Source organism: Actinopolymorpha singaporensis (genome assembly GCF_900104745.1).
Classification (GTDB): domain Bacteria; phylum Actinomycetota; class Actinomycetes; order Propionibacteriales; family Actinopolymorphaceae; genus Actinopolymorpha; species Actinopolymorpha singaporensis.
Window position 1 is genome coordinate 1,822,267 of the sequence record NZ_LT629732.1, and the last position, 57,260, is coordinate 1,879,526.

The window sequence follows — 57,260 nt, forward strand, 5'->3', positions numbered from 1 at the left end:
CACCCGGCACGTCTACCGGCCCGGCCGTGCCGACGAGGGGGCCAACGCCGCCCGGCTGAACCCGCGGCTGGCACAGTTGGACGGGCTGGTCGCCGGCACCTGGGACGGCGCGCTCGTGGCCGAACTCGGCGCGCTGCCCGACGACCTGACGGTCGACAAGGTGCGCTTCGACGCGTTCCTGTGGACCTCACTGGACCCGCTGCTGCGTGGGCTCGGGGTCAGCGAACTCGTCTTCGCCGGCGTCGTCACCAACATCTGCGTGGAGTCGACGGTCCGGTCGGCGTTCATGCACGACTACGAGGTGACGGTGCTCTCGGACTGCTGCGCGGCCCAGACGCCACGCCTGCACGAGATCTCACTGGAGGCACTGGACGCGTACGGCCTGGCAACGGTCACCTCCGTCGACGCCGGGTTCACCTTCGCCCGCGAAGCCACCGTCGAACCGCCCGCCGCGGCGATGCCCACGGTGGCCTAGGTGTGACCTGACTGAAGTGCCCCTGATTGAAGTGCCCCTAATTGAGGTGCTCCGGGGAGGCGGCCCGGTGCATGATGAGCGGATGCCTGACGATCGGCGGCTGCGGACCACGTTCGACGAGGCGGCGGTGACGTACCAGTCGGCCCGTCCCGACTATCCCGAGCAGTTGTACGCCGACCTGCTCGACGTCACCGGTTCGGAGCCTCCGGACCACCTGCTGGAGGTGGGCTGCGGCCCGGGCAAGGCCACCTTGCCACTGGCCCGGGCGGGATTCGCGATCACGGCCGTGGAGCTGGGCCCGGCGCTGGCGGAGCAGGCTCGGCGCAACCTGGCCGGCTTTCCCGACGTCGACGTCGTCACCGCGCCCTTCGAGGAGTGGCCGGGGCCGGTCGACGGAACGCGGTACTCCCTCGTCTACGCCGCGACGGCCTGGGCCTGGGTCGATCCGGCGGTGAAGTACGCGAGGGCCGCGGAGTTGCTGCGGCCGGGCGGGCACCTTGCGGTGTGGAACGCCGTGCACGGCTTCCCCGCCGGATACGACCCGTTCTTCGAGCAGATCCAGGAGGTGTACGTCGAACTCGGCGAGGACAGGCCCGGCGACAAGTGGCCCCCGCCGCCGCCGGAGGCAGCACCGGATCTGTCCGCGGAGTTGGAGGAGTCGGGCCACTTCGAGCCGGTGGCGGTGCGGCGCTACGTGTGGGGCCGCCGCTACACCGCCGATGAGTACATCGCCTTGCTGGACACGTTTTCCGGGCACATCGCGATGGGACCGGTGAAGCGGGACCGGCTGTACGGCGAGATCCGCCGACGGCTCGCGGCCCGCCCCGACGGCCGGCTGACCCGCCACTGGGTGTCGGTACTCACCGTCGGCCGGCGGCGCTGACTCACCGGCCGGCCGCAGCCGTCAGGCGACCTCACGCCACCCGGCGGTTGTCGATCGCGTCTGCATCCCACGCGATGCCGAGCCCGGGCGCGTCCGGCGCGACCGCGTGCCCGTCGACGATCCGGAGCTCCTCGGTGGTGATCGCCCGCAGCTGGGGGATGTGCTCGACGTAGGAGCCGTTCGGCACGGCGGCGGCCAGGCTCACGTGCAGCTCCATCAGGAAGTGCGGTGCCACCGCGACGTTGAACGCCTCGGCCAGGTGCGCGACCTTCAGCCAGGGCGTGATTCCGCCGATCCGGGCGACGTCCACCTGCACGATGCCGGCGGCGCCCGCCTCGAGGTAACCGCGGAACTGCCCGAGGGAGTACAACGACTCGCCCACCGCGATGGGGACCGAACTCGCCCGGGCCAGCGCCGCGTGGCCGGACACGTCGTCGGCCGGCAGCGGCTCCTCGAACCACGCGACGTCCAGCTCCTCGAACGCCCGCGCCCGCCGGGTCGCGCCGGCCACTGTCAACGACTGGTTGGCATCGACCATGATCTCCATTCCGGGCCCGAGCTCGACCCGGACGGCGGCGATGCGGGCGACGTCTTCGGCGACCCGCGGCTTGCCCACCTTGAGCTTCACCCCGAACAACCCGGCGTCGCGGGAGGCGGCCGCGCCGGCGACGAGTTCCTCGGCCGACAGGTGCAGCCAGCCGCCCTCGGTGTCGTAGACGGGCACCTGCTGCCGGAACCCACCGGCCATCCGCCACAGGGGCTCGCCCGCGCGCCGGCAGCGTACGTCCCACAGGGCGGTGTCGACGGCGGCGAGGGCGAGCGCGGTGATGACGCCGATGCTGGTCGCCCGGGTGACGGCGTACAGGTCGTTCCACCGCGCCTCGATGTCACCGGCCTCGGTGCCCACCAGCCGCGGCAGCAGGTCGTGCCGGAGCAGGGCCAGGACGGCGTGCCCGCCGGTGCCGATCGTGTAGCTGTAGCCGAGACCGGTGAGACCGTCGTCGGTGGTGATCTCGACGAACACCGTCTCCTGCTTGACGAACGACTGCACCGCGTCGGTGCGCGGCGTCTCCACCTCCAGGTCGACGAGGTATGCCGACGCGCTGACCACCTTGCTCATCCGTCCTCCACTTCTCGGCGGCGTTCCCGACCGTACCGGCAGCCGGTGACCGGGCGACAGCGTGCCGAACAGCTTCGGACGGAGCCGGATAGCTTTGGGGCGGAGTCCGGCCAACGGAAGGACAGCGCGTGAACGTCTTCGACAGCTTCAGCCTCACGGGTCGCAAGGCCCTGGTCACCGGCGGCAACCGCGGCCTGGGCAGGGCCTTCACGGTCGCGCTGGCCCGGGCCGGCGCCGAGGTCGCCTTCGTCTCCCGGCACGCCGACCGCAACAAGCAGGCCGCCGCGGAGCTGGCCGAAAGCGGCGTACCCGTGGTGCCGATCACCGGCGACATCACCGTCGCCGCCGACGTGGACCGCGCGGTGGAGGAGACCGTCTCGGCGCTCGGCGGCCTGGACATCCTGGTCAACAACGCCGGGGTGTGCTTCCACGCGCCGTCGTGGGAGGTCACCGACGAGGAGTGGGACCAGGTGTTCGATCTGAACGTCCGTGCGCTGTGGCGGTGCTGCCGGGTCGCCGGACGCCACATGGCCGCCAACGGAGGAGGCTCGATCGTCAACGTGGGTTCGATTTCCGGCATGATCGTCAACCGCCCGCAGTGGCAGCCCGCATACAACGCGTCGAAGGCGGCCGTGCACCAGTTGACGAAGTCGCTGGCGGCGGAGTGGGCGCCGCACGGCATCCGGGTCAACGCACTCGCGCCCGGTTACGTCAAGACCGAGATGGCGCCGGTGGACCGGCCGGAGTTCCGGCGGCAGTGGATCGAGGATGCGCCCCAGCAGCGATACGCCTCCCCCGAGGAGATCGCGCCGAGCGTTGTGTTCCTGGCCAGTCCGGCGGCGTCGTTCATGACCGGGTCCGTGCTCGTCGTCGACGGCGGTTACACCGTCTTCTGAGGTCGCACCCTCACGGGACTGTCCGATGGCGGACGCCCGGACGATCCGGGAAGCAGGGCGGAGGATGCTGGAGGCGCGCCCGGATCCTCCGCCCCTATGGTCGGTGGCGAACCAGGCGTACAGCCGTGCTCGGAAGAGGTGGAGACCCGTGGAACGAAAGCAGCCGACCCCGCTGGACGACTTCCTGTTCGACCTTCGTGGTTACCTCGTGCTGAAGAACGCCGTCGAGCCGGACCTCCTGGACGACCTCAACCACGCCTTCGACAACTTCCCCGAGCTCGCCCCCGGCCAGTGGTGGGGCAACGCGCAGCGCCGCGACTACACCGACGAGACCGGCTTCGAGCTGCACAACTGCGTCGAGGCCGGCGAGCCGTTCGAGCGGCTCGTCGACCACCCGTCCTGGATCAGCCTGGTCACGCACTTCGCCGGCGAGGAGAAGTGTTACGTGGAAGGCGTCTTCATCGACGAGTGCATCGCCTCCATCCGTACCTCCGGCGGCCACCACCCGGTGCACAGCGGCGGTTTCCAGGGCGCGGTGCGCGGGGCCTACCAATACAAGAACGGCGTCTTCCGCTGCGGCCAGGTGAACATCATCCTGGCGCTCACCGACGTGCGCGAGGGTGACGGCGCGACGATGGTCGTCCCGGGCAGCCACAAGTCGAACTTCCCGCACCCGCTGGCCGGTGACTACGCGGCCGGGGACCGGATGGACACCCTGGAGGGCGCGGTCCCGCTGTATCTGGAGAAGGGCGACGCGCTGCTGTTCGTGGACGGGCTGATGCACGGTGGGAGCAGTCGCACCAACCCGGGCGAGCGCCGGGTCCTCATCTACCGCTACGGCCCCTCGTGGGCGCGGACGAGGTTCAACTACGAGTACTCCCAGGAACTGCTGGACCGGCTGACTCCGGAACGGCGGCAGATCCTGCAGCCGGTCGCCCCGGCCCGTCCGCCGGTGGCGCAGCCCGTCCCCTGATCAGCCCGATCCCTGATCAGCCGGACTTGTGCAGGGCCGCGACGTGGCAGGCGGCGGAGTGGCCCGGGGTCAGCTCACCCAGTGGTGGCGTGACGGTCTCGCACACCGGGATCGCCAGCGGGCACCGCGGCCGGAACCTGCAGCCCTCCTCGGGGTCGACGACCCGCGGCGGCTCGCCGTAGTCGTCGGGGCCGCTCTCCTCCCGCATCGCGTCCGGGTCCGGTGCGGCCGACAGCAGCAGTTGGGTGTACGGATGACGCGGGTCGGCGAGCACCTGCTCGGCGGGCCCGCTCTCCACCACCTGTCCGGCGTACATCACCATCATCCGGTCGGCGACGTACCGCGCGCTGGCCAGGTCGTGGGTGATGTAGAGGAACGACACGTCCTCCTGCTCGCGCAGCCTCGCCATCAGGTTGAGCAGCCCGATCCGGATCGAGACGTCCAGCATCGACACCGGCTCGTCGGCCAGGATCACCTCCGGCCGGCAGGCCAGCGCCGCGGCGAACCCGACCCGTTGCCGCTGACCGCCGCTCAGTTCGTGCGGGTACTTCCGCATCACCTCACCGGGCGGGGTGAGGCCCACCAGGCCGAGCAGGCGTTCGGCCTCCTCCCGCCGCTCGGTCGCGGACAGGTCGCCGCGGTGCAGCCGCAGCGACCGCAGGATCGCGTGCGAGACGGGGTAGACCGGGCTCAGTGAGCTGTAGGGGTCCTGGAAGACCATCTGGACCCGGCGGCGGTAGTCCAGGCGTTGCCGCCGGCCACGCAGCGAACCGACCGGCCGGCCGTGGTAGTGGATCTCACCCGCGGTGACCGGGTGGAGCAGGGCGAGCAGTCTCGCCACCGTGCTCTTGCCGCTGCCACTCTCACCCACCAGTGCGACGATCTCGCGCCGCCCGATCGTGAGGTCCACCCCGTCCACGGCGTGCAGGGTGTTGCGGCCCAGCCGGCCGCCGACCCGGAAGTGGCGGGTGAGGTTGGTGGCCCGCAGCACCGGGCCATTCGGATGCGGTGGCGTCGCTGCGGCGGTCATCGCGGCTCCTGGTGCTCGGGTGCGCCGGGTCCGTAGAGATGGCACCGGACGAGTTCGGTGGCGCCGACCTGGTACGGCGGCGGGTCCTCCCGGCAGATGTCCATCACCTTCGGACAGCGCGGCTGGAAACGGCAGCCACGCGGCGGGTGCCGCAGGTCCGGCGGAGCGCCCGGGATGCCGGTCAGCTCCCGGCGCTCACCGCGCAGGGAGGGGAACGCGCCGAGCAGGCCCACGCTGTACGGATGCCGGGCGTGCGCGAACACCTCGCGGGTCGGGCCCAGCTCGACCAGCTGCCCGGCGTACATGATCGCCAGCCGGTCGGAGTAGTGGCTGACCAGAGACATGTCGTGGGTGACGAACACGACCGCGAACCCGAACTCCTCCTGCAGCGCCTTGACCCGCCGCATCAGCGACCGCTGCGCCACCACGTCGAGCGCGGACGTCGGCTCGTCCATGATGATCAGGTCGGGCCGGAACACCAGCGCCATCGCGATCATCGCGCGCTGCCGCATCCCGCCGGACAGCTGGTGGGGGTAGCTGGTCAGGTGGATCGGGTCGATGCCCACCAGCCGCAGCACCTCCTCCGACCGCTGCCGCATCTGCGCGGCCGGAACGCGTTCGTGCGCGGCCATCGCGTCGCGCAGTTGGGCGCCGATGCTGAGTACGGGATTGAGCGCGTTCATCGCGCTCTGCATCACCACGGAGTAGTCGCGCCAGCGGATCGGGCGCAGCTCGTCCTCGGTGAGCCGGACCATCTGGTGCCCGGCGAAGTCGACCTGCCCGGACACGATGCGCGCGGGCGGGCTGAGCAGCCGGGCGACGGCGTAGAGCAAGGTGGACTTGCCACACCCTGACTCGCCGACGATGCCCACGAACTCGCCCCGGCGCACCCGCAGGCTCACCTGGTCGACCGCCCGGACCGGCTCGTGCATGCCGTACTCGACTACCAGGTCGGTGATGTCAAGCAGTGGTTGACGCGGATCCGGTGTGGTGTCAGGGCTGCTGGACAGCGTTCGCACCGGCCACCTCCTTCCGGTCCGGCCGAGGCCGGCGCCGTCGCGGCGGGCGCAGGGCGGGGTTGCTCACCTCGTCGAAGGCATAGTTGATCAGCGAGAAGCTGGCACCGAGCAGCGCGATGCACAGGCCGGGGGCGAGGTCCCACAACGGCGTTCCTGCCTGCAGGGCCTCGTTGTTCTCCGCCCAGTGCATCATCGAGCCCCAGCTGATCGAGGTGATGTCGCCGAGCCCGATGAACTGCAGGCCGGCGACCGCCAGCACGCCGTACACCGCGGCGCCGAGGAAGTTGGCCACCAGCAGCCCCGACATGGTGGGCAGGATCTCGAAGACGACGGTGTAGGAGGTGCGCTCGCCACGCACCCGCGCCGCGTCCAGGAACTCCCGGTTGCGCAGCGACAGCGCCTGCGCTCGGAACTGCCGGGCGCCGTAGGCCCAGCTGGTCACCGCGATCACGCCGACCATCACCATGATGCCGCCGCCGCGGATGTAGGACGAGATGACGATCAGCAGCGGCAGGCCCGGGATCACCAGGAAGATGTCGGTGAGCAGGGACAGGCCGTGGTCGACGAGGTTGCCGACGTACGCCGCACCCACGCCGATGAGTGCGGACACCACGGTCGCCACCCCGCCGACGAGGAACGCGATCAGCAGCGACTGCCGGGTGCCGTACACCAGTTGGGAGAAGACGTCCTGGCCGTACGTCGTGGTGCCCAGCCAGTGCGCGCCGCTGGGGCCGACACCGCGGCCGTAGTCGGTGGCGTGCGGGTCGTACGGCGCGATCAGCGGCGCGAACACGGCCACCAGAACGAACATCCCCAGGACGGCGGCACCGGTGAGGGCCTTGGGATTGTGCGCGATCGAGCCGAGCAACTGCCCGATCGCACTCCGGTGACGGTTGTCGTCCTCTTGGGCGGCGGCCTCGACGGCGGTGGCGGCGTCGTCGGTACTGCCGGTGCCGCTGGTGTGGCTGAGGTCGGTGCTCATCACGCCCTGCCCCGGGTCCGCGGGTCGAGGACGTACGTCACGGCGTCGGCGATCAGGACCGAGACCAGCGTCGCGGCGGTGATGAGCAGGAACAGCGCCTGCATCAGCGGGTAGTCCTGCCCGGTCACCGCCTGCACCAGCAGGTAGCCGACCCCCGGATAGGTGAACACCAGCTCCACCAGCAGCGCGCCGCTGATGACGAAGCCGAGCGACATGGCGAACCCGGTGAGGTTGGGCAGGATCGCGTTGCGGCTGGCGTACTGCAGCATGATCCGGCCCGAGGGCAGCCCCTTCGCCCGCGCCATCTTCACATAGTCCTCCGACAGCACGCCGATCATCGTGTTGCGCATGGTGAGAATCCAGCCGCCGATCGAGGTCAGCACGATCACCGTGGCCGGCAGCAGGGCGTGGGAGACGATCTGGCTGATCGTCTGCCAGTTGAACGACAACTGGCCCGCGGTGATGTCGTACCCGAACCCGATCGGTGCCCACGGAAGCAGGACGCCGAAGACGTACAGGAACAGCAGTCCCACCCAGAAGAACGGCAGCGCGCCCACCACGATGAAGACCGGCGGCAGCACGCTGTCGAGCACCCCGCCGCGCCGCCAGGCCGCGACCGCGCCCAGCAGGGTGCCGAGCACGAACGCGAGGATCGTGGTGACCCCGACCAGTCCCAGCGTCCACGGGATCGCGATCGAGATCACGCTGGTCACGCTGTCGGGGAAGTAGGTGATGGAGGAGCCGAAGTCGAACCTGAACACCTGGCCCCAGTAGGAGATGTACTGCTTCCACAGGGGTTCGTGGGTGTTCAGGCCCAGCATCACCTCCAGCGAGTGTCGTCGGGAACCGGTGATCTGGCCCTTCATCCGGGCCATCATCTGCTGGATCGGGTCTCCGGGCATCATCCTGGGCAGCAGGAAGTTGATGCTCACCGCTGCCCAGAACGTGACGACGAAGAACTCCAGCCGGCGGATCAGTCGGGGCATGCCTTCGCCTTCGTCACTTCTGCACGGGCTCGAGGTTGAGCAGGACGACGCCCCAGTCGGGCGCGGCGTAAGGCGCCGGGTTGGCGTAGGGGTTCTGCTTCGTCGGCCAGTTGGTGAACCTCGTGCTGTCCATCTGGCTCCACGAGACCGACTGGGTGACCGGGATGACCGGTACCTGTTCCAGCATCACCTGCTCCAGTTGCTTGACCACGCCGATCTGGGCCTGCTTGTCGGTCATCGTGTCGTACTTGCGGATCAGGGCGTCGGTGGCGTCGTCCTTCCAGCGTTCGTAGTTGCGGCTGGTGTCCTGCCCGACGGGCTTGGCGTAGGCGCCGTAGAGGACGTCGCGGAGTTCGTAGTACGGCGTCGGACCGGAGCTGGCCGACATGTACGCCAGGTCGAACTGACCCTGGCTCAGCCGGCGGTTGTACTCGTTGCCGTTGAGGTTGAGCGCCTCCACCGTGATGCCGGCCTTCTTGAAGCTCGCCGTGAGCACCTGCACCGCGGCCACCCAGTCGGTGAAGCCGCCGTTGTTGATGATGCTCAGCTTGAACGGCTTGCCGTCCGGCGTCTTGAACATCCCGTCCGGACCCTTGGTGAAGCCGGCCGCCTGGAGCCTGCTCGCCACCTTCGCCGGATCGAAACCGTAGGCGTACTTCGACACCGCGGCCTGGTCCAGCCAGTCCTTGAACGTGGGGGTGGGGATCGCGGCCTGGTTGGCCGGCGGCTGGTAGCCGTACATCGCGTCGCTGGACACCTTGTCCCGGTCGACGGCGTACGACAGCGCCTGGCGGACCCGCTTGTCACCGAGGTAGGGCTTGGCGCTGTTGATGCCGATGTAGACGTTGCCGCTCGGCGGATACCAGTACTTGCGGTGTGCCTTGTCCTTGGCGACCCAGTAGTTGTCGATGTTCGGGACGAACTGGCCGCCCCAGTCGCCCTTGCCCTGCGCGAGGTAGCGGTTGGCCGGCTGGTTGTCGACGAAGGCGGGGTAGAGCACCTTGTCGACCTTCGGCTTGCCCTTCTGCCAGTACTTGGTGTTCTTGGTGTAGGTGACGGCCTGCGGTGTGCACGAGCCGATGGTGTACGGCCCGGTGCCGACCGGCTTGCGCATCATCTCCTTCACCGGGTCCTTGACCTTGCTCCACACGTGTTCGGGAAGGATCCAGGTCTGGCCGGCGATGTAGTAGAACGACGACGTGGACACCCGCTTGAACCGGAACCTCACCGTCGTGTCGTTCACCGCGGTCACGCTGTCGAGGACGCCCTCGCCCCACAGGGCGTAGCTGTCCAGCGCGTCGTTGGCCTTGGCGGCGTTGAAGGTGTAGGCGACGTCCTTGGCGGTGAACGGCTTTCCGTCGGTCCACTTCACCCCCGACCGTGTGGTGAAGGTGAGCTCCTTGCGGTCCGGGCTCCACTTGTAGCCCGTGGCAAGCCACGGTTTCTCCTTGCCGGTCAGGGTGTTGACGTAGATCAGCGGCTCCCACACCGCGCCGGCGGTCTGCCCCGAGGCGGGCGCATAGGGGTTGAAGTTGCAGGTCCACAAGGCGCCGGAGGCGTTCACCACCGACAGTGTGCTGGCACCGGCGGAGCTGCCGCCCTCACCGGACTGCCCGCCGCAGGCGGTCGCGGCCAGAGCGAGGCCGCACGCACCCACGAGAAGTCGTACAACTGCCGATCGTTTCATCGCGTCCTCACCGTCTGTGCCTGCGCGCCGGGACGGGCGTACCTGGAGATCTGGTGCAGCGGAACTGGTGTGCAGCGTCGGATCGATCTTCTGTGCAGGTCGAGATTCGCGCTCCGGCCGGTCGATAGCAAGCCTTGTTTAGGTAAAGGCCTTGTGAAATTACTGGCCGCTTCCGTCGCCCGGGCACTGGCGGCCGCCCCCGGTCGTGATGCTGGTGACCACTGCCAGGTGTCGGCAGCGCATCGGTCGAGGTTCGCCACGAAGGAGTGAGGACACTTGCAGGTAAGCGACCCCGCGACGCCGGCTCTGCTGCGGCGCATCAACGCGCGCACGGTGCTGGACACCCTGCGCATCACCGCGGCCGACCAGAGCGTCGCGGAGGTCGCCGCCCGCACCGAACTGTCGCGGCCCACCGTCGACGCGGCGATGGCCGACCTCGTGCGGCTCGGTGCCGTGGTGGAGGCGAGCGGTCCCGCGTCCACACCAGCCCGGCCGCGGCGCGGGCGGCCGGCCCGGAGGTTCTGCTTCCGTGCCGACGCGGGCCACCTGCTCGGGGTGGACGTCGCCGAGGAGTCGGTGCACGCTGTCGTCGCCGACCTGGCCGGCGACCTGGTCGCCGAACGCACCCGCGGGGTCGGCCGGGACGCCGGACGCCGGCTTCGGCTCCGGGCGGTGCGGGCGACCGTACGGGCGGCGCTGGCCGCCGCCGGTGTGCGCACCGGCGACGTGCTGACCGCCGTGGTCGGCACGCCCGGCACGGTGGACGCCGACACCGGCCGGGTGCGCTTCTGCACGGCGCTGCCGGATTGGTCCGACCTGGACCTCGCCCGGTCGGTGTCGTCGGCGTTCGGCTTCCCGGTACTGGTGGAGAACGACGCCAACCTGGCCGCGGTCGGCGAGGCGTGGCGGGGAGTGGCCGTGGGCTGCCGCGACATCGCGTTCCTGCTGCTGGGTTCTCGTACGGGCGCGGGATTCGTGGTCGACGGGCGGCTGCTGCGCGGGCACGGTGGCGGAGCCGGGGAGCTCGGTTTCCTCGACCTGTGGGAGGAGTCGCGCACGGCCCGCGGTGACGTGGCCGAGGTCAGCGCGGAGCTGGTGGCGGAGTTCGTCGGCTGGGGGAGCCGCCGACCCAGCCGGCACAGCCTGCGCCGGCCCGAGGACCGGGAGAGCCTGTCCTGGGGCGTGGAGACCAGGCCGCTGATCGAGGCGGCGTCCGGCAGGTCCCGAGAGGCACGTGCGGCACTGGAACGCTTCGTGGCCGGAGCCGGATACGGGCTGGTGACGGTGGCGTTGCTGGTGAGCCCCGAGCTCGTCGTCGTCGGCGGCGGCACCGCGGCCGACGAGGTGCTGGTGGATCCGCTGCGCCGGATCACCCACCGGTTGCTGCGCGGCCGGATGGCGAGCCCGCCTCGGGTGGAGGCCTCAGCTCTCGGCGAGCGGGCGGTGGTGCTCGGCGCGGTCCGCCGTGGCCTGGACGACGTGGAACCCCGCCTGCTCGACTGGTTCGAGTCCCGGGTCAGCGCTGAGCGGGAGCCTCGCCGAGGTGCCGCGCGACCGCGTCGGTGAACTCCTCCGTGCCGGCCGTTCCGCCGAGGTCGGGCGTACGGACGCCGGCGGCGAGCACGGCCTCGAACGCCGCGACCACGTCCGCGGCGGCGGCCGGCTCACCCAGGTGGTCGAGCATCATCGCACCGGCCCACATCTGGCCGACCGGGTTGGCGACGCCCTGCCCGGCGATGTCCGGCGCGGATCCGTGCACCGGTTCGAACATCGACGGGTGGTCGCGCTCGGGATTGAGGTTGGCGCTCGGCGCGACCCCGATCGACCCGGCGATCGCGCCCGCGAGGTCGGAGAGGATGTCGCCGAACAGGTTGGACGCCACGATGACGTCGAACGCCGTCGGCGCCAGCACCAGCTTCGCCGCCATCGCGTCCACCAGGATCTTCTCCAGCCGTACGCCCGGACGACCGGCAAGCGTCTGCTCCACCACCTCGTCCCAGAAGGGCATAGTGTGCACGATGCCGTTGGACTTGGTGACGGAGGTGACCAGGCCGCGCCGCCCGGCGGCGAGTTCGGCCGCGAACGCCGCCACCCGGGTGATGCCCGCCCGGGTGAACACCGCCTCCTGGATCGCCGCCTCGGCCGGCTCACCCCGGTAGATCCGCCCGCCGACCTCTGAGTACTCGCCCTCGACGTTCTCCCGCACGATCACCAGGTCCATGGTGTCCGCGCCACGCACCGGGCTCGGCGCGCCGGGCAGCGTACGCACCGGCCGGAGGTTGACGTACTGGCTGAACCTGCGCCGGATCGGGATCAGCAACCCCCACAGGGTCTCGGTGTCGGGGATGTCCGGCGCGCCGACCGCGCCGAGGAAGATGGCGTCGTGCGCGTGCAGCCGGTCCAGGCCATCCGGCGGCATCATCGCGCCGTGCCGGCGGTAGTGGTCCGAGCCCCAGTCGTACTCCGTCCAGGCCAACCCGAAGCCGTGCCGGGCGGCGGCGAGGTCCAGGCAACGGATCGCGGCCGGCACCACCTCGCGGCCGATGCCGTCACCGGCGATGACGGCGACGTCGTGCGTGCGTGGGTTCGTAATACCGTTGTGCCTGTCGGTGGTGGCCGTTACGGTCCTCGGCGTGTTCGCACTCATCGGGTATGCCTACCAGGTCGCCCGCCGCAACACCCTTCTGACGCTCGGCCTGGCCGTCTCCTCCTCCGTTCTCGGCGTTCTGCTCACCTACCTCGTCGGGCAGGTCGTCGGCGCGGTGCCCGATGTCGTCGCGGACAGGTCCGCGGCGATGTCCCTCGCCGGCTTCGGGTTTCTGCTCGCGGCGATGCTGGTGGTGTTCGTCGCCCAGAGCACGCTTCCCGCCCTCACCCAGGTCACGCAGTGGAACCTCTCCAACCGGGTCGCCCGCGACATCGGCGTCCGCGTCATCGACCCGCTCCTCGCGCCCCGCCGCATCCACCACCTGGAAGACCCGCAGGTGCAGGACGAACAGGAACGCGCCAAGGGCAAGGAGGGGTACCAGGTCAGCAACGGCCTGCACACCCTGCCCGGGCTGGTGTCCAGCCGGCTCACGTTGCTGGGTTCGGCCGTTCTGGTCGGCCGGACGTTCTCCTGGCCGGTAGCGGTCGTGCTGGCCGCCGTGACCTTCCTGATGGAGTGGGACCGCCGCCGGGTGGTGGAGCGCGAGATCGACTCCTGGTGGGGACTCACCGAGGGGCAGCGACGCACGTGGTACCTCTTCGACCTCGGCATGAAGGACGCGCCGAAGGAGTTGCGGGTGTTCGGTCTCAACCGCTGGCTGGTCGAACGCCACCTGCGGGAGTGGCTGGACGCGATGCGGCCGGTGTGGGCGGCCCGGCGCAAGGGCACGGTGGCGGCCGCCGGCGCGGCGGTGGTGCACCTGGCCGCGCACGCGGTCGCGGTGGTGCTGGTCGCCCGGGCGGCTCTGGCCGGTGACCTGCCGCTGACCCAGGTGGCCACCGCGGTCCCCGCGATCCTCGCCGTCGGCATGTCGTACAACGGTTTCGCCGCGGTGCAGGTGCGGCGGGCACAGACCGCCCTTCGCGCGTTGCGTGAGCTTCCGGGGTTCATCGCCGAACGCCACCCCGAGCAGACCGCGGGCAAGGTCGGCGGCCTGGGCGACGGCGCACCCGACGTCAGCGTGATGCCACGGGAGTGCGTCCGGTTCGAGGACGTCAGCTTCCGTTACCCGGGCGCGGCGGAGGACGCGGAGGTGCTGTCGGGACTCGACCTGGAGATCCGGGCCGGCGAGGCACTGGCCCTGGTCGGGGTCAACGGCGCCGGGAAGTCCACGCTGGTCAAGCTCCTCGCCGGCGTCTACCAGCCCACATCGGGCCGGATCACCGTGGACGGCGTCGACCTGCGCGACCTCGACCTGGCCCGGTGGCAGCGGCGGATCGCCGCCATCGTGCAGGACTTCCTGCGGTTCCCGCTGTCGGCCACCGACAACGTCGTACTCGGCGCGGTCGAGCACGCCGGACCGCCCGGCTCGTCGCCTGCGGTCGACCCCGGGGATGCGGTGGGCCGGGTGGCCGCCGAGGCCGGGATCACCGACGTCGTCGCCCGGCTTCCCTCCGGATGGAACACCGTGCTGGACAAGACCTACACCGGTGGCGTGGACCTGTCCGGCGGAGAGTGGCAGCGGGTCGCCCTGGCGCGCGCGCTGTTCGCGGTCGACGCCGGAGCCGGGGTGCTCGTCCTCGACGAGCCGGCCGCCGCGCTGGACGTCCGTGCCGAGGCCGAACTCGTCGAGCGCTACCTCGACCTGACCTCGGGGCTCACCTCGCTGATCATCTCCCACCGTTTCTCGGTCGTACGGGACGCGCACCGGATCTGCGTGCTGGAGGACGGCCGGATCGTCGAGTCCGGCACACACGAGCAGTTGCTGGCCACCGGCGGGCGGTACGCCGACATGTTCACGTTGCAGGCCGAGCGGTACGCCGTGGCCGACCTGGCCGAGGTGGCCGAGGTGGCCGAGGTAGAGGGGAGGGCCTGAGACCGTGACCGACAAGAAGGCGGCGGACCGCTCGCTGCCGCTGCCGGAGGCGGTCCGGGCCGTACGCCTGTGGGCGGTCACCGCCTTCCGCGCGGCCCCGCTGCTGGTCGTCGTCCAGTGCCTGCTCGCCATTCTGCAGGCGGTGACCGCGCCGGCCCAGACGTACGGCGTGAAACTCCTCGTCGACGGGCTGACCGGGCGGGACGCGGCCACCATCTGGCTGGGCTCCGCCGTCATCCTCGGCGGGTTCGCGGTGAGCTTCGTCGGGACGGTCGTCAGCATCCCGATCCAGGACACCACCGCCGAACGCGTCGCCGGCCGGGTCTACCGCGACCTGCTCGACGTCACCGTGTCGATCCCGAGCATCACCCACCACGAGGATCCGGAGGTGGCCGACCGGCTGGAGCTGATCCGGGAGCAGGCGTGGCGGCTCGGCATGAGCTTCGAGATGCTGCTGTTCGCCATCGGGATCGGCGCCAACACCGTCGCGGTCCTCGGCCTGCTCGGCTCGGTCCACCCGGCGCTGTTGCTGCTTCCGCTGCTCGGCCTCGGCCGGGTGTGGTCGTCGTACCGGAACATCCGCCGGGTGCAGGACGCGATCGAGGAGACCGCGCCACGCCACCGGATGATCGACCGGCTGATCGAGATCTCCAAGGACGCCCGCAACGGCCTGGAGGTCCGGGTCTTCGGGCTGCGGCCGGTGCTGGTCGACCGGCTCGCCCGGTTGCACGACGAGGTGTTCGACATCCAGGCCACCGCGCTGCGCAGGGGAGCCCTGCTCGACAGCGTGGTGCGGGCCGCCTTCGGCGTCGTCTACGCCGCGGCGATCGTGTGGGTGCTGGCACGGGCGCGTTCCGGCCAGTTCAGCGCCGGCGACGTCGTACTCCTCATCCTGGTCGCGCCGCAGGTGGACCAGCTGGCCGGCGGCCTGGCCGGGAACGTCTACTGGATGGGCGAGATCCTGCGCAGCTTCGGCCGCTACGACTGGCTGCGGGAGTACGCCGCCCGCAACTCCTGGTCGGACAGCCGTGCGCCCGCACCGCCCCGGTTGACCGAGGGGATCAGCTTCCGCGGCGTCGGGTTCCGCTATCCCGGCTCGGAGCAGGCCACCCTGCACGACGTCGACCTGGACCTCCCGGCCGGCTCGACCGTCGCGCTGGTCGGCGAGAACGGCGCCGGAAAGACCACACTCGTGAAGCTGCTGGCCAGGTTGTACGACCCCACGACGGGCTCGATCCGCGTCGACGGCACCGACCTGCGTGACATCGACCCGGCGGGGTGGCGACCCCGGATCTCGGCGGGTTTCCAGGACTTCGTGAAGTTCCAGTTCACCGCCCGGGAGGTGGTGGCCATCGGCGACACCGAACGGATGGACGACGAGCACGCGGTGGCGGCAGCCATCAGGCGCGGCGACGCCGAGGCGGTGGTGGAGAAGCTGCCCCGAGGTCTGGACACCCAGCTGGGCAGGAAGTTCTCCGAGGGCGTGGACCTGTCCGGCGGGCAGTGGCAGCGGCTCGCCCTGGCCCGCGCGTTCATGCGGGAGCGCACGTTGCTGTTGCTGCTCGACGAACCCACCGCGGCACTCGACCCCGAGGCCGAGCACGTGCTGTTCGAACGGTTCGCGCAGGCGTCCCGGCTCGCGGCCGCGGAGACCGGCGGTGTGACCATCCTGGTGTCCCACCGGTTCTCCACCGTCCGGATGGCCGACCTGATCGTGGTGATGGCCGACGGGCGGGTCGCCGAGGTCGGCTCGCACGAGGAGTTGGTGGCCCTGGGCGGCCGGTACGCCGAGCTGTTCCGGATGCAGGCCCGTGCCTACCGCTGACCAGGGGGCGAGCTACCGTCTTGGGCATGTCGACACACTTTGACGTGGTGGTGCTGGGTTCGGGTCCGGGCGGCTACACGGCGGCGGTACGAGCCGCGCAACTCGGTAAGAAAACCGCGGTCGTGGAGGAGAAGTTCTGGGGCGGCGTCTGCCTCAACATCGGCTGCATCCCGTCCAAGGCGCTGCTGCGCAACGCCGAGCTGGCCAACCTCGTCACCCGGGAGGCCAAGGCGTTCGGCATCTCGGCCGACGGTGAGGTACGAGTCGACTACGGTGCGGCGTACACCCGCAGCCGGAAGGTCGCCGACGGGCGCGTCAAGGGCGTCCACTACCTCATGAAGAAGAACTCGATCACCGAGTACGACGGCCGCGGCACCTTCACCGACCCCCACACCATCCGGGTCGACAAGACCGACGGCGGCACCGAGACGATCACCTTCGACAACTGCATCATCGCTGTCGGCGCGGAGACCCGGCTGCTCCCGGGCACCTCCCTCAGCGACCGGGTGGTGACCTACGAGGGGCAGATCCTCAGCGAGGAGCTCCCGGGCAGCATCGTCATCGCCGGCGCGGGCGCGATCGGGGTGGAGTTCGCGTACGTCCTGAACGCCTACGGCGTGAAGGTCACCATCGTGGAGTTCCTCGACCGCGTGGTGCCCACCGAGGACGCCGAGGTGTCCGCGGAGCTCAACCGCAGGTTCCGCAAGCTCGGCATCGACATCCTCACCTCGACCCGGGTGGAGTCGATCGACGAGAGTGGCGACCAGGTGGAGGTGCTCGTCACCCGCAACGGCGAGAAGCAGACCCTGAAGGCCGACAAGGTGCTGCAGGCGATCGGCTTCGCGCCCCGGGTCGAGGGCTACGGCCTGGACGCCACCGGGGTCGAGCTGACCGACCGCGGCGCGATCGCCGTCGACCGGCGCGGCCGCACCAGCGTGCCGCACATCTTCGCCATCGGCGACGTGACCGCCCAGCTGATGCTCGCCCACGCCGCGGAGGCGATGGGCATCGTGGCGGCGGAGACGATCGGCGACGCGGAGACGCAGGAGCTCGAGTTCGTGATGATCCCGCGGGCCACCTACTGCCAGCCGCAGATCGCGAGCTTCGGGCTCACCGAGGAGCAGGCCCGCGCGGCCGGCCACGACGTCAAGGTGGCGAAGTTCCCGTTCACCGCCAACGGCAAGGCACACGGGCTCGGCGACCCGGGCGGCTTCGTGAAGATCCTCAGCGACAACAAGTACGGCGAACTGCTCGGCGCCCACATCATCGGCCCGGACGCCAGTGAGCTGCTGCCGGAGCTGACCCTGGCCCAGCAGTGGGACCTCACCGTCAACGAGATCGCCCGCAACGTGCACGCCCACCCGACGCTCGGGGAGGCCGTCAAGGAGGCGATCCACGGGCTCGCCGGTCACATGATCAACATGTGAGCCGCCGTCGTTCGGCGACGGTCCCGGCGGCGTCCGGGCGGAGGTCCGCCGGCTACCGGGCGCCTCGCCGAGGCGCCTCTTCGTCCGCGTCGGCCGGCCCGACCTCGAGCGGCTGACCCTCCGCCGACCGGCCGTCGACCGGGCTGCCGGCCGGTGGCGGTGCCGTTGGCGAAGAGGGCGAAGAGGGCGAAGAGAGCGGGGCGTTGAAAGTTCGCCGGAGCCGGCCGACGACGGGTTCGGCGTACCGCGCGGTGAGCGGTCCGGCGATCACCAGCAGCAGGACGTACGCCGTGGCCAGCGGGCCGAGCTGCGGCTGCAGACCGGCGGTCACCCCGATCCCGGCGATGACGATGGAGAACTCACCCCGGGCGACGAGCGCACCACCGGCCCGCAACCGTCCGCGTTCACCGATCCCGGCCCGCCGCGCCGCCCAGTAGCCGGTGGCGATCTTGGTGATGACCGTGACGACCGCGAGCAGCAGCGCGGGAACGAGGACCGGCGGGATGCTCGCCGGGTCGGTGTTCAGCCCGAAGAACACGAAGAACACCGCGGCGAACAGGTCCCGCAGCGGGCTGAGCAGCGTGTGCGCGCCCTCGGCCACCTCGCCGGACAGGGCGATGCCGACCAGGAACGCGCCGACCGCCGCGGAAACCTGCACCTGCTGCGCGATCCCGGCCACCAGCAGCGTCAGCCCGAACACCACCAGCAGCAGCTTCTCCGGGTCGTCACTGGAGACGAACTGCGAGATCAGCCGGCCGTAGCGGAGCGCGACCAGCAGGACGACGGCGGCCGCACCGAGCGCGATGACCAGCGTGATGCTGCCGGTGACCAGCCCGGTCCCGGCCAGCAGTGCGGTGATGATCGGCAGGTAGACCGCCATCGAGAGGTCCTCGAGAACGAGCACGCTCAAGATGACCGGCGTCTCCCGGTTGCCGACCCGGCCCAGGTCGGACAGGACCTTGGCGATCACCCCGGAGGAGGAGATCCAGGTGACCCCGGCGAGGACGACGGCCGCCACCGGTCCCCAGCCGAGCAGCAGTGCGGCGAGCGCACCGGGGACGGCGTTCAGGGTGAAGTCGACGATGCCGGCCGGGAACTGCGTCTTGAGGTTGGTGACCAGGTCGGCGGCGGTGTATTCCAGCCCCAGCATCAACAGCAGCAGGATGACACCGATCTCGGCGCCGACGGACACGAACTCCTCGCTGGCGTCCAGCGGAAGCAGTCCACCGTGGCCGAACGCGAGCCCGGCCAGCAGGTAGAGGGGAATGGGGGACAGGCCGTAGCGGCCGGCGAACCGGCCGAGCAGACCCAACCCGAGGACGATGGCACCGAGTTCGATCAGCAGGAGTGCTGGGTGCACCGCGTCACTCCCGTTCGAGGATCGCCGCGGCCGCGTCCACCCCCTCCCGGGTGCCGATCACGATGAGGGTGTCACCCCCGGCCAGCCGGAAGTCGGGGCGAGGGGACGGGATCGCGTCCGTTCGCCGGAGCACGGCGACGATCGACGCGCCGGTCTCCGTGCGCAGCCGGGTGTCGCCGAGCAGTCGGCCGTTCCACATCGAAGTGGCCGACAGCGGGATCCGGTCCGCGACCAGGCCGAGGTCGGTGTTGTACAGCAGGCTCGGGCTCTTGTGCCTCGGCAGCAGGGCCTCGGCCAGGGTGGCCGCCTCGGGCCCGGTGAGCTGGAGGGACAGCGCGCACGCGTCCGGGTCGTCGCCCCGGTAGGCGGACAGTGTCCGGGCGCCGTCGCGGTGCGCCACCACCGACAGGTGCCGGTCGTCGCGGGTGGTGAGGTCGTACTGCACCCCGATCCCGGGCAGTGGTGTGGAGCTCATCCGTGGGCCGGCCATCCGGATTCCCTTTCCGCGTTCGGGTTCGTCGATCCTGCTCGGCCACCCGGCTGGGCGTGGGCGGGCCGGGACCGATCCTCTCACCCACCGTCGCGTTCGCCCACCGCGTACGGTTTGCGCCGGTGCGCTGCGGACCCGCGTCCGGTGGTGGCCGCCGGACTGTCCAGACGTACTGGCCGGCACTAGCGTCGGACGATGAGCACCGCACGCGAATCCGAGACCCGGGAGCCGCGGCCCCGACCCGGGCGAACCGGGCACATCGCCTGGACCCGCCGCGGCGGCCGGACGGAGCTCTTCTTCCTGCACGGCTTCAGCGACTCCGGCGCCTGCTGGAACCCGGTGGTGTCCGCCCTCGGACCCGGCTGGGGCGTCCTTGCCGCCGACGCCCGCGGCCACGGTGAGTCCGGGCTGCCGGAAGAGCCGTTCGGTCACACAGCGCACGCCCGGGACGCCGCCGCCGTCCTGGACGACCAGCCCGACCTCGACCCGGACGGGGTGATCGTCGTCGGCCACTCGATGGGTGCGGTGACCGCGGCCGCGCTCGCCGGGTTGCGGCCGGACCTGGTACGCGCGGTGGTGCTGGAGGACCCGCCGCCGGGCGAACGTGAGGACGCGCCGGGTTCCGCGCCGGCGCCGCGGACCGCCGAGGCCCGGCCGGGGCCGCCGCGGCAGATGCCCGACTGGCTGCGGGCCGTCCGCGCACTCGACCCGGCTGCCCGGATCGCCCGCGGCCGCGCCGACAACCCGGGGTGGTCGGAGGAGGAGCTGGTCCCCTGGGCAACGTCCAAGGAGCAGTTCGACCCGCGCGTGGTGGAGTTGCCGACCGAGCCGTTCGTCCCGCTGCGCGAACTGCTGGCGAAGGTGACCTGCCCGGTGCTGCTGATCCACGGCGACGTCGACCGGGGCTCGCTGCTGCCGCCCACGGTCGCGGCCGCGTGCGCGATGGCGGCCGGCGGCGACGTGGAGGTCGCCCGGATCGACGGCGCCGGTCACTCCGTACGCAGGGACCGCCCCGGCCCCTACGTCGCCGCCCTCACCGACTTCCTGCTCCGGCACCGCGGCTGAGCGACCGATGCCGGCCCGATACTCACGGGGCGTGGACGAGGCTCTCCCGGGCGGCGTTGGCGAGTTCGTCGCAGCGTTCGTTCTCGGGGTGACCGCTGTGCCCCTTGATCCAGTGGAAGCGGACGTCGTGCGGCGCGACCAGCTCGTCCAGCCGCTGCCACAGGTCGAGGTTCTCCACCGGCTTGTTGTCGGCCTTGCGCCAGCCGCGGGCCTTCCAGCGCGGCATCCAGTCGCGCAGGCCACGCAGGACGTACTGCGAGTCCGAGGTCAGGTCGACCACGGAAGGTCGGCGGAGCGCGGCCAGCCCCTCGATCACCGCCTGCAGCTCCATCCGCTGGTTGGTCGCCACCGGGGCGGCACCGGAGCGTTCCCGGGTCTTGCCGCTGGCCGGATGCCGGAGCACGTACGCCCAGCCGCCAGGGCCAGGGTTGGGCCGGCAGGACCCGTCGGTGAAGAGCTCGACGTGCGAGGGTGCGGGTGCGGCCACAGCAGCGAGACTAGCCGCCTGGCGGACGGGTAGGGGAACAGGTCGACGACGCCGCGGCCAGGGGATGCGGCGGGTTACGGGAGGGCAGATGGCGGACGCCGGGACGGGCCGGCTGCCGGCGAAGCGCCCGGCCACGCTGGCCGCCGGGCCCTACGGCCACCCGCTGCACCCGGCACTGGTCACCATCCCCATCGGTTGCTGGGTGGCGAGCTTCGTCTTCGACGTGGTGTCGAGGTTCTCCAGCATGCCGGTGCTGTTCGCCGAGGGCTCGCACTGGCTGGTCGGGATCGGCCTCGTCGGCGCGGTGGTCGCCGCGACCGTGGGGTTCCTCGACTTCCTGGTCATCCCGGGGCGGACCCGTGCCTACCGCGCGGCGATTCTGCACATGTCGCTCAACCTTCTGGCGATAGGGCTGTACGTCGTCAACTTCTTCATCCGGTCCAACCCGCTCGGCCCGGTGGGATGGGGGCAGCTGATCCTCTCCGCGGTCGGGCTCTCCCTGCTGGGCGGATCCGGATACCTCGGCGGCGAACTCGCGTACCGCTACGGCGTACGGGTGGCGGCCGAGTCCACCCAGGCGTCCGGTTTCGCACCGGAGGCTTCGGGCGGCCCGGGCGAGGGGAGTGGTTCGGGCAAGCCGGGTGGTTCCGGTGGTTTGCCCCCGAAGCGCGACTAGGAAAGGACGGAACGATGGCTGTCGCCGCACTGATCACCTGGGTGATCACCGCGATCCTGGGTGCCACGATGCTACGGAAGTGGGTGTCCGGCGGAGGTCTGGCCGCGGCGCGGGCCGATGCCGCCGGGACGGCAGAGGCCGCGACGTCACCCCAGGCGGCGGCGACGTCGTTTCCTCCCGGGGTGGTCTTCGGGCACTTCCTGGTGGTGCTGGCCGGGCTCGTGCTCTGGATCATCTACATCGTCGTTGACAACGACGTGTTGACATGGGTGTCGTTCGCAGCCCTGATCGTGGGTGCGGTGCTCGGCGACGTGATGTTCCTGCGGTGGCGGAAGTCCCGGTCCGGCCCGGAGTCCCAGCTGCCCCGCGAGCTGGTCTACGTGCACGGCGGCTTCGCGGTCGTCACGATCGTTCTGGTCCTGCTGACAGCGCTCGGCGTCGGCAGTTGACCGGGAGCCGTGCGGCAGCCGACCCGCAGCCGAGCGGCAGTTGGCCCGAACGCCATCCGCACGTCCCCACCGTGCCCTAGGGTCGGACTGTTCGCGGCGGCCGGCGCCCCACGCGTTGTGTCGGGCCTGGACGCTGGGCCTGGCCACTGGGTATCGGGGGTTCCCATGCGGGCACGCATGCTGGTCGCCGGGTTGGTCGTCGGGTCGTCCGCGCTGGCGGCACTCGCCGGCTGCGGCGGAGGAGAGCCCGCGACCGCGCCCAAACCGAAGGCGACGCGGGTCTCCGTCGCCCCGAAGCCACTGGCGTACGGCGCCAAGGTGAAGGTCGCCGGGATCCGCGCCAACTACCACGGCACCAAGGACGTCCGGAAGGCGCGCAGCGTCTACGTCGAGATCGAGGACTTCTACTTCTCGCCCACCATCATCCGCGGCCGGCCGCGGCAGAAGATCACCCTGCTGGTGGAGAACGAGAGCCAGACGCCGCACACCTTCACCACGTCGGACAAGACCCTGGACGTGCAGCTCCAGCCGGGATCGCTCGCCAAGCTGGCGTTCACGCTACCCGCCCACGGCAACGTGTCGTTCTACTCGACCGGGCACCAGCAGCAGGGCATGGCCGGCGGCCTCACGGTCTCCGGGTCGTTCGCCGCGCCGGCACCGACGCCGAAGACTCCGCAGTGATGACAGGCAGGATGTCAAGCGGTAGTTGACACGGGAACGGCTGCCGCCCGGCGGCCGTGGATCCTCGTCAACGGCACCCGGACGAACTCCGCAGTGCGCGACGGCCACGGCCTGGCCGCCTCGTGCAGCAGCCGGGCCGCCTCCTTGCGTTCACGCACCACCTGGGCCCGGCCGAGAACCGTCACGGTCCAGCCGGTGAGCACGGGTTCGGTCGCCACCTCGTCCGCCTGGAAGGCGATGATCGAGTCGTGCACCGCACGGGCGACGTGGGACTCGGCCGAGGTGCCGACGACGACGAAGTCGCCGTCCACCGTGAACGGCAGGGGGGACACCGCGGGCAGTCCCGCGTCGGTGAAGACGAGCCGGCCGACGGCGGCCTTGTCCAGCAGGCGTATGCATTCGCTCGGCGAGAGGACTTCCAGCCCGTTGCTGTCCAACATGGTGTTCCGTGCTCCCTCCGGGTTCCCCGCGATCTGCCCGTGACGTCCGTGTTGCACTATGACGCAACACACACACATCACACCCTGCCCCGGCAGGGGCGGGGCGGCATCGGGATGGGTACGCAGAGCGAGTGAACTCCGGGGGGCAGGTACCGAGGAGGTACGTACACCGGTGGTCCCGTGTGCCGGTTCGCGGCGTTTCCTACCGATCGTCGCGGCCGTCGCCCGCGTGTCCCTGCTCGGCGGTCCAGGCGGCGACCTGCGCGCGTGAGGTGAAGCCCAGCTTGACCAGGATGTTCTCCACGTGACTTTCCGCCGTCCGCTGCGCGATCACCAGTGCGTTGGCGATCTGCTTGTTCGTACGGCCCTGTGCGATCAGGTCGGCGATCTCGCGTTCGCGCGGTGTCAACGGAGACTTGCCCGGGGGCCTGCGGACGCCGCGCCGGTCCGGCTCCTCCTGCAGGGCGGCGGCGACCGCTTGGTCGTAGCTTCGAGCGGCGCCCTCGGCGAACGCCCGTGCGTAGGCCTCTTCGCCCAGCGTGGCACGGAGTTCGCGGACGCAGCGGTCCTGGTACGCCGACAGGTGGGTGTAGCCGGTGAGGGAGACCCCGAGCGAGCGGTTCGTCGCGTCCAGCGCGCCGAACAGCTCGGCCGCGCGGGTGGGCTGCCCGCCGGACGCCGCGGCCAGCGCCAGCACCTGAAGGTTCAACGCAACGCCCACATGGTCGTCCAGACTCTGGTTGTAGCGCAGGCTCTCCTGTTCCAGCCTGGTCGCCCGGGCGACGTCCCCCTGCCGCCAGAGTTCGATCCCGAGCGCGAGGAGTACGTACGACTTGTGCCAGATGTCCCCGGCGGCAGCGCACAGCGGCAGCGCCTCCTCGGCGAGTTCGACGGCTCGTGCCGAGTCGCCCATCGCGGAGTAGGCCATGGACGACCGGATCAGCGCGAACGCGATCCCGTGCTGGTTGCCGACCGCCCGGTGGATCTCCCGGGCCCGGGCGTAGTGCACCAGGCCGGCCCCGGCGTCGCCGGTGGCGGTGGCGAGCATCCCCGAGAACAACTCGACGTACCCCAGCGTGCTCGGTGCGTCCACCGTTTCCAGGATCGACCGCGCCTGGGCGAGCATCCGCCGCGCCGCAGGAAAGTCGCTCTGGATGATGGCCAGCCAGGTGTTCACCCACAACGCGTCGGCCCGGGTGGCCGTGGGTTCGGTGTCGGCGGCCAGGAGGCGGTCCAACCAGTCGCGGCCCTCGTTCAGGTAGCCGTCCAGCCAGTGGTAGAGCAGGTCGGCGGCCAGCCTGAGGCCTTCCTGCCGGAGGTCGGGGTCAGCCAGCGCGTAGTCCAGGGCCGCCCGCAGGTCGGCGTGTACGGACCGCAGCCGAGCGAACCACTCCACCTGGTGTGGCGCCAGCCAGTGCTGTGCGGTCCGGAGCCCCTCCTCCCTGAAGTAGTCGAAGTGCCGTCGGCGGGCGAGGGTCGACGTCTCCTGCTCGGCCAGCCGGCACAGGCCGTAGTCCCGGATGAGGGTGAGCTGCCGGTACGTCGCGCGGCCATGGTGGTCCTCGCGGAGCAGCACCGACTTGTCGATCAGGCCGGTCACGAGGTCCATCACGTCCTCGGGGGCCAGGCCGTCGCCCGCGCACACCGCCTCGGCCGCGTCCAGGTCGAAGCCGTCGGCGAACACCGCCGACCGCGCCCACATCGACTGTTCCCCCGCCGAGCACAGGTCGTAGCTCCAGTCCAGCATCGACACGAGCGTCCGGTGCCGTGGGTCGCTCGAGCAGGGACCGGAGGTCAGGACGCTGTAGCGCTGGTCGAGCCGGTCCAGGATCTGGCGGGGCGTCAGGACGCGGACCCGGGCGGCGGCGAGTTCGATGGCCAGCGGGATGCCGTCCAGTCGCCGGCAGATGCCCACCACCGCGTCCTCGTTGTCAGCGGTCAACGCGAAGTCGTGCTGCACCGCCGCCGCGCGTTCGACGAACAGCGCAACCGACTCGAACCTCGCCGGGATCTGACGACCGGCTCCGACACCGACACCGACACCGGCGCCGGCTCCGACACCGACACCGGCGCCGGCTCCGACACCGACACCGGCGCCTGCACCGTCGCCGTCCGCCGACCGGCGTGCGTCCGGGAGCGGAAACGGTGCGACCGTGAGTGTGTGCTCGGTGGCCACGTCCAGCCGCTGCCGACTGGTGGCCAGCAGGTGCAGGCCCGGCGCCTCGGGCAACAGCCGTTCGGCCAGTGCTGCACAGGCCGCCGGGAGATGCTCGCAGTTGTCCAGGATCACCAGCAGCTGCCGGTCGCGCAGATGGTCGGCCAGTATCTGGGTGGGGTCACGGCGGGAGCCTTCCGGCACCCGTAGCGACTCCGCCACCGTCGGTGCGACCAGTGCGGGGTCGGTGACGTTTGCGAGGTCGACCAGCCACACCCCGTCGCGGAACGAACGTCGTAGCGCGTGCGCCGTGCGCAGGGCGAGCCGGGTCTTCCCCACGCCACCGAAGCCGGTGAGCGTCACCATCCGCGTGGTCGCGAGCAGACGCTTCACCTCGGCCAGCTCCCGCCGTCTCCCGATGAAGCTGGTCGCGTCCGCAGGAAGATTGCCCACCTGCGCGGAGGCGTCCGATCCGGCCTTGGTCATGACTGCGTTCGGACGGCCACGGGTGGTCGCCGCCCGACAACCGCATGGTATGTCGCCAGGTCAGGCGGTGCCGAATCTCCTTGTCCGCAAGGCCGGATGTGCCCGATGATCAGCTGGTTGCGGACGATCGGCGAAACCGGCAGTTGTCCGACTGCCAACCTGAGCTTGCGCTCGAACGGGCCTCGCTGGTAGCAATGCCCTTGATCTTTGCCCTTCGGGACGAAATGAGGCATATCGGATGGCCGACCACAACGGCACGGGGGCCGAGAGCGACTACGACCGGATCGGGGGCGGACCCGCGGTGCGTGCCGTGGTGGAGCGCTTCTACGAGCTGGTCCTCGCCGACGCCGACCTCGCGCCGTTCTTCGTCGGCGTCGACATGTCCGGCCTCAAGCGGCACCAGGCGCTGCTCATCTCCCAGGTGCTCGGCGGGCCGGCGGAGTTCACCGGCCGGGAGCTGCGCACCGCACACGCCGGCCTCGCGATCACCGCGGAGCACTTCGGCGCGGTGGTGGCCCACCTGGTGACGGCGCTGACCGAGGCCGGCGCGCCGCCCGAGGTGATCGCCCGGGTCGGTGCGGCCCTCGGCGCCACCGAGAAGGACATCGTCACCCAACCCGTGAGCTGACCGGTATGGACACCGCCGCACTCCAGAGCAGCTGGCAGATCGTCGCGAAGTCCGGCGACGACGTTCCGCTGTTCTTCTACTCCCATCTGTTCCTGTCCCACCCCGAGCTGCGGGAGATGTTCCCCATCTCGATGGCCGCCCAGCGGGACAAGCTGGTCGGTGCCCTCGGGAGCGTCGTCAGCAGCGTCGACCGGATCGAGGAGGTCGTACCCCTCATCCAGCAGCTCGGCCGCGAGCACCGGCGGTTCTCCGTCGTCGCCGAGCACTACGGCGCGGTGGGCGCGTCGCTGCTGGCCACGCTGAAGCACTTCCTCGGGCCGGCCTGGACGCCTGAGCTCGCCGCCGACTGGTCCGCGGCGTACGGCCTGGTCGCGCGGACGATGGTGGAGGCCGCGGAGGCGGCCGCCGACACCCCGGCGTGGTGGTCGGCCGACGTGACCGCGATCGAACGCCGCACGCTGGACGTCTCGGTGCTCCGCCTCCAGCCGCACGAGCGCTACGACTACCGCGCAGGTCAGTCGTTCGCCATGGAGGTGCCACAGCGCCCGCGGTTGTGGCGTTACTTCAGCCCGGCCAACGCGCCGCGCCGGGACGGTTCGATCGAGCTGCATGTCCAGCTCGTCGACGGCGGCCAGGTCAGCACGTCGATCGTCCGGTCCACCAAGGTCGGTGACACGGTGCGGCTCGGTGCGCCGATCGGCACCGCGCTCACGCTTCCCAACGACATCGCCACCGACCTGCTGATGGTGGCCGGCGGGACCGGGCTCGCGCCGCTGCGTGCGGTCCTCGAACAGGTCGACCGGCGCTGGCAGGTCACCGGCGAGGCACCCCGGGTGCACCTGTTCCACGGCGTACGCGTGTCGTGGAGCCTGTACGAGCGGGAACTCCTCACCCAGCTGGCACACCGTCCGTGGTTCGACTACACAGAAGTCGTCTCCGACGATCCGTCCTTCCCCGGGGCACGCGGACTGGTCGGCGCGGTGGCGGCGCGCAGCGGTGACTGGAGGGGGCGCACAGCGCTGGTCTGCGGTTCGCCCGCGATGGTCGAGCACGCCGTCGCCAAGCTGACCGAAGCCGGGGTCACGCGGGAGCACATCCGTTTCGAGTCCTTCGGGGCGGCGGGGGACGCCAACCAGTCACAGCAGGAACCCGGCAGGCAAGGTGATGGGCAGTGAGTGACTTCCCGCGTGAGCCGCGTGCACCCAGGCGGTCGCCGCAGGTGATCCGGTCCGCGACGTTCTCCCAGCGCAGGCGGGGTTTCGACGAGGACGAGGTGCGTGCCTTCCTGGACCGCGTCGCGGGCCAGGTCGAGGCCGCCGAGGCCGAGTGTGCCGACCTGCGGGCCGAGGCCGACCGGTTGCGGGCGGAGGTCGACCGCCTGCGGATCGAGCTTCGGGATCGCGAGGACTCTCCGCCGGAGGTCAACGAACGCGCGGTCGCGTTGTTCAGCCAGGCGCAGCAGGTCGCCGACCGGTTGGTCGAGGAGGCTGTCCAGCACGCCCGTGACCTGATGTCGGCGGCGCGTTCGCAGGAGCGGGAAATCATACAGCGGGCACACGAGGCGGCGGAGGCCGCCGCGCGTGAGGCGGGTGCACGGTCGCCCGGCGGAGCGGCGGGCCACGGCGGGTCCGGATACGACGTTCCGGTGTCGGAGATCGAGTACGTCCGCACGTTCGCCCGGGTCGCACAGGTGCAGTTCCGGTCGGTGCTGGAGGCGTTGAGCGAACAGGTCGACCGCCTCGGTCAGGTGCCCGACCTGCCCGAGGGACGCCGGTCGCACCGGCCCGCCGACGTGTCGTGGCAGCTCGAGGCCGGCCCGGTCGAGGCCGGGCCCGGTGAGTCGGCCCGCATCGAGTACGCCCGGGACGAACTCGACGGAGACGGGCCCCACCCGGGTGACCGGCGCTGGAGCGAGCTCGGCCTGGGGTGACACCGCACCCGCAGCGTGGGGGACACGTGGCCGGAACCGCCCGACATGGGGCCGCACCCGTTGACCCGCGTCCACCCGGCCGCTGAGGTGAAGTCGTCCGTCCGACGACGCGCGAACCTCGGGAGCCGACATGACTCACGCCGCGACGACCACCTCCACCAGGCAGCGCAGACGCAGAGCCGGGCCGGCCAGGCTCACGGCGTTGGCGGCGAGCGGGCTCGGCCTGCTGCTCGGCACGGGCGCACTGCTCGGCGCCGGTCCGTCCGCGGCGGCTGCGCCTTCCGGCCCCTCCGCCGCCGGCCCGTCCGCTGCCGGCCCGGGGACGGCGCACTGCTCGCTCACCGGCCGGCACTGGACCGCGCAGGCCCGGGTCGACCGTGCCCGCACCGAGCGGTTCGCGGCGTACGGCAACAGCGGCGTCGGCTGGACCGGCGGTGACAGCACCTACTCCGTGCCGCTGCCCGCGCACCGCACCGCGTGGTTGTTCTCCGACACGTTCTGGGGGCCGGTGAACGCCGACCTCAGCCGTCCCACGACCGTGCCGTTCCTCAACAACTCGTTCGTGGTCGAGCGCGGCGGGGACCTGCGTACGGTCGCCGGCGGCACGCCGGAGGCACCCGACTCGCTGGTTCCGCCGGACGAGCCGGGCACGTGGAACTGGCTGGGCGCGGGTCAGGCGACGCCTGCGTCGCTTGACGTGATGTTCCTCGAGTTCGGCCGCACCGGATCGGGGCCGTTGGACTTCGCCTGGCGGGAGAACAAGCTCGGCCGGTTCGACCCGGACACCCTGCGGCCGCGTGAGGTCGTTCCGATGCCGTCGGCGGCCGGCGTGCAGTGGGCGTCCTGGCTGCTGCGTTCGGGCGGATTCACCTACGTGTACGGCGTGGAGGACCTCGGCCTGACGAAGTACATGCACCTGGCGCGGGTGCGCGGCACCGACCTCGCCAGCGGGAGGTGGGAGTACTGGACTGGCAGCTCCTGGTCGCCCACCGAAACCGACTCGGCCCGGGTGATGCCGGGAGTCGCCAACGAGTACAGCGTTTCCCGCTGGCACGACGGCTACCTGCTGGTCACCCACGACACCCGCGAGCTGTTCAGCTCACGCATTCTTGCCTACGTGGGCTGCTCGCCGACCGGGCCGTTCACCGAGGCCGCCACGCTCTACACGACCCCGGAGACGGGTGCTGCCGGTTCGTACGCCGACGCCGACATCTTCACCTACAACGCGCACGAGCACCCGGACCTTCGCCGCGGCGACCGCCTGCTGGTGACGTACAACGTCAACAGTCTCGACCCGAACGCCGACCTGTACGACGACGTGACGATCTACCGTCCGCGGTTCGTCGAGGTGAAGCTGGTGCCCGGGCGACACCGCTGAGGACCGAGAGCCCCCCAAAACAAGGGGGTTCCCGGTGCGGTCACACCGGGAACCCCTTGTTCTGCTCGACATTCCGCGTGGTTCAGTCGGCCTGTTCAGCCGGCCTGGTTCAGGCGCCGTGGTCGCCCTTCGCCGGCTGCCCGGTCACCGGGTCCAGCAGCAGCGGACGCAGATCGCGGTGCCGCCAGTCGAACATCGCGTCCAGGCTGTTCGCCAGGGTGTCGAACGACGCCTTGTCGATCGCGGCGCCGGATGCCTCACCGAGCCGCTGACCACCGAGCCAGTTGTCCTCCACGAACCGCAGGACGGAGGTCTGGTCGGTGATGGTGCCGTCGACGAAGTTGCGCTTGGCGTACGGCGAGAGCACCAGCAGCGGCAACCTGGGACCGTAACCACACCTGGCCTGGTAGCCACCCATCGGCTCGGCCGTCCCGCACTGACCGGGCGCGTTCAGCGCGTCCTGGTCGGTCTGCGAGGCGTTCACGATCGGCGGCACCACGTGGTCGTACCACCCGTCGCTGTCGTCGTAGGCGATGACGACCGCGGTCGACGCCCAGTCGCGCGACTTCTGCAGCTTGTTCACGACGTTCACCACGAACTGCTGCTCGTCCAGCGGGTCGGAGTACCCCGCGTGCCCGTCCTGGTAGTTGGCCGCCTTGAGGAAGCTCACCGCGGGCAGGTTGCCGTTGCCCAGGGCGTCGTACCAGTCGGTCATGTCGTACTGGTGGTTCGCCTGGTCCTGCTTGCCCACCATGTCCACGCTGGTCGGCGGGAGGTGGTGCGGATTGGCGGTGGACTTGTAGTACTGGAAGGGCTCGTGGTGCGGGTTGTAGTCACCGGTGAAGCCCGCCTCGCCGGTGTAGCCGAGGGCGGCGCCGATCGGGTGCTTCGCGGTGCACTGGGCGGTCTTGCCGAACTCCTGGTCATACGTCGAGGAGTCGGTGTAGGACTGCGGCCGGAACCCGCCCTGGAACCAGCCCCAGGTCACGTACTGCTTGTTGAGCATGTCGCCCACGTTCGAGCCCGACATCACCGCGAGGTTGTGGGACGCGTTGGAGCAGTCGTCCCAGGCCGGGTCGGGGTCGTTGATCATGGTGCCCACGCCGTCGGCGTTCGGTGCGATCACGACGTACGGGTCCGGTGTGGCGGTCTTCCTGCGGTCCGCACCCACGGAGTAGATGCCGGAGGTCTGCCCGGACACCAGGTTGACCGCGCCGGGTGAGGAGGGACCGAAGTTGGTGTCGAAGGAGTTGTCGCTCATGGCGAACCGCTGGGCGTAGTTCCAGTACGCCGTCACGGTGTTGCCGTCGTAGTAGTCGAGCACCTGCGTCGGCGAGGAGTAGTGCTTGGGGTCCTTGCACGTCCGGTTGGTCGCAGGCACGAACTGGTCCATCAGCCCACGGTCGACCGCGACCTGCTCGTCCTTGTAGTTGTGGTCCATGTCGCAGGTCAGTGCCTGGTCGCGGCCCAGCCGCGTGGGGTTGACCTGGTGCCCGTCCATGACGTTCGGGTTGTGGTTGAGGAGCAGGGGGCTGAGGCCGTTCACCGTGGGGGTTCCGGGTGCGGCGTGGAACGCCGGCTCGACCGCGGGGTTCGCGGCGTTGGGATAGGTGCCGAAGTAGTGGTCGAACGACACGTTCTCGCCGAAGATCACCACAAGGTGCTTGATGGGCGTCGCCGTCTTGGCGCCCGGTCCGTCGAGGGGCCCGTTCCCCGTCCCGTTCGCCTGTGCCGGCGCCATCGTGCCGGCCGCCAGGAACGCGGCGGCCGCGACCGCGGCTCCCGCTCCGGCGATTCGTCTGACTCGCATGCGTGCCCTCCACTCAGCAGCCGTACGTGAGACGTACGCGACGGCGATCATCCGGTGCCCGCCTGGGAATGAGCTGACCTCCGGTGAAACGTCGAGCGAACAGTCGGCGTGACTGTAGGCGTCCCGGCGCGGCCTGACTACGGATCTTCGCCGAGTGGCCGCTATCGGGCGGCCCGCCCGCGGCCGGTGGGTCCCGGTGGGTCCCGGTGGTCCCGGTGGGGTCCAGTGGGTCCCGGTGGCTCCGGTACTGTCACTGCGGCTCGGCGGGAAGGGTGGGTGCGATGACGAACACCGAGGTGCATCTGTACGAGGCGATGGGCGAACGCCTGCCGGACGCGGAGGTCGCGGCCGCGGTGCGGACGCAGGTGGGTGCGCCGGTCGACGCGGTCCGGCCGCTCGCCGGGTTCGTCGGCAACCAGGACTTCCTCGTCACCACAGGCCGCGGCGACTTCGTGCTCAAGGCCGGAGACGCCCACGCGGTGGTGTCCGAGGCGTGGGCGTGCGAGCGAGTCCGCGCGGTGGGTGTGCCGGTGCCGGAGGTGGTGGCCGTCGACGCGGACCGGAACACGCTGGCCCTGCCGTACCTGCTGATGCGCCGCCTGCCCGGCGCTCCGGTCGACGATGTCGACGACGCGGACGCCGCGCTGGAGACGGCCGGACGGTGGCTGCGTGCGGTGCACGAGATCGAGGTCGAGGGGTACGGCCTGCTCACCGCGTCCGGCCGCGGCGGGCCGGGGGAACGCGGCGGGCCGCCGGCTCAGGTGCACGGGCGGGAGTCGACGTGGGCCGACGTCGTCGCCCGTCCGCTGGCCGAGCTCCCCGCCCTGGTGGCGGAGAAGATTCTGGACGAGCCGCTGGCCGAGCGGGTGCGGTCGGCATTCGCCGCCGACGCCGGCCTGCTGGCGTACGGGACCGGTGGTGGGAGCGGCAGGGACGGCGACCGTCGCGGCGTACTCCTGCACGCGGACCTGCATCCGCGGCACGTGTTCGCCGAGCGGGGCCGGCTGACCGGCATCATCGACTGGGGAGACGCGACCGTCGGCGACCCGGCGTACGAGTTCGGCCGCTACTCACGGGCCGGCGACGCCTCGCTCGCACTCGTCCTGCGTGGCTACCAGCCCGACCGGGACGCGGAGTTCGACCGCCGGATCGTGCTCTACCGTGTGCTGTGGTCGTTGTACGCGCTGGTCTGGGAACATGCCGCCGGCGGCGACTGGTTCGCGGGCCACGTGCAGGCCGTACGAGACGGCCTGCACGCGCTCGACGCCTGAACGGACAGGTGCGTCAGGTGCTCGGCGTGGTGCTCGGTTTGGCGCTCGGCGTGGTGCTCGGTTTGGCGCTCGGCGTGGTGCTCGGTTTGGCGCTCGGCGTGGTGCTCGGTTTGGTGCTCGGTGTGGTGCTCGGTGTGGTGCTCGGTGTGGTGCTCGGTGTGGTGCTCGGTGTGGTGCTCGGTGTGGTGCTCGGTGTGGTGCTCGGTGTGGTGCTCGGTTTGGCGCTCGGCGTGGTGCTCGGTTTGGCGCTCGGCTTGGTGCTAGGCCCGGCCTTCAGGTCCTGCAGGGCCTTGCGCGCCAGCGGCGCCTGCAGCGGTGAGAAGCGCGGGTTCAGCTTCAGCGCCTCGGTCAGCAGTTCGCGAGCGCGGGCAGTGTTGCCGACTCCCCGTTCGATCATGCCCCGGTGGTAGAGGAAGTTCGCGTCCTTGTAGCCGGTGCGGGCGGCGTAGTTGGCGAACGGCACCGCCTCCTTGTCCTGGCCCGAGACGTGCAGTGCCCACGCGACCGCGTCCGCCACCTCGATGCTGTGCCGCTTCTTCCACTCGGCCTTCGCGAGCCGGAGCGCCAGTTGGTGCTTGCCGTGGTCGGCGGCGAAGTTGGCCAGGTCCATGGTCACCCGGACGCCGTTGTCGCTGGCGATGGTCTGCCACGTACTCACCACGTCGTATTGGTTGGAGGCGCTGACGGTCTTGCCGGCGGCGGTGTACAGGTCGCCGAGTTCGGCGACGTACTCCGGCTCCGGAACTCGCTGGGCGAGGTCGCGGTACCAGCGGATCGCGGTCGTGAGCCGGCCCTGGGTGTACAGCGCCTGTGCCGTGCCGGCCACCGCCGGCGGGTACGTCGGGTCGATCCGACGCGCCTCGCGGTAGGCGTTGGCGGCGGCGGTGAAGTCACCTTGCCGGAGGGCGAGGTCGCCCTGGGCGGTGAAGACCTGGAGCCGGTCGGTCCGGGCGGTGGCGAGTTCCCCCGCGCGGATGAGCAGCATCTTTGCCCGGGCAGGGTTCCCGCTGAGCTCTGACAGCCGGGCAAGCCGGATCACCGCACCCGCCGAGGGGTCCAGGGCGTACAACTCCTTCGCCGAGAGCAGGGCCTCGTCGTAGCGGCCGAGTTTGATCAGCGCATCGATCCGCAGCAGGTTGCTGCTCTGGTCACGGGCGTTGACCGACAGCGCCTGGTCGGCCCAGCTGATCGCGCCGCCGAAGTCGTTGCGCAGGTACGCGAGTTCGGCCCGGCCCCGCAGGGCGACGTCGTTGTAGTCGGACTCGATCCGCAGCGAGTTCGACAGTGCCCGGTCGGCCTGGGTGTAGAGAGTGTGGTCGACGGTGGCCTGGCCCTGGTCGATCAACGCCACCCCGAGCTGCGCCCAGCCCAGGTAGTCCCGGGGCTGCCGGCGCAGGTGGTCCTGGAGCTGGCCGATGCTCGCGTTGGGAGGGGCCAGGGCGACCGGCCCCTCGTCGAGTGCGCGCGGGGGGCTCGGCGGGGGAGTGTGATTGTCCCGGCCGAAATAGAGCACCAGTCCGAGCGTCATCGTGAGTGCGGTCATGAATGTGCCCACCACGATGAGAAGCCGTATTCGCATGGCGCTTCTACCCCCGGTCTTTCTGTGGTACGGCGGGCTTTGTTCGCGTTCGCCGACGGGCTGCCGATACCCGTCCGCAGATTGACGGAAGCGATCGGGAGCGGGTGAATCGGCAATGTCGCGAATCCCGACCGGCACGAAATCGACACCGCAAAAGCCATGCTTCGAAAACGGAAATGCACACTATTTCCGCCCTGCCGGGCGAAAAAGCCCTGCCGGGCGAAAAAGCCCTGGGCGGCGAAAAAGCCCTGCCCGGCGAAAAAGCCCTGCCCGGTGAAACGCGAAGGCGGTTTTGGTCAGCCCCGTCCGAGGCGGGGGAACATCGCGTCGAAATCGATGCCCAGCTCCGCGTCGATCCGGTCCAGGTCCAGGATGGGCCGACCCTGCTCGTCGCGTCCGGTGTGGTCCTGCCCGATCCGCAGGTCGAGTTCGAGCACGTGCCCGTGCGCCCAGCGCAGCCGGCCGGCGTGCAGGACCGGGACGCCGAGGACCGCGCGGGTCAGCCCCTCGTGGTGGTTGCCGGCCCAGGCGAGCACGAGAAGCTCCCCCGGCGGAAGCTCCGGCATGCCGGCCAGGATGCCCTGCCGGGGCGCGTCACCAGGTGCCAGTCGGCCCTTGAGGGCGTCGTCGTCGGCCAGCCGGAATCCGGCGTAGGGGTCGGCTCCGCCCTCGGAGTACTTGTAGGGGTAGACCACCCGGCCACCGAACTCGACAGTGAACGCCGTGCCGATCCGGTCGCTGGGCCGGTGCACGTCTGCGGCCGGCAGGCGTTGCTCGATCACCCGGCCGAGGACCTCGCACAGGATGTGGTAGCGCAGCTGGCCGTACGCGGTGGCGTTGAGGTAGTCGGTGGCGTCGAACAGCCTGGCCGCCTCGGCGTGGGCGAAGTGCAGGCATGGGACGGCGTAGGTGGTCAGCACGAACGCGGCGCGCTCGCCGACCTGGCGGGCGAGCCAGTCGCCCTCCGGCCGCGCGGTGTCCTCGTCGAGCACGCCGCCATCCCTTCCGGCCTTCGGGCCGCGATCGAGTGCCTGTCAGCTCCCGGGACCAATCGCGGACCGTCCCGAGCGTTCTCAGACCAGTGATCCTCTCACTGCCCGCCGACAGGGGTGGCCGACCGGTCGACGATGGCACCTTCGCCGTCGGCGAGGCTGTCCGAGGCGTGGGTGCGGGGCGGAGCGGCCGGTGCGGCGCGCGAGCGGGCGAGGACCAGCGCCGCCGTGACGAGGAGCAGTGCGGCGGCAGCGACCAGAGCCACGTCGACCCCGTGGGCGGTGCCGAGCGCGGCGCCGGGCCCGGCAACGTGCCCGGTCCCGGCGCCGGTGCCGTGTCCTGCACCTGCGGTGGTCACGACGGCGACCGTGGCGGCGACCCCGAGAGACGATCCGATGTAGCGGGCGGTGTTGTTCGCCCCGGAGCCCATGCTGGCCCGTCCGGCCGGCACCGACTCGATGGCCAACCGGGCCAGGGCGGAGTTCAGCAGGCCGCTGCCCATCCCCGCGACAACCAGCCCGGCGACGGTCCGCGTCGGCGACCAGGAGCCGGCCGAGCCGAGGAGAAGCAGGCTGCCCGCGCCGGCGAGGGCGAAGCCCAGGGCGAGTTGGTGGTCCGCGCCCAGCCCCGCGCGGCGGGCCTGCGTGGCGGCGGCGAACGACGTACCCGACCACAGCGCGAACCAGCAGGCGGTGGCCAGTGGTGTCCAGCCGAGGGTGTGCTCCCAGGCGGTCGGGAGATAGCTCATCACCCCGATGACGCCGAAGCCGGTGATCAGGGCGCCGCCCACCGACAGCAGGAACGCCGGCCGGGTGAACAGGCCGAGGTCGAGCATGGGCTCTCGGGTACGGGCCTCCACCGCGACGAAGGCGCCGAGCAGCAGGACCGCCCCAGCGAACAGCGCCAGCACCAGCGGCCGGCCGAAGCCCTGCCGGCCGGCCGTGACCGCGGCCAGCAGCACGGCCACTCCCGCGCCGAGCGTCACCACCGCGGGCACGTCGGGGCGGCGGCGGACGGCGGCACGGGACTCCCGGAGCGTCAGCGCGCCGAGCAGGCCGAGGGCCGCCGAGGCGAGGGCGTACGCCCAGAAGAACGCGCGCCAGGATGCCGCGGCGGCCAGGCCCGCGGAGGCGAGCGGCCCGAGCGCGATGCCGGCGCCGAGGCTTGCGCCCCACATGCCGGTCGCGCGCACCCGGTTGTGCCCGGCCGGGAACTCGTGGCCGATGATGCCGAGCGTTGCGACCAGGATCGCCGCGCCCGCCCCGCCCTGCACCACCCGGGCGAGCACCATGACGAGTGTCGTACCCGCCGTCGCGGCCATGACGCTTCCCACCAAGGACACCGCCGTGCCCAGGAGGAACATCAGCCGGCGCCCGTGGTTGTCGGCCAGGCTGCCCGCGACCAGAAGCAGGGAGGCCAGGCCGAGCGCGATGCCGTTGAGGATCCAGGTCTGCCCGGAGGGGCCGGCGTGCAGGTCGGTGGCCATCTGCGGAAGCACGGTCATCGGCTGGGTGTAGTTCATCAGCACCAGCAGTGTCGAGACGCACGCGGCCAGCAGGGTGAGGGTCGGTCGGTGGCCCGATCTGTCCGGCATGTTCGGCATGGTCGGCATGGCGGCTGCTCCCCGGATCACGAGTTCAGTGAACGAACTGACGACAGGTCGCCAACCGTACCAGGTCTTGGTTCGGTGAACGAACTAACGAGGAGTAGGATCGGTGCCGTGGCACTCGGCAAGGACTACCAGGGACAGGACTGCTCGCTGGCGCGCGCGCTCGAGCTCGTCGGCGAACGCTGGACGATGCTGGTGCTGCGGGACGCGTTCTACGGCGTACGCCGGTTCAGCGACTTCGCCGACCACCTCGGCATTCCGCGCGCCGTGCTCACCGAACGCCTGCAGGCACTGGTCGAGGCAGGCGTCCTGGCCCGGCAGCGTTACCAGGAGTCCCCGCCGCGCGACGAGTACGTCCTCACCGAGGTGGGCCAGGAGCTGTGGCCCGCGCTGTACGCGCTGTCCCGCTGGGGCGAACGCCATCGGACCACCGGCAAGCCGCGCCGGGTGTTCCGGCACGCCGGGTGCGGCCGGCGGCTCGACCTCGCCGGCGCCTGCCCGGCCTGCGGGTACGTCGTTCCCCCCGCCGAGGTGGAGACCCGCCTCGGCCCCGGCGCCGGACCGGTCCGTGACGATCCCGTCAACCGCGCGATGGCCAAGCCGCACCGGCTGCTCGAACCACTTCTCCCGGCGTAGGGCCCCGGCGGTGGCGCCTGCCCGCGCCGCGGGTTCGCGACCGCGCCCGGCTCGTCGTCCTCGCCTACGAGTCCGGCCTGCTCACCCCGCGACTCCTGACGATCTCAGGCACTCACCTCGTCGTCGGTGGGGTTGTCGTGGTGGTACCAGACGGTGGTGTTGGGGGGATGGTGTCTGGGGGGTGGGGGGTGGGGTGGGTGGTGAGGATGGGTTGGCCGGGGTGGGGGTGTGGTGTGGGGATGGGGTGGTGGGTGGTGTTGGTGTAGGTGGTGAGGTGGGTGCCGCGGGTGAGGGCGAGGAGTCCGGGTGGGGTGTTGTTGTGGATGGTGAGGGTGTGGGTGGTCAGGTCGGGGATGGTGCGGCGTAGGGCGAGGGCTTGGCGGTAGAGGTTGAGGGTGGAGGTGGTGGTGTGGTGTTGGGTGTCGGCGGCGAGGTCGGCCCAGGTGGGGGGTTGGGGTAGCCAGGCGGGGGTGGTGGTGGTGGGTGGGGAGAAGCCGTGGTGGTGGTCGGGGTTGGTGGTCCAGGGCAGGGGGACGCGGCAGCCGTCGCGGCCGGGGCGGGTGCCGTTGCTGCGGTGGTACATGGGGTCCTTGAGGACCGTTTCGGGGAGGTCGAGGACGTCGGGCAGGCCGAGTTCTTCGCCTTGGTAGAGGTAGACCGCGCCGGGCAGGGCGAGCATCAGTGCCGCCTGCGCGCGGGCGCGGGCCAGCCCGATCTGTGCGGGGTCGGCACCGGCCGGCAGCCCCTCCTCACCGTCTTGTTCGGTGGTGGTGGTGGTGGGGGTGTGGCGGGTGACGGCGCGGGGCAGGTCGTGGTTGTTGGCGACCCAGGCCACCCCGCCTGGGTGGTGGGCCAGGGCGGTGTCGATGACGCGCCGGTAGGCCTGGGCGTCGAAGGTGGCGTGGGCGAAGGGGAAGCAGAAGGTGTGGTGGAGTTCGCCGGGGCGGGTGTAGTCGGCCACGGCGGCGGGGTCGGTCAGCCCGACCTCGCCGATCAGCAGCCGGTCCCGCCCGTCGGCGGCGGTGTAGGTCTCGACCAGTGCCCGCCAGGACCGCCACACCTGGTGCACGGCCGGCTGGTTCCAGGCGTGGGGGTTGACCGGGTCACCGGTCGCCTCGTCCGCGGCGGCGTCGGGGTGGTCGGGCAGGCCGGGCTTTTTGTGCAGGCCCTGGGCGACGTCGATCCGGAACCCGTCCACGCCGCGGTCCAGCCAAAACGACAGCACCTGCTCGAAATGGGCGGGCACGTCGGGGTGGGTCCAGTTCCAGTCCGGCTGTTCGGCGGCGAAGGTGTGCAGGTACCACTGCCCCGGTGACCCGTCCGGCTCACTGATGCGGGTCCAGGCCGGCCCGCCGAAGATGGACCGCCAGTTGTTCGGCGGCAACTGCCCGCCCGGGCCCCGGCCGTCGGCGAAGTGGAACCGGGCCCGCTGCGGGCTGCCCGGCCCCGCGGCCAGCGCGTCAGCAAACCAGGGGTGAGCGATCGAGGCGTGGTTGGGCACCACATCCAAGATCACCCGGATCCCGTGCCCGTGCGCGGCCTCGACCAGATGATCGAAGCACTCCAGCGACCCGTACGCCGGGTCCACCGCGCAGTGATCAGCCACGTCATAACCATGATCATGCCCAGGCGAGGCGTAGAACGGGTTCAGCCACAACCCGTCCACACCCAAACCCGCCAGATACGGCAACTTCTCCACCACACCCGCCAGATCCCCCACACCATCACCATCAGCATCACAGAAACTCCGCACATACACCTGATACACAACCGCACGACGCCACCACTGCGAACCAAGCTCGTGGAGGGGGGCGTCCGGGGACGGCTGCAGGGTCTGCACGGCTGCGGGAGCCGGGGGTGGCACCGAGGCGGACAGCGAGGTCGCCGTCGGCGTGAAACTGTGCCGGAGGGCTTCCTGCGTGGCGTTGATCTTAGGAGGCATCGCGTGGACCTTGGGGCCTTGGAACCTTGGGACTTTGGTCATCGATCTGGTGGGACCTTCCCCACGCTTGCACCAGGACCGTCGTCGTGCATCGGTAGCCATACCTAGGCAGGTACGTAAGAACGCGGTGGCACACCCGTCGAACCGCAGCGCAAGGCGGCCTTGACGCGATGCCAGGGACACCCCGGGCAGGCGGGTCAACCGGTGGGCAGGATGTGCCCGAACCTGTCCCGTTTGGTGGCGAGGTAGCCGGCGTTCTCCGGATTGGCCGCAACCACGAGTGGTTCGCGTCCGGCAACGCGGATGCCGCCCTCGGAAAGGCCCGCGGCCTTGGCCGGGTTGTTGGACAGCAACCGGACCCTGCCCACGCCGAGGTCGGCCAGGATCGCCGCGGCGTCGGCGTAGTCGCGGGCGTCGGCGGGCAGCCCCAGTGCCAGGTTGGCGTCGACCGTGTCGTGCCCGTCGTCCTGGAGCGCGTACGCCGCGAGCTTGGCCGCCAGGCCGATGCCGCGTCCCTCGTGTCCGCGCAGATAGACCACGACGCCCTTACCCGCTTCGGCGATCATGGCCAGCGCAAGCCGAAGTTGCGGTCCGCAGTCACAGCGCAACGAGCCGAGCACGTCACCGGTCAGGCATTCCGAGTGCAGCCGGACCAGCGTCCCGGCGCCGTCGGCGTCCTCACCGCCACCGGCGACGTCGCCGCGCACCAACGCGAGGTGGTCCACGCGGCGGGTGCGATAGCCGTAGGCGGTGAACTCGCCGTACTCCGTGGGCAGCCTGGTCATGGCCACCCGCTGCACCACGCCGTGCCGGGCGGTCATCGCAGCAGCGGCAGGGGGCGGCGAACGGCGGCGCAGACTCCGTCGCTCGCCTCGGCGGCAGCCACGCGTTCCGGATCGGGTGCGCCGTAGCCGGTGGTGCGCTGCCGCAGCGGGCGTCCGGTCGGCGCGGCCAGTGCGCGCAGGTCGCTGATCGTCTTGTACGAGCCGTTGTCGGCGCCCGCCATCCGGCTGATCGTCTCCTCCATCAGCGTTCCGCCGAGGTCGTTGACACCGCCGTCGAGAACCGAACGGCACAGCTCGGCGCCGAGCTTCACCCAGGAGCACTGGATGTTGTCCACCAGCCCGTTCAGGAGCAACCGGGACAACGCGTGCACGGCCCGGTTCTCCCGCGCCGTCGGCCCCGGGCGGGCCAGTCCGGCGAGGTAGATCGGTGCACTGGTGTGCACGAACGGCAGCAGCACGAACTCGGTGAACCCCGGCCGCCCGTTGGTCTCCAGGCTCCGGCGTTGCAGGGAGGCGATCAGCTTGATGTGGCCGACCCAGTGGGCGGGGGTGTCGACGTGGCCGTACATCATCGTGGAGGTGGTGGGGATGCCGAGGTCGTGCGCGGTGCTCACCACCTCCACCCAGCTGGCCGTTGGCAGTTTTCCCTTGGTCAGCGTCCAGCGGACGTCGTCGTCGAGGATCTCCGCGGCCGTGCCTGGCAACGAGTCCACACCGGCCTCGTGTGCACGTTGCAGCCACTCCCGGACCGGCAGATCCGTACGCGAGACGCCGTTGATGACCTCCATCGGGCTGAACGCGTGCAGGTGTATGTCCGGCTGACGGCGCTTGACCTCGGCCGCCAGGTCGAAGTACGCCGTACCCGGCAGGTCGGGGTGAATCCCGCCCTGCATGCAGATCTCGGTCGCGCCGGCCTCCCACGCCTCGTCCACCCGGTCGCCGACCTGCTCCAGGGACAACGTGTAGGCGTCGGCGTCGGTACGCCGCTGGGCGAACGCGCAGAAACGGCAGCCGGTGTAACAGACGTTGGTGAAGTTGATGTTGCGGGTCACCACGAACGTGATGTCGTCGCCGACCGCCTCGCGGCGCAGGTCGTCGGCCATCCGGGTGAGCGTCTCGAGCTCGGCGCCGTCGGCGTGCAACAGTGCCAGCGCGTCATCGTCGCTCAGCCCGGCCGGGTCGCTCTCGGCCCGGCGCAAGGCCGCCTTGACATCGGCGTCGAAGCGTTGCGGCGCGCTGGACACCTGGCCGGCGAGTTCGTCCCAGTCGCCGTAGACCGAGTCGAAGTCGCCGCGCCGGTCCTCGGTGCGCCCCTCGGTGTCCACGGTCACGTGCAGGTCCGTACGACCGGTGCCGGCGTCGGCCGGCCAGCCGCCGTCGGGTTCCTGCCAGGGCAGGCCCACCGGCATCGCGTCCTCGTCGGCCAACCCGGTGTCGGGGTCGACGAGCGCCTGGACGTGCCGGCGCAGACGCGGGTCGAGCCAGGGCTCGCCGGCCCGGACGTACTCGGGGTAGATCGTCAGCCGCTCCCGCAGCTCGAACCCGCCCGAGGCCGTACGCCGGGCCAGGTCCGCCACCTGTGGCCAGGCGCGCTCGGGATTGACGTGGTCCGGCGTCAGCGGCGAGACGCCACCCCAGTCGTCGATGCCGGCCGCCAGCATCAGTGCGTACTCGTCGTCGATGAGGTTCGGCGGCGCCTGGATGCGCACGCTCGGCCCCAACACGAGCCGGGCGACCGCGATGGTCGCGGCCAGGTCGCGCAGGTCGGCGTCGGGCGCGGACCGCATCTTCGTGTCCGGTTTGGCGCGGAAGTTCTGCACGATGACTTCCTGGATGCCGCCGTAGGTGCGGGCCACCCGGCGGATCTCGAACAACGCCTCGGCGCGTTCGGCCTGCGTCTCACCGATGCCGATGAGCAGACCGGTGGTGAACGGCACGGCGCTGCGCCCGGCGTCCTCCAGCACCCGCAGCCGGACGTCGGGGTCCTTGTCCGGTGAGCCGAAGTGAGGTCCGCCTCGCTCGGTGAACAGCCGGCGCGCGGTGGTCTCCAGCATCATCCCCATCGACGGCGCGACCGGCTTCAGCCGCTGCAGGTCACGCCAGGACAGCACGCCGGGGTTGAGGTGGGGAAGCAGCCCGGTCTCCTCCAGCACGCGGATCGCCATCGCGCGTACGTAGGAGAGCGTGTCGTCGTAGCCCGCCTCGTCCAGCCAGTCGCGGGCGGCCTGCCAGCGGTCCTCCGGCCGGTCGCCGAGGGTGAACAGCGCCTCCTTGCAGCCCATCGCCGCGCCCTGGCGGGCGATGTCGAGCACCTCGTCGGGACTGAGGTACGGCGCGGGCAGCCGGCCGGGCACGGTCACGAACGTGCAGTAGCCGCAGCGGTCCCGGCACAGCCGGGTCAGCGGGATGAACACCTTGCGGCTGTAGGTGATCACGCCCGGGCGGCCCGCGGCGACCAGGCCGGCGTCGCGCACCCGGGAGGCATGCCCGGTGAGCGTGTCGAGGTCGGCGTCCCTGGCGTGCAGGAGGACGGCGGCCTCGTCGACGTTCAGCGTCTTGCCCGCGCCGGCCCGGGCCAGGGCCCGCCGCATCGCCGATGCCGGAGGCGCCGGTTCCGCGGGTGGGCTCGCCGTCGGCGGTGCGACCGTCGCGGCCGTCGTGGCGGAGGTGGCGGTCGGCTGCGTGCGCTGGGAATCCACGTCCGGAACGCTAGGCCGGTACGCCGGGCACCCGCCACCACGCCGCCACCGGGCTTCGACGGCAAGCCTTCGTTGACACCCGCTGGAGAGGCGTTGGCGCTGGTCACAGCGGAATCGCCCGGTGGCGAGAACCACTGCCGCACGGTATTACCTAAAGTATGGCGTCGGTGATCGGCAAGACGGTGAACGGCCGGACCTTCTACTACCTCGCGGAGTCCGGCCGGGTAGGTGGAGCGCCACGGGTGGTGGCTCAGCGTTACCTCGGCAGCGCGGAGGACATCGCCGCCGCGCTGGCCGGTGAGCGCGGCCCGGCGCCCACGCCGACGCACACCCGGCACCTCGCGTTCGGTGACGTCGCGGCCGTGTGGCGGGTGCTCAGCGACCTCGCCGTGGTGGACCTGGTCGACGGTCTCGTCGGCTCCGGCCGTGGCCGGGTCTCCGTCGGCACCTACCTCGCGCTGGCGGTGGCCCGCCAGGCGGTCGCCCCCGAGTCCGAGCCGGGCGACGTCGACCTCGGGGAGTGGTGGTCGACCACGGCGGCGCAGCGGTTCGTCCGCCCGAGGATCGACCCGGGTGCGCTGGACCGCCGAGCGTTCTGGCGGGCCATGGGACGACTGGGGCCGGAGCGGCGCCGGCTGCTCGAGGCGGGCGTGCTCGACCGGCTGCGGGGCGAGCTCGCCGGAGGGACCGACCGCGCGGAGCCGGCCGGGCCCGTACTCGTGCTCGACGTACCTCACTTCACGACGTACGCAGGTCCCACCGACGCCGGCGGCGACGACCCGGCCGGCGAGCCGTGGCTCGCCGGCCTGGCGGCCGCGGTCACCCTGGACGGCGCGGTTCCGCTGACCGCCGAGCTCTACCGGCACGGTGACCCGGCGACCACCGCGTTCACCGTGCTCAGTGATCGGCTCACCGCCCGGTACGCCGGGCTGGGTGGGCAGGGACGGGTGACGGTCGTGGTGGACGCCGGCCAGTCCGCCGAGGTCGACTTCGCCGCGCGTGCCGGCCGGCACTTCGTCGCCTCGCTGCCGCTGACCGACCATCCCGAGCTGGCCGCTCGGCCGGCGACCGGCCGGCGGGCGGTGGATCGGGAACGGTTTCCGGGCGTGACCGCGCTGGACACCCGCGCCCGGGTCGCCGGAGTGGACCGCCGGGTCATCCTGGTGCACTCCAACGCCCTGCGGGCGGCGCAGACCCAGGCACTCGCCCGCGACCTGAGCAGCGCCACCCGGCGGCTGGCCGACCTCGCCGGGTCCCTGGAACGCCGTACCCTCCACCGGTCACGGGAGCAGGTGGCCGCCGAGGTCGCCCGCATCACCCGCTTCCGGTGGGTCGAACGCGTGCTCTCCACCAGCCTGACCAGCAGTGACGAGGGACTGCGGCTGCGCTGGAAGGTCGACGAGGCGGCTCTCGGCCGGCTGCGGCACGAGGTGTTCGGAAAACAGGTGCTGGTCACCGACCACGAGGACTGGCCCGTGGCCGACGTACTCACCGCCTACCGCGCCCGCTACCGGCTGGAGTCGACACTGCGCCAGTTCGTCGCCCCGGTGACCGCCGCGCCGTCGCCCCGGTGGCGGTGGTCCGACGAACGCGTGGCGGTGCACTCGCTGGTGTGCCTGCTCGCCACCACGGCTGCACACGTGATGCGGCGGCGCGCGCAGCACGCCGGAGTGGACCTGTCGGTGCGCGACCTCTTCGCGCGGCTGGCCGGGATCGAGGAAACCGTCGTCACCTATCCGTCGACCGGCGGGCGGCCGCGGGTGCGTCGGGTGCTTGTCGACCTGGATCCGCTGCAGCGACAGCTGTGCGCGGTGTTCGGGTTGGACGAGTGGGCGCCGGGAAGGGCGCCGGGACCTGTTACGTAGCACGGAATTCGGGCCACGACAGACGCCGCACATCGCATGGGGGAAAGAAAGTAAAAAGCATTCTCCGGGCTTTCCACGAGTCCTGCCCGGCGGGTTTGGACTCAGCGGCACGCGGGAGGTTGCGGATATGCGCGAGGACGAAGAGCAGGGCAAGGGGCCTTTGTCGTACCACTATGAACAGTACGACAAATCTCGCCGCCGCCACCATGGATACCGCCGGGCACTGGGCCTCACCGTGCTCGGGACGATCATTCCCGGCAGTGGTCTGGTGATCGCGGGCCGGCGCCGGATCGGCTGGGCAATTCTGGTGCTGGCCGCACTCGTCGCCGGTTTCCTCGGTTATCTGTTGCTGCTGCACCGCGACACCGTGCTGCACTGGGCGGTTCAGCCCGGCGCGCTGGTCGTGATCGGCACGGTGCTGCCCGCTCTGGCACTGGCCTGGGTGTGCGTCATCATCGCGACGTACCGCTCCCTGCTGCCGCGCGGCGTAGCGACGTTCCAGCGGATCATGGGGTACGGCCTGGTGGCGGTGCTGGCGCTGGTGACCGTGGTGCCGCTCGGCGTCGGCGGACGCTACGCGCTGGTGCAGAAGGACGTCGTACAGAACGTCTTCGCCGGCTCGCACAGCCGCAGCGCGACCGCGCCCAAACACGTGTCGGTGAAGAATCCCTGGGCCGGCAAGCCCAGGGTGAACATCGCGCTGCTCGGCGGCGACGGCGGACCGGACCGGGTGGGCGTGCGCACCGACACGGTGATCATCGCCAGCATCGACACCCGCACCGGCAACACCGTGCTCTTCAGCCTTCCGCGCAACCTGGAGAAGATTCCGTTCCCGAAGGGATCGGTCCTCGCCGACGCGTACCCGAACGGCATCTTCGACGGCAAGGGCAACAGGCTGGAGTGGATGCTGACCGCGGTCTACAGGAACGTTCCCGAGCAGTTCCCCGGCCTGCTGAAGAGCGACAACCCGGGTGCGGACGCGGTCAAGCTGGCCGCCGGTGGCGCGACCGGCCTGAACATCGACTACTACGTACTGGTCAACCTCGAGGGCTTCCGGGAGCTGGTCGACGCCCTGGGCGGCATCACCGTCAACGTCAATTCCAAGATCCCGATGGGTGGTGAGTCGTCGGCCGGCCTCAAGCCCGGCGGCTGGATCCTGCCCGGACCCAACAAGCACCTCGACGGGTTCCACGCGCTGTGGTTCGCCCGCGCGCGGTACGGCGCCGACGACTACGCGCGGATGCGGCGGCAGCGCTGCACCGTCAAGGCGATCGTCGACCAGGCCGACCCGGTGAAGCTGCTCACGAGGTACGAAGCGCTGGCCAGGACGGCGAAGGACATCGTGCTGACCGACATCCCGCAGAGCCTGCTGCCGGCGGTCGTCGACCTGTCCCTGAAGGTGAAGAAGGCCGACGTCACCAACGTGGCGTTCACCAACGAGCTGATCAGGTCCGCGCACCCCGACTACGACTTCATCCACAACCGGGTCAAGGAGGCGCTGCGCGAGAGCGAGAACGGCACCGCGGTCAAGCAGGCCGCGGACGACCTCGACACCGCCTGCGCCTACAAGGGCCGCAAGAAGCCCTAGGACTTCGGAGCGGACACGGTGAGCAGCTCGCTCAGCCTCTCCTTGGGCAGGGCGGGCTGCTCGGCGTGCAGGAAGCAGGTCGCGGCGTGGTCGGGCCCGGTGAGGTAGGGCGGCGGCGCGTTCTCCACACACCTCGCCATCACCGCCGGGCAACGGTCGGCGAACCGGCAACCGTGGTGGTCCTCCGGGACGGTCACCTTCTCACCACGTCCGGTGCGTTCCTGTCCCCACGGCCGCTGTGGGTCCGGCCACGGGATCGAGTCGATGAGCAGTTGGGTGTACGGGTGCTTCGGTGCACTGATCACCGACTCGACGTCGCCGGCCTCGACGATGGTGCCGCGGTACATCACCAGGATGTGGTCGCTCACGTGGTAGGCGGTGCCGAGGTCGTGGGTGATGTAGAGAATCGGCACTTTCAACGTCTGGTTGACAGTGCGCAGGCTCTCCAGAATCGTCGCCCGCAGGGAGGCGTCGACCATCGAGACAGGCTCGTCGGCCACGATCAGCTTGGGCCGCATCATCAGCGCCCGCGCCACGGTGACCCGCTGGCGCTGGCCGCCGGACAGCTGGTGCGGATACCTGCCGAGCGTCTCGTCCGCCCGCAGCCCCACCGTCTCCAGGGCCGAGACCATCAGGTCGTGCCGGTCCGCGCGTGACTTCGCCAACCGGAACTTCGCGATCGGGACCGTCAGCACGTGGTCGACCCTGTAGAACGGGTTGAACACCGAGAACGGGTCCTGGAAGACCGCCTGCACGTCGCGCCGGAACTCCCGCATCCGGGCGCCACCGAGGCTCGCGACATCGCTGCCCTGGTAGAGGATCGTGCCCGACGTGGGCGAGATGAAGCCCATCAGCAGCGACGCCAACGTCGTCTTGCCGCTGCCGCTCTCGCCCACCACCGAGATGATCTGCGGCGTGTCGCCGGCGACGGTGAGCGAGACGTCGTCCAGCGCGACGGTGGCGTTACGGGACAGCACCCGGCCGCCGTACACCTTGGTGACGTTGCGGAGCTCGATCAGCGGTGCGTGCGTACGCGCGCTTCCGGCCGCGGTGGTGACACCCTGGTCAGTGGTCGGCTTCGCCATGGTGCTCCTCGTGCAGGTGACAGGCGGCGAACTGGTTGGGCCGGTGCTCGCGGTAGGCCGGCACCGTGGTGCGGCACACGTCCATCACCCGCGGGCACCGCGGATGGAACAGGCAGCCCGGCGGCAGCGACTTCAGCGAGGGCGGCAGTCCGGGGATGCCGCGGAACGTGCCGCGGTCCTCGAGTTTGGGCAGGCTCTCGATCAGCAGGTCGGTGTACGGGTGCAGGGGTTCGGCGAAGATGTCCCGGATGGGGGACAGCTCGGCGAGCTTGCCGGCGTACATCACGGCCAGCCGGTCCACCGACTGCGCCATCAGTCCCATGTCGTGTCCGATCAGGATGACCGCGACCTGCAGCTCCTGCTGCAGGCGCACGATGGTGTCCATCACCTGACGCTGCACGACGACGTCCAGTGCGGACGTGGGCTCGTCGGCGATCACCACCTTGGGCCGCATGGCGACGGCGATCGCGATGCAGGCACGTTGTTTCATCCCGCCCGACAGCTCGTGCGGATACATCCGGCCCACCTCGCGGCGCAGCCCGACCGACTCCAGTGCCTCCCGGGCCCGGTCCAGGAGCGCGCGTTTGGACGTACGCCCGTCGGAGTGGTCCTCGAGAGTGTCGATGATCTGGTCCTCGATCCGGGCCACCGGGTTGAGGGAGTTCATCGCGCCCTGGGGAATCATCGCGATCTCCCGGGCCCGCCGGGCACGCATCGCCCGCTCCGGCAGCGGCACCAGGTCGGTGCCGTCAAGGAGGAGTTGCCCACCGGCGATCCGGCCCGGTCTGCGGATCATCCGCATCAGGGCCAGCGCGACGGTGGACTTGCCCGAACCGGACTCACCGACCAGTCCCATCCGTTCACCGGGCATCAGGTCGAAGGAGATGCCGTTCACGGCCCGCACCACGCCGGTGTCGGTGTGGTACTCCACCCGCAGGTCGCGTACCGACAGCACCGGCCTCGCCGACGGCGCCGGGTTCGTCGAGGACCCCGTGGAGGCCGAGGACCCTGGAGCGGCGGTGGACGCGGAGCTCATACGGACCTCCGGGAACGCGGGTTGGCCCATTCGTCGAGGGCGAAGGAGATGAAGTACAGCGAAAGGATCAGCAGAATGATGATGGCGATCGGGATGCCCCACCACCACCACAGGTTGCGCAGCAGTGCGGAGTACTTCTGCATCCAGAAGAACGTCATGCCCAGCGTGGGTTCGCGCTGGGAACCCAGGCCGAGCAGTTCCAGGCCGAGCGCGCCGTACACGGCGCCGATCAGCGCACCGACGAAACCCGCCAGCAGGAACGGCGCGAGGTTGGGCAGCAACTCCCGGATGATGATCTCCGGCCCGCGCATCCCCGACAGGCGGGCCATCTGGATGAACTGGCGTTCCCGCAGCGACAGCACCTGCGCCCGGATGCCGCGGGTGGGCCCGGGCCAGGCGAACGCCGCCAGGATGAACGCCATGTTCTCGATGGAGATGTACTGCTGCAGGAGTGAGGCGATGACCACCATCACCAGGAAGCTCGGGATGGTGAACATGACGTCCACGATCCAGCGGATCGCGCTGTCGATCCAGCCGCCGTAGAACGCCGAGATCAGGCCGAGCACGATGCCGACCGCCAGGCCGATCGACCCGGCCAGCAGGCCGATCTTGAGGCTGAGCCGGGTGCCCACGACCATCACCGCGAGCATGTCGCGGCCCTGCGCGTCGGTACCGAACGGATACTCCCACGACGGCGCCAGGCTGGCCGGTGCCGCCAGCGGATACGGCGCCTTCACCGTGTCCACGAACAGACTGCCGGCGGTGGAGAACAACACCAGGCCGAGGAAGATGACCAGCCCCACCGCCAGCAGCGGGTTGCGGCGGACGTAGCGCAGGAACGAGCCGGCACGACCGGTCCAGGCCTGCCGTCCCGGCATGGTCATCGATGTCGTTGCAGGGGTGACCATGCTCACCTCCGGTCGTAGCGGATGCGGGGATCGAGCAGCGGATAGATCAGGTCGACCGCCAGGGTGGCGATGCACACGGCGAAGACCAGGATCATGGTGATTCCGTACAGCAGGTTGTAGTCGAGCACCTGGATGGCGGAGTTGATCAGGCCGCCGAGCCCCGGATAGGCGAACAACGTCTCCACCAGCACGGTGGAGAAGATGAACGTGCCGAGTGACATCACCAGGCCGGTCACCTGAGGCAGCAACGCGTTGCGAACGGCGTACCGCAGGAACACCCGGCGCGGCCGCAGCCCCTTCGCGTCGGCGAAGGTGATGTAGTCCTCGCCCACGGTCATCACCATCAGTCCGCGCATCTGCAGTGCCTGCCCGCCGAGTTGGAACAACACAAGCGCCAAGGCGGGCAGGAACGCGTGGTCGATGACGTCGCCGACGAAACTCAGGCTCCAGCCCGGGTCGGCCGTCTGGGAGTACGCCCCGGCCAGCGGGAACACCTTCAACCGGAACGCGAACAGGTAGATCAGCAGGAAGCCGAGCACGAACGCCGGCACCGCGCTGGTGAGCATGCTCACCGGCACCAGGGCCCGCAGCCAGCCGGGCGAACGCGGCCAGCCGAGCGCCGCGCCCAGCACCGTGCCGACGACGAACGCGATCAGGATCGACACCAGGCCGAGGCAGATCGTCCACGGCAGGGCGTCACCGATGACGGAGTTGACCGTCCGCGGGTACTGCGAGATCGAGTAGCCGTAGTCGAACTGCACCACCTTCAGCAGGGCATGGAGATACTGCTTCCACAGTGGCTGGTCCAGGCCGTACTGATGGGCGTACGCGTCGGCCATCGCCTGCAGACCGGTCTGGTTGCGCCCACCCTGGGTCGCGGCGAGCTGCAGGCGTTCCTTGATCGGGTCGCGCGGGCTGAGCTTGGGGATGAAGAAGTTGATCGTCGCCGCGGTCCACATCACCAGCAACAGCAACAGGATGCGGCGAACGAGGTATCGCCACGACACCGGCTCACCCCTTCGCGGACTTGAGGTGGCTGAGCTCCAGCGGAAGCGTCTTGAACCAGAACGCCCCCGGCAGGTACGGGTCGGACTTCGACGGCCAGCCGGTCCAGTACGTCGTGTTGAACGGGATCCGGTGCAGCCACTGCACGATCGGCGTGTGCGGAAGGTTCTTCAGGTAGATCTCCATTGCCTGCAGGAACAGCGGGAGTTCGCCCGGGTCGCCGACCGGCAGACCGCTCATCCGCTCCACGATCTTGTCGTACTCAGCGTTCTTCCAACGGCTGCTGACGTCGCCCTGCACGCCGACCTTCGACACGTGCCGGGAGTGCATGAGTTCCAGCGACGGGTATGGGTCGGCGATGGCACCGGCGAATCCGAAGAGGAACAGCTTCGCCGAGCCGTCCGCGATCCGGGTGTAGCTGTCCGAGGGCGCCTGGTGGGAGGCGTTGAACCCGGCGGCCCGCAACTGCTCGGCGAGGATGGGACCGTAGTCGGTGGTGAGGTCCTGCAGGCCGTAGATCGTGGCGTCCAGCCGCTTGCCGGACTTGTCCACCCAGAGGTTCTGGTTGTCCTTGGTGAACCCCTTGCTGGTCATGATCTGCTCGGTCTTCGCCGGGTCGTGGGCGTTGGTCGGGTAGCGCTTCAGGGTGGGCTGCAGTGCGTCGAAGTACTTCTGCAGCGGCGGGAAGTTCGGGAACGGCAGCTGCGAGATCGTGCCGGCGCCCTCGTATCCGACCGCCACCAACTGGTCGCGGTCGATGGCGTGGTTGACCGCCCGCCGCACGTCCGGGTCGTTGTACGGCGGAACCGCGCAGTTGAAGAACAGCGACTGCGGCCACCAGTCGATGTAGCCGTAGGGCGCGGAACGCCCGGTCCAGGTGACGATCTTCGGGTTCTCCTTCACCACCTGCTTGATCACCGGCGGCCGCAGGTCGAGGGAGGAGTCCAGCTCATTGTTGATCAGCCGCTGCGCGGTGTTGGTCGGGTCGGTGAACGGAACGACGATGACGCGCTCGGGCCCTGGCTGCTCGGCGATCTGGGCCTTGACCGCCCACCAGTCGTCGCGCCGGTCCAGCAGCCGGCGCTGGTTGGTCCAGTCGACCATCTGGTAGGGGCCGGTGACGACCGGCCACTTCTTCGCCGGGTCGTAGAAGAGGAACTCCGCCTGCTTCTTCTGCTGGGAGAAGATGTGCTCGGGTACGAGGAAGATGCCCAGGTCGTTCTTCATGTACAGGTAGTCGAAGACGAACCTCGGCGCGGGCTTGGTGAAGCTGATCTCGACGGTGTTGTCGTCGACCGCGCGGGCGCTCTTCACCCACTCCCGCATGTCCGCGGAGTACTGCATCGCGGTGTTCTTCTTGTCCTTCAGCATCATCAGCGTGAACGCCACGTCGCCCGCGGTGAAGGGCTTTCCGTCACTCCAGGAGGCGTCCTTGCGCGTCTTGATGGTGACCTTGGTGTTGTCGGAGGTGTACGTCGGCTGGCCGTCCGCCAGCCACGGGATCGTCTCGCCGGTGAACGCCGAGTAGAAGTAGAGCGGCTCGAACATCGCCGCCAGCCCGCGCTGGTGGTTGAAGCCGGAGGCGTACGGGTTGCAGATGCCGACGTCGGACCCGTCGCCGTTGGCCAGCATCAGGGTCCTCTCCCGGGGCACCGACTTCGCCTTGCCGCGCGGGACCGGCCGGGAGGAAGTCTGCGAGGGTTGCGGTCCGGGCGGCGCCTCTGGGGTGCCACAGGCGGCGGCGAGGACCAGACCGGACGTGGCGAGTCCGGTGAGCTTCAGGAAGTCCCGTCGCGAACCGTCCGGCGACATGGGAGACATGCGTACCTCCAGCGATCAGCCCAGCTGTCAGCAAGGTCGAGCGACCTGGGGGCGGAAGGAGGACACATCGGTACGGAGCGCGGGAAGACGGCCGTACGCATGCTCACCGCCTCGCCCACGAGGTCTGGAAACTGCGTGTGGTGACTTCACATCTCAATGCGTGTCGAAGCTGTGGTTCCGGAACGTGTTGCGGTGCTGCGTTCGATGCATGGCACTGCTGAGTTCGGTGCGTGGACACGGTTCGCCGGCGGGCACGACGCACCGGGGGCGAAGACGTGATCGGGACGCTAAATGACGGGGTGATGAAGTGTCAATGACAGCGGCCTTCTCGGCCATATCAGGTCGGTATCGCCGGCTGGTCGCCGGCTCCGCGGTATGACGCCGAAGCTGGCTCCGTGGGGGGACGCCCTGCCGGGAAGGACTTTCGTAGCGTCGGTGCATGACAGCTTCGCGTTCAACGTCCGAACACAGAACCCTCGCCCGGCGGTCGATCCTCGCCGCTCCGCTGCTCGCCGGACTGGCCGGGACGCTCGGGCCGGCCGGCGTACGACCTGCCGCTGCCGACACCGCCACTCCCCGGCGCCGGCAGCGTCCCCGTCCGTGGTTGCCGTTGCGGCTGCCCGAACCCTCCGGGCCGCACCCGGTGGGAGCGAGCCGGCTGTGCCTGGTGGACTCCCGCCGCGCCGATCCGTGGCACGACACCGACGCCAGGCGCGCGCTGATGGTGACGGTCTTCTACCCGGCCGATCCGGCGCACCGTCACGGCACAGGTCGCCGACCACCGCTGGCGTACATGTTGCCCGGCGAGGCGGCGGCGTTCGACGACACGGCGAACAACCTGCTGGGACTGGGACTGCCGGCCGGCACCATCGACTGGGAACGTGTCCACACCCACGTCCGGCAGGACGTCCCGGCCGCCCGCGGCCGCCGCCCGGTCCTGGTGTACTCGCCGGGCCTCGGCGAACCCCGCACGTTCGCCACCGCGCAGGCCGCGGACCTCGCAAGCCGTGGCTACGTCGTGGTGTGCGTCGACCACACCTACGAGTCGCCCGCGGTGGAGTTCCCGGACGGCACGGTGGCGACGATGCTCCCGCCCGCGCCGGACCCGCGCACCTGGGTGCACAAGGTGATGGCGGTACGCGTCGCCGACGTGCGCTTCGTCCTCGACGAGCTCGCCCGGCCGGAGGCGCTTCCGCACGGGCCGGCGGGGACGCTGGACCTGACCCGCGTCGGGATGTACGGCAAGTCCGCGGGCGGCCTGGCAGCCCTGCTGGCGATGGCCGCCGACCAGCGGATCCGGGCGGGGGCGAACTTCGACGGCAACCTCGGATTGAACCCGATGGACCCGGCCGGCGACCTGCCGCCCGCGGTCACCGACGGGATCGACCGGCCGTTCCTGCTGCTCGGCAGCGACACGCCGCACAACGACACCGGACCGTCCTGGCGGGCGTTCCTGGCCAACGACCGGGGCTGGAAGCGGCGGTTGACGTTGCTGGGGTCCCGGCACCACTCCTACGCCGACGCGCAGACGCTGGTCGCCCAGGCGGCCGGGCCGCTCGACCTGCCCGACGGCACCGTGGTCGAGGACATCGGCACCATCACACCTCGCCGCTCGGTGCAGGTCCAGCGGGCCTACGTCGCGGCGTACTTCGACCGCTGGCTGCGCGGCCGGCCGACGACGTTGTTCGACCGGCCCTCGCCGCGTTGGCCGGAGATGTCGTTCGCGAATCCCGACGGGTCGTGACGACGGTTCGCCGCGGGGTGTGAGCGGGTCGTGATCAGCGGGCCGGGCGGGTGTCCAGAGTCGGCCGCGCAGGTACGGGTTTCCTTGATTTCCCAAACGCCGCGCTCCTACGTTTCACGCGTTGTGCTGACGACGATCCGGGAGGACGGCCTCGTGGACCTGCAGGACGATGCCGGCTCTGGGCCTGCCCTCGCGACGGCGCTGCGCACCTTCCGTGACTCCGGCATGCTGGTGCTGCCCGACGTGTTCGACGCGGCACGGGTGGCAGCCCTGCGTTCGGCGTACGACGAACTCCTGCGAGCCGAGCTCGGGCACGACACCTCGGATCGGGTGCAGCCCACCGACGGCCGCAGGCACGTGCAGATGCAAATGCCGCTGGTGTCGCCGTTCTCCGACGTGGAGACGGTTGCGCATCCGCTGGTCGTGCGGGTGCTGACCGGCATCCTCGGGGACGGCTTCCACTGCTCGTACTACAACTCGAACACCGCGTTCCCGGGTTCGACCTACCAACGGGTGCACCGTGACGCCGGCCCGGTCTTCGGCACCGACCTCGGCGTACCCACCCCCACGACGGCCGTCGTCGTCAACATCCCACTGTGCGACTTCACCCGGGAGAACGGCAGCACCGAGGTCTGGCCGGCCTCGCACCTGATCGTGGACTCGGCCGAGGACGCCGACGTCGACCTCACCACCAGGGCGCAGTCGCTGGCGTCGGCCCGGATGGACGTTCCGGCCGGCGCGGTGGTGATCCGCGACCTGCGGCTGTGGCACCGCGGCGTACCCAACGAGTCCGGCGAGGCCCGCTCCATGCTCGCCGTCGTCTACCAGCGTGCCTGGCTGTCCTGGCGGGCACGCTCGCTGCGGGTGCCCGCGGCCACCTGGGAGTCGTGGCCGGACCACGTCCGATCGATCTTCTCGACGGCGCCCGTTGACGCCGAGCACGAAGAAGCCGCGACCGCCTGACGAAACGGCGGGCGGGAAGGCTTCGGCCGCTTCGCCGGTTGGACAGGGCGTGGACAGCTCGGACGAGACGACCGCCCGGCACGAGGTCGACGTGGTGGTGATCGGCGCCGGACAGGCAGGCCTGTCCAGCGCCTATCACCTGCGACGCGAGGGGCTGGCGCCCGGCACCGGGTTCGTCGTGCTGGACGCCGACCCGATGCCCGGCGGTGCCTGGCGGCATCGGCCGCCCACACTCACCATGGCCAAGGTGCACGGCATCTTCGACCTGCCGGGCAGCCGGTTCCGTCCCGCCGACACCGACGCCGCCACCGGCGCCGACGACACCGGGCCGGTGGCCGAGGTGGTGGCCGGCTACTTCGCCGCGTACGAACGTCACCACGACCTGCCCGTGCTGCGCCCGGTCCGGGTGGACAGCGTGCGCGCGTACGGCGACCGGCTCCTGGTCGGTGCGGGCGGCCGGGAGTGGGTGGCCCGCGCGGTGATCAACGCGACCGGAACCTGGCGGCGGCCCTACTGGCCGGCCTACCCGGGCGCCGCCGACTTCGCCGGACGGCAACTGCACTCGGCCGGCTACCGCGGCCCGGCGGAGTTCGCCGGCCGCCGCGTGGTCGTGGTGGGCGGTGGCAACTCCGCCGCGCAGGTCCTGTCCGAGATCGCGGACGTGGCCGCCGCGACCACCTGGGTGACCCGTCGTCCGCCGATATTCCGCGACAGCTTCACCCGCGAGGACGGGCGGGCCGCCGTGGCGCGGGTGGAGGAACGCGTCCGCGCCGGGCTGCCGCCGCAGAGTGTGGTCGGCGTCACCGGACTGGCGTACACCACCGTCGTCAAGGAGGCCTTGCGCAAGGGTGCCTTGACCCGGCTGCCGATGTTCGACCGGATCCTGCCCGGCGGCGTGCTGTGGTCCGGCGGGCGGTTCGTGCCGGCGGACGCGATCGTGTGGGCGACCGGTTTCCGCCCCGACCTCGGCCACCTCGCCCCGCTGCGACTGCGCGAACCCGGTGGCGGCATCCGGATGGACGGCACCCGGGTCGTCGCGCAGCCGCGCCTGCACCTGGTGGGGTACGGCCCGTCCGCGAGCACCGTCGGAGCCAACCGGGCCGGCCGGGCGGCTGCCCGGGCGGTCGTCCGGATGCTCGCCGAGGACATGATCGCCGGCGCGGTATAGTCCGTCCGCCACCCATGCCCAGGACGTGCGGCACGCGGTGGCGGGGGAGGACGGACCGATGAACGCGTACGCCGCGCTCGCCGTCGCGCTGGTCGCCGTCGTGCTTCTCGTCGTGCTGTTGGTCGCCGTCGTGCCGGCGGGATCGCCCGGTTGGCTGGTCCGCCTTCGCCCGCGCCGAACCGAGCAACCCGACCCGTTCGCCGCCCACCGCGCGCTCCTCGGGCAGCTGTGCACCACCAGTTCGGTCCGGGTCGACAGATACGTCGGTACGGCCGACGCGCCCGGGCCGGACGGGTCGGCGACGCGGATCCAGGTCCGCCAGAACGGCGAGGAGGAGCTACCGGCCGGGTCGACCGCGCTGATCTACGACTACGAGCCGGACGGCGGGTACTACTGGATCGCGGCGTACGACCCGAGACACGACCTGTCCGACGGCGGCTGACCGCGCGGGGTTGGTCGCGCGGCGTCAGACGCTGGAGTCGAAGGCGCGCCGGGCGTGCCAGGCCAGGGCCGACCGCACCTCGTCGATCTCCCGGGCGCGCGAACGGCGACCGTCCTGGTGGCCGACGGGGTAGAGGCGATAGCCGCCGTGGTACCCGCGGAACACCCGGCCGGCGAGCTTGCGCGGAGGCGTCCAGCCGTCCACCAGCCACACCACCACCCAGGGCTCGGCGCGGTCGCCGACCACCCGCACCCGCGCGA

At 70.7% G+C, this 57,260-nt stretch carries 49 protein-coding genes (2 of these 49 only partly in view); 24 read left to right on the top strand and 25 right to left on the bottom strand.

Translation table 11 applies throughout. The features are described 5' to 3' along the window. Both BLU27_RS08295 and BLU27_RS08300 read left to right on the top strand, forming a co-directional pair. A protein-coding gene (locus tag BLU27_RS08295) for a cysteine hydrolase family protein (protein WP_092652109.1) crosses the window boundary here: on the top strand, nt 1-475 show its 3' portion. The gene continues 158 nt to the left of window position 1, outside the view; only the last 475 of its 633 coding nucleotides appear in the window; its start codon lies off the left edge, out of view; it ends in the stop codon at nt 473-475. Nucleotides 476-557: 82 nt separating this feature from the next. Beyond that, nucleotides 558-1,358: a class I SAM-dependent methyltransferase gene (locus BLU27_RS08300; protein ID WP_092652111.1), complete on the top strand. Its 801-nt coding sequence runs from the start codon at nt 558-560 to the stop codon at nt 1,356-1,358. A gap of 31 nt (nt 1,359-1,389) precedes the next feature. Here the strand turns inward: BLU27_RS08300 and BLU27_RS08305 are convergent, their stop codons facing one another. After that, the gene (locus tag BLU27_RS08305) at nt 1,390-2,478 is read right to left on the bottom strand and encodes a mandelate racemase/muconate lactonizing enzyme family protein (protein ID WP_092652113.1); all 1,089 of its coding nucleotides are present in this window, start codon (nt 2,476-2,478) and stop codon (nt 1,390-1,392) included. Between the two features lie 128 nt (nt 2,479-2,606). Between BLU27_RS08305 and BLU27_RS08310 the strand changes: the two genes are divergently transcribed. Together BLU27_RS08310 and BLU27_RS08315 are read left to right on the top strand one after the other, a co-directional pair. Continuing rightward, complete coding sequence (locus BLU27_RS08310; RefSeq protein ID WP_092652115.1) at nt 2,607-3,374, top strand: SDR family NAD(P)-dependent oxidoreductase; 768 nt, start codon at nt 2,607-2,609, stop codon at nt 3,372-3,374. 148 nt (nt 3,375-3,522) lie between these two features. Then, nucleotides 3,523-4,347 (top strand): phytanoyl-CoA dioxygenase family protein, encoded by an 825-nt coding sequence (locus tag BLU27_RS08315; protein ID WP_241827850.1) that lies wholly within the window; start codon nt 3,523-3,525, stop codon nt 4,345-4,347. Between the two features lie 16 nt (nt 4,348-4,363). On the opposite strand, the gene BLU27_RS08320 is transcribed toward BLU27_RS08315, so the two are convergent. Genes BLU27_RS08320 through BLU27_RS08340 form a run of 5 tightly spaced genes read right to left on the bottom strand, consistent with a single transcriptional unit; the run spans nt 4,364 to nt 10,051 of the window. After that, nucleotides 4,364-5,377, bottom strand: coding sequence for an ABC transporter ATP-binding protein (locus BLU27_RS08320; RefSeq protein ID WP_172804910.1), 1,014 nt, complete (start codon nt 5,375-5,377; stop codon nt 4,364-4,366). Then, nucleotides 5,374-6,396 carry an ABC transporter ATP-binding protein gene (locus BLU27_RS08325; protein WP_241827851.1) on the bottom strand — a complete coding sequence of 341 codons (1,023 nt, stop codon included), beginning with the start codon at nt 6,394-6,396 and terminating at the stop codon, nt 5,374-5,376. The genes BLU27_RS08320 and BLU27_RS08325 overlap by 4 nt, the downstream gene beginning before the upstream one ends. Then, nucleotides 6,371-7,378, bottom strand: a complete 1,008-nt coding sequence (locus BLU27_RS08330) for an ABC transporter permease (protein WP_092652119.1) — start codon at nt 7,376-7,378, stop codon at nt 6,371-6,373. The genes BLU27_RS08325 and BLU27_RS08330 overlap by 26 nt, the downstream gene beginning before the upstream one ends. Further along, nucleotides 7,378-8,364, bottom strand: a complete 987-nt coding sequence (locus BLU27_RS08335; protein WP_092652121.1) for an ABC transporter permease — start codon at nt 8,362-8,364, stop codon at nt 7,378-7,380. Before BLU27_RS08335 ends, BLU27_RS08330 begins: the two co-directional genes overlap by 1 nt. Before the next feature lie 13 nt (nt 8,365-8,377). Then, nucleotides 8,378-10,051, bottom strand: coding sequence for an ABC transporter substrate-binding protein (locus BLU27_RS08340; RefSeq protein ID WP_092652123.1), 1,674 nt, complete (start codon nt 10,049-10,051; stop codon nt 8,378-8,380). Nucleotides 10,052-10,327: 276 nt separating this feature from the next. Between BLU27_RS08340 and BLU27_RS08345 the strand changes: the two genes are divergently transcribed. Beyond that, nucleotides 10,328-11,617, top strand: coding sequence for an ROK family protein (locus BLU27_RS08345; protein ID WP_092652125.1), 1,290 nt, complete (start codon nt 10,328-10,330; stop codon nt 11,615-11,617). Here BLU27_RS08345 and BLU27_RS08350 read toward each other — a convergent pair. Beyond that, on the bottom strand, nt 11,568-12,698 hold the full coding sequence (locus BLU27_RS08350) for a tartrate dehydrogenase (protein ID WP_092652127.1): 1,131 nt from the start codon (nt 12,696-12,698) through the stop codon (nt 11,568-11,570). The genes BLU27_RS08345 and BLU27_RS08350 overlap by 50 nt on opposite strands. Between BLU27_RS08350 and BLU27_RS08355 the strand changes: the two genes are divergently transcribed. Genes BLU27_RS08355 through lpdA form a run of 3 tightly spaced genes read left to right on the top strand, consistent with a single transcriptional unit; the run spans nt 12,685 to nt 17,826 of the window. Next, nucleotides 12,685-14,574: an ABC transporter ATP-binding protein gene (locus BLU27_RS08355; RefSeq protein ID WP_241827852.1), complete on the top strand. Its 1,890-nt coding sequence runs from the start codon at nt 12,685-12,687 to the stop codon at nt 14,572-14,574. The genes BLU27_RS08350 and BLU27_RS08355 overlap by 14 nt on opposite strands. A gap of 4 nt (nt 14,575-14,578) precedes the next feature. Continuing rightward, the gene (locus BLU27_RS08360; protein ID WP_241827853.1) at nt 14,579-16,399 is read left to right on the top strand and encodes an ABC transporter ATP-binding protein; all 1,821 of its coding nucleotides are present in this window, start codon (nt 14,579-14,581) and stop codon (nt 16,397-16,399) included. A gap of 26 nt (nt 16,400-16,425) precedes the next feature. Beyond that, nucleotides 16,426-17,826, top strand: a complete 1,401-nt coding sequence (gene lpdA, locus BLU27_RS08365; protein WP_092652131.1) for a dihydrolipoyl dehydrogenase — start codon at nt 16,426-16,428, stop codon at nt 17,824-17,826. A gap of 52 nt (nt 17,827-17,878) precedes the next feature. Here the strand turns inward: lpdA and BLU27_RS08370 are convergent, their stop codons facing one another. After that, the gene (locus BLU27_RS08370; RefSeq protein WP_092652133.1) at nt 17,879-19,186 is read right to left on the bottom strand and encodes a cation:proton antiporter; all 1,308 of its coding nucleotides are present in this window, start codon (nt 19,184-19,186) and stop codon (nt 17,879-17,881) included. A 4-nt stretch (nt 19,187-19,190) separates the two neighbouring features. After that, nucleotides 19,191-19,676 (bottom strand): cation:proton antiporter regulatory subunit, encoded by a 486-nt coding sequence (locus BLU27_RS08375; RefSeq protein ID WP_092652135.1) that lies wholly within the window; start codon nt 19,674-19,676, stop codon nt 19,191-19,193. 195 nt (nt 19,677-19,871) lie between these two features. Here BLU27_RS08375 and BLU27_RS08380 point away from each other — a divergent pair, with 195 nt between their 5' ends. After that, on the top strand, nt 19,872-20,741 hold the full coding sequence (locus tag BLU27_RS08380; protein WP_092652137.1) for an alpha/beta fold hydrolase: 870 nt from the start codon (nt 19,872-19,874) through the stop codon (nt 20,739-20,741). Nucleotides 20,742-20,763: 22 nt separating this feature from the next. Here the strand turns inward: BLU27_RS08380 and rnhA are convergent, their stop codons facing one another. After that, entirely contained in the window at nt 20,764-21,228 is a 465-nt protein-coding gene (gene rnhA / locus BLU27_RS08385) for a ribonuclease HI (protein ID WP_092652139.1), read from the bottom strand. 88 nt (nt 21,229-21,316) lie between these two features. Between rnhA and BLU27_RS08390 the strand changes: the two genes are divergently transcribed. The 3 genes from BLU27_RS08390 to BLU27_RS08400 all read left to right on the top strand — a co-directional run bounded on the left by BLU27_RS08390 (nt 21,317) and on the right by BLU27_RS08400 (nt 23,034). Then, complete coding sequence (locus BLU27_RS08390) at nt 21,317-21,904, top strand: DUF2231 domain-containing protein (RefSeq protein WP_092652140.1); 588 nt, start codon at nt 21,317-21,319, stop codon at nt 21,902-21,904. A 14-nt stretch (nt 21,905-21,918) separates the two neighbouring features. Further along, nucleotides 21,919-22,353, top strand: a complete 435-nt coding sequence (locus BLU27_RS08395; protein WP_092652142.1) for a hypothetical protein — start codon at nt 21,919-21,921, stop codon at nt 22,351-22,353. Between the two features lie 165 nt (nt 22,354-22,518). Further along, the gene (locus BLU27_RS08400) at nt 22,519-23,034 is read left to right on the top strand and encodes a cupredoxin domain-containing protein (RefSeq protein WP_092652144.1); all 516 of its coding nucleotides are present in this window, start codon (nt 22,519-22,521) and stop codon (nt 23,032-23,034) included. Nucleotides 23,035-23,048: 14 nt separating this feature from the next. Here the strand turns inward: BLU27_RS08400 and BLU27_RS08405 are convergent, their stop codons facing one another. Beyond that, the gene (locus BLU27_RS08405; RefSeq protein WP_092652146.1) at nt 23,049-23,474 is read right to left on the bottom strand and encodes a pyridoxamine 5'-phosphate oxidase family protein; all 426 of its coding nucleotides are present in this window, start codon (nt 23,472-23,474) and stop codon (nt 23,049-23,051) included. 202 nt (nt 23,475-23,676) lie between these two features. Beyond that, entirely contained in the window at nt 23,677-26,115 is a 2,439-nt protein-coding gene (locus BLU27_RS08410) for an ATP-binding protein (protein ID WP_092652148.1), read from the bottom strand. A gap of 238 nt (nt 26,116-26,353) precedes the next feature. Here BLU27_RS08410 and BLU27_RS08415 point away from each other — a divergent pair, with 238 nt between their 5' ends. The 4 genes from BLU27_RS08415 (at nt 26,354) to BLU27_RS08430 (ending at nt 30,051) form a co-directional block, all read left to right on the top strand. Then, complete coding sequence (locus BLU27_RS08415) at nt 26,354-26,743, top strand: group I truncated hemoglobin (RefSeq protein ID WP_092652150.1); 390 nt, start codon at nt 26,354-26,356, stop codon at nt 26,741-26,743. A 5-nt stretch (nt 26,744-26,748) separates the two neighbouring features. Then, entirely contained in the window at nt 26,749-27,918 is a 1,170-nt protein-coding gene (locus BLU27_RS08420; protein WP_092652152.1) for a globin domain-containing protein, read from the top strand. Continuing rightward, complete coding sequence (locus BLU27_RS08425; protein WP_092652154.1) at nt 27,915-28,673, top strand: DivIVA domain-containing protein; 759 nt, start codon at nt 27,915-27,917, stop codon at nt 28,671-28,673. Before BLU27_RS08420 ends, BLU27_RS08425 begins: the two co-directional genes overlap by 4 nt. A 130-nt stretch (nt 28,674-28,803) precedes the next feature. Continuing rightward, nucleotides 28,804-30,051 carry a DUF4185 domain-containing protein gene (locus BLU27_RS08430; protein WP_092652156.1) on the top strand — a complete coding sequence of 416 codons (1,248 nt, stop codon included), beginning with the start codon at nt 28,804-28,806 and terminating at the stop codon, nt 30,049-30,051. Between the two features lie 109 nt (nt 30,052-30,160). Here BLU27_RS08430 and BLU27_RS08435 read toward each other — a convergent pair whose 3' ends face one another. After that, nucleotides 30,161-31,861: a phospholipase C gene (locus BLU27_RS08435; RefSeq protein ID WP_092652158.1), complete on the bottom strand. Its 1,701-nt coding sequence runs from the start codon at nt 31,859-31,861 to the stop codon at nt 30,161-30,163. Between the two features lie 281 nt (nt 31,862-32,142). Between BLU27_RS08435 and BLU27_RS08440 the strand changes: the two genes are divergently transcribed. Further along, on the top strand, nt 32,143-33,132 hold the full coding sequence (locus tag BLU27_RS08440; RefSeq protein ID WP_092652160.1) for an aminoglycoside phosphotransferase family protein: 990 nt from the start codon (nt 32,143-32,145) through the stop codon (nt 33,130-33,132). Between the two features lie 13 nt (nt 33,133-33,145). Here BLU27_RS08440 and BLU27_RS08445 read toward each other — a convergent pair whose 3' ends face one another. The 3 genes from BLU27_RS08445 to BLU27_RS08455 all read right to left on the bottom strand — a co-directional run bounded on the left by BLU27_RS08445 (nt 33,146) and on the right by BLU27_RS08455 (nt 37,298). Further along, nucleotides 33,146-34,675 carry a tetratricopeptide repeat protein gene (locus BLU27_RS08445; protein ID WP_157728338.1) on the bottom strand — a complete coding sequence of 510 codons (1,530 nt, stop codon included), beginning with the start codon at nt 34,673-34,675 and terminating at the stop codon, nt 33,146-33,148. 332 nt (nt 34,676-35,007) lie between these two features. After that, nucleotides 35,008-35,703 carry a hypothetical protein gene (locus BLU27_RS08450; protein WP_092652164.1) on the bottom strand — a complete coding sequence of 232 codons (696 nt, stop codon included), beginning with the start codon at nt 35,701-35,703 and terminating at the stop codon, nt 35,008-35,010. Nucleotides 35,704-35,801: 98 nt separating this feature from the next. Continuing rightward, nucleotides 35,802-37,298 (bottom strand): MFS transporter, encoded by a 1,497-nt coding sequence (locus BLU27_RS08455; protein ID WP_092657389.1) that lies wholly within the window; start codon nt 37,296-37,298, stop codon nt 35,802-35,804. 126 nt (nt 37,299-37,424) lie between these two features. Here BLU27_RS08455 and BLU27_RS08460 point away from each other — a divergent pair, with 126 nt between their 5' ends. Continuing rightward, nucleotides 37,425-37,949 (top strand): winged helix-turn-helix transcriptional regulator, encoded by a 525-nt coding sequence (locus tag BLU27_RS08460; protein ID WP_092652166.1) that lies wholly within the window; start codon nt 37,425-37,427, stop codon nt 37,947-37,949. 112 nt (nt 37,950-38,061) lie between these two features. Here BLU27_RS08460 and BLU27_RS08465 read toward each other — a convergent pair whose 3' ends face one another. The 3 genes from BLU27_RS08465 to BLU27_RS08475 form a co-directional block, all read right to left on the bottom strand. Continuing rightward, a complete protein-coding gene (locus BLU27_RS08465) occupies nt 38,062-39,669 on the bottom strand; it encodes an alpha-amylase family glycosyl hydrolase (RefSeq protein WP_241827854.1) in 1,608 nt (535 codons plus the stop codon). A 419-nt stretch (nt 39,670-40,088) separates the two neighbouring features. Then, nucleotides 40,089-40,712: a GTP cyclohydrolase II gene (gene ribA / locus BLU27_RS08470; RefSeq protein ID WP_092652170.1), complete on the bottom strand. Its 624-nt coding sequence runs from the start codon at nt 40,710-40,712 to the stop codon at nt 40,089-40,091. Continuing rightward, entirely contained in the window at nt 40,709-43,375 is a 2,667-nt protein-coding gene (locus BLU27_RS08475; RefSeq protein WP_277869287.1) for a bifunctional FO biosynthesis protein CofGH, read from the bottom strand. Before BLU27_RS08475 ends, ribA begins: the two co-directional genes overlap by 4 nt. Before the next feature lie 158 nt (nt 43,376-43,533). Here BLU27_RS08475 and BLU27_RS08480 point away from each other — a divergent pair, with 158 nt between their 5' ends. Continuing rightward, a complete protein-coding gene (locus tag BLU27_RS08480; RefSeq protein WP_092652174.1) occupies nt 43,534-45,240 on the top strand; it encodes an IS1634 family transposase in 1,707 nt (568 codons plus the stop codon). A 127-nt stretch (nt 45,241-45,367) separates the two neighbouring features. Further along, entirely contained in the window at nt 45,368-46,828 is a 1,461-nt protein-coding gene (locus tag BLU27_RS08485) for an LCP family protein (protein ID WP_092652176.1), read from the top strand. On the opposite strand, the gene BLU27_RS08490 is transcribed toward BLU27_RS08485, so the two are convergent. From BLU27_RS08490 to BLU27_RS08510, 5 genes are read right to left on the bottom strand one after another with little or no spacing between them, the layout of a single operon-like run. Beyond that, nucleotides 46,825-47,913, bottom strand: a complete 1,089-nt coding sequence (locus BLU27_RS08490; RefSeq protein ID WP_092652178.1) for an ABC transporter ATP-binding protein — start codon at nt 47,911-47,913, stop codon at nt 46,825-46,827. The genes BLU27_RS08485 and BLU27_RS08490 overlap by 4 nt on opposite strands. Next, nucleotides 47,894-48,949, bottom strand: a complete 1,056-nt coding sequence (locus BLU27_RS08495; protein WP_241827855.1) for an ABC transporter ATP-binding protein — start codon at nt 48,947-48,949, stop codon at nt 47,894-47,896. The genes BLU27_RS08490 and BLU27_RS08495 overlap by 20 nt, the downstream gene beginning before the upstream one ends. After that, nucleotides 48,946-49,857 (bottom strand): ABC transporter permease, encoded by a 912-nt coding sequence (locus tag BLU27_RS08500; protein WP_197681740.1) that lies wholly within the window; start codon nt 49,855-49,857, stop codon nt 48,946-48,948. Before BLU27_RS08500 ends, BLU27_RS08495 begins: the two co-directional genes overlap by 4 nt. 2 nt (nt 49,858-49,859) lie before the next feature. Next, nucleotides 49,860-50,864, bottom strand: coding sequence for an ABC transporter permease (locus BLU27_RS08505; protein WP_092652182.1), 1,005 nt, complete (start codon nt 50,862-50,864; stop codon nt 49,860-49,862). Nucleotides 50,865-50,868: 4 nt separating this feature from the next. After that, the gene (locus BLU27_RS08510; RefSeq protein ID WP_092652184.1) at nt 50,869-52,683 is read right to left on the bottom strand and encodes an ABC transporter substrate-binding protein; all 1,815 of its coding nucleotides are present in this window, start codon (nt 52,681-52,683) and stop codon (nt 50,869-50,871) included. 439 nt (nt 52,684-53,122) lie between these two features. On the opposite strand from BLU27_RS08510, the gene BLU27_RS08515 reads away from it, so the two are divergent. The 4 genes from BLU27_RS08515 to BLU27_RS08530 all read left to right on the top strand — a co-directional run bounded on the left by BLU27_RS08515 (nt 53,123) and on the right by BLU27_RS08530 (nt 57,000). After that, nucleotides 53,123-54,427: an alpha/beta hydrolase family protein gene (locus BLU27_RS08515; RefSeq protein ID WP_092652186.1), complete on the top strand. Its 1,305-nt coding sequence runs from the start codon at nt 53,123-53,125 to the stop codon at nt 54,425-54,427. A 123-nt stretch (nt 54,428-54,550) separates the two neighbouring features. Further along, nucleotides 54,551-55,390: a phytanoyl-CoA dioxygenase family protein gene (locus BLU27_RS08520; RefSeq protein WP_092652188.1), complete on the top strand. Its 840-nt coding sequence runs from the start codon at nt 54,551-54,553 to the stop codon at nt 55,388-55,390. Nucleotides 55,391-55,439: 49 nt separating this feature from the next. Beyond that, nucleotides 55,440-56,558, top strand: coding sequence for an NAD(P)-binding domain-containing protein (locus BLU27_RS08525; RefSeq protein WP_092652190.1), 1,119 nt, complete (start codon nt 55,440-55,442; stop codon nt 56,556-56,558). Between the two features lie 58 nt (nt 56,559-56,616). Next, complete coding sequence (locus BLU27_RS08530) at nt 56,617-57,000, top strand: hypothetical protein (RefSeq protein WP_092652192.1); 384 nt, start codon at nt 56,617-56,619, stop codon at nt 56,998-57,000. A 24-nt stretch (nt 57,001-57,024) separates the two neighbouring features. Here BLU27_RS08530 and BLU27_RS08535 read toward each other — a convergent pair whose 3' ends face one another. Next, nucleotides 57,025-57,260, bottom strand: partial view of a serine/threonine-protein kinase gene (locus tag BLU27_RS08535; RefSeq protein ID WP_092652194.1) — the 3' end only. It continues 1,210 nt past the right edge of the window; 236 of the gene's 1,446 nt are visible here — the last part of the coding sequence; the start codon falls outside the window, past its right edge; its stop codon occupies nt 57,025-57,027.

Excerpts from the sequence above, each read along its gene's own strand:
- BLU27_RS08510 (WP_092652184.1), bottom strand. The coding sequence starts at position 52,683 with ATGTCTCCCATGTCGCCGGACGGTTCGCGACGGGACTTCCTGAAGCTC.
- BLU27_RS08440 (WP_092652160.1), top strand. The coding sequence starts at position 32,143 with ATGACGAACACCGAGGTGCATCTGTACGAGGCGATGGGCGAACGCCTG.
- BLU27_RS08380 (WP_092652137.1), top strand. The coding sequence starts at position 19,872 with ATGAGCACCGCACGCGAATCCGAGACCCGGGAGCCGCGGCCCCGACCC.
- BLU27_RS08480 (WP_092652174.1), top strand. The coding sequence starts at position 43,534 with ATGGCGTCGGTGATCGGCAAGACGGTGAACGGCCGGACCTTCTACTAC.
- BLU27_RS08455 (WP_092657389.1), bottom strand. The coding sequence starts at position 37,298 with ATGCCGGACAGATCGGGCCACCGACCGACCCTCACCCTGCTGGCCGCG.
- BLU27_RS08430 (WP_092652156.1), top strand. The coding sequence starts at position 28,804 with ATGACTCACGCCGCGACGACCACCTCCACCAGGCAGCGCAGACGCAGA.
- BLU27_RS08300 (WP_092652111.1), top strand. The coding sequence starts at position 558 with ATGCCTGACGATCGGCGGCTGCGGACCACGTTCGACGAGGCGGCGGTG.
- BLU27_RS08500 (WP_197681740.1), bottom strand. The coding sequence starts at position 49,857 with ATGGTCACCCCTGCAACGACATCGATGACCATGCCGGGACGGCAGGCC.
- BLU27_RS08330 (WP_092652119.1), bottom strand. The coding sequence starts at position 7,378 with ATGAGCACCGACCTCAGCCACACCAGCGGCACCGGCAGTACCGACGAC.
- BLU27_RS08395 (WP_092652142.1), top strand. The coding sequence starts at position 21,919 with ATGGCTGTCGCCGCACTGATCACCTGGGTGATCACCGCGATCCTGGGT.
- BLU27_RS08530 (WP_092652192.1), top strand. The coding sequence starts at position 56,617 with ATGAACGCGTACGCCGCGCTCGCCGTCGCGCTGGTCGCCGTCGTGCTT.
- BLU27_RS08410 (WP_092652148.1), bottom strand. The coding sequence starts at position 26,115 with ATGACCAAGGCCGGATCGGACGCCTCCGCGCAGGTGGGCAATCTTCCT.
- BLU27_RS08340 (WP_092652123.1), bottom strand. The coding sequence starts at position 10,051 with ATGAAACGATCGGCAGTTGTACGACTTCTCGTGGGTGCGTGCGGCCTC.
- ribA (WP_092652170.1), bottom strand. The coding sequence starts at position 40,712 with ATGACCGCCCGGCACGGCGTGGTGCAGCGGGTGGCCATGACCAGGCTG.
- BLU27_RS08390 (WP_092652140.1), top strand. The coding sequence starts at position 21,317 with ATGGCGGACGCCGGGACGGGCCGGCTGCCGGCGAAGCGCCCGGCCACG.
- BLU27_RS08490 (WP_092652178.1), bottom strand. The coding sequence starts at position 47,913 with ATGGCGAAGCCGACCACTGACCAGGGTGTCACCACCGCGGCCGGAAGC.
- BLU27_RS08305 (WP_092652113.1), bottom strand. The coding sequence starts at position 2,478 with ATGAGCAAGGTGGTCAGCGCGTCGGCATACCTCGTCGACCTGGAGGTG.
- BLU27_RS08400 (WP_092652144.1), top strand. The coding sequence starts at position 22,519 with ATGCGGGCACGCATGCTGGTCGCCGGGTTGGTCGTCGGGTCGTCCGCG.
- lpdA (WP_092652131.1), top strand. The coding sequence starts at position 16,426 with ATGTCGACACACTTTGACGTGGTGGTGCTGGGTTCGGGTCCGGGCGGC.
- BLU27_RS08320 (WP_172804910.1), bottom strand. The coding sequence starts at position 5,377 with ATGACCGCCGCAGCGACGCCACCGCATCCGAATGGCCCGGTGCTGCGG.
- BLU27_RS08445 (WP_157728338.1), bottom strand. The coding sequence starts at position 34,675 with ATGACCGCACTCACGATGACGCTCGGACTGGTGCTCTATTTCGGCCGG.
- BLU27_RS08335 (WP_092652121.1), bottom strand. The coding sequence starts at position 8,364 with ATGCCCCGACTGATCCGCCGGCTGGAGTTCTTCGTCGTCACGTTCTGG.
- BLU27_RS08495 (WP_241827855.1), bottom strand. The coding sequence starts at position 48,949 with ATGAGCTCCGCGTCCACCGCCGCTCCAGGGTCCTCGGCCTCCACGGGG.
- BLU27_RS08375 (WP_092652135.1), bottom strand. The coding sequence starts at position 19,676 with ATGGCCGGCCCACGGATGAGCTCCACACCACTGCCCGGGATCGGGGTG.
- BLU27_RS08350 (WP_092652127.1), bottom strand. The coding sequence starts at position 12,698 with ATGAGTGCGAACACGCCGAGGACCGTAACGGCCACCACCGACAGGCAC.
- BLU27_RS08515 (WP_092652186.1), top strand. The coding sequence starts at position 53,123 with ATGACAGCTTCGCGTTCAACGTCCGAACACAGAACCCTCGCCCGGCGG.
- BLU27_RS08435 (WP_092652158.1), bottom strand. The coding sequence starts at position 31,861 with ATGCGAGTCAGACGAATCGCCGGAGCGGGAGCCGCGGTCGCGGCCGCC.
- BLU27_RS08485 (WP_092652176.1), top strand. The coding sequence starts at position 45,368 with ATGCGCGAGGACGAAGAGCAGGGCAAGGGGCCTTTGTCGTACCACTAT.
- BLU27_RS08420 (WP_092652152.1), top strand. The coding sequence starts at position 26,749 with ATGGACACCGCCGCACTCCAGAGCAGCTGGCAGATCGTCGCGAAGTCC.
- BLU27_RS08415 (WP_092652150.1), top strand. The coding sequence starts at position 26,354 with ATGGCCGACCACAACGGCACGGGGGCCGAGAGCGACTACGACCGGATC.
- BLU27_RS08405 (WP_092652146.1), bottom strand. The coding sequence starts at position 23,474 with ATGTTGGACAGCAACGGGCTGGAAGTCCTCTCGCCGAGCGAATGCATA.